Origin of the sequence: Hydrogenophaga sp., from assembly GCF_031426985.1 — a bacterium.
Taxonomy (GTDB): Bacteria; Pseudomonadota; Gammaproteobacteria; order Burkholderiales; family Burkholderiaceae_C; genus Hydrogenophaga.
This window is the reverse complement of sequence record NZ_JASJOY010000097.1, coordinates 57,301-109,197: the sequence shown is the minus strand read 5'-3', so window position 1 is coordinate 109,197 and position 51,897 is coordinate 57,301. Positions and strand designations below refer to the sequence as shown.

Here is a 51,897-nt window from a genome sequence, read left to right as displayed (position 1 = left end):
TCCGACGTGGACAAGCTGATCTGGAACATCCGCGAAATCATCGCCGACCTGTCCCAGTTCTACCACCTGCAGCCCGGCGACCTGATCTACACCGGCACGCCCGAAGGCGTGGGCGCGGTGGTGCCCGGGGACCGGATCACGGGGCGGGTGGAAGGGGTGGCGGAAGTGGCGTTGAGCGTGGGGTCGGCGGAGTAATGGCCGCTCGCGGGTACTCAGCCTAAAGAGGTTAGATGGTCAACGTCGGACTTGATGGCACCCAAGAAATTGAAGCGCCTCAGGCGCGGGTAGCCCTTGAAATTCCATGTCGAAGTACCTTTTATCCCGCACTTTCATGGACTTCATCATAGGTCGGGTCCGCGTGCTCCCACTGCACCTGGGCATCGAGCAGCACTTTCACTACTCCTTCAAAGTCGACCTCTGGTGGGATGTTCAAGACTACGTAGGTTGGATTGGCGCCCTCGTACTCGACACCGAGTGACACAAGTTGGTCCAGCAGAACTCGCGATTGGTTCCCGGGCGCAAGCGGTGGCTCAAAGATGACACGGATTGTGCGATTGCCCGATTTTTCCAAGACTTGTTGAAACGTCGGGAATCCCTCTTCCTCCACATGCGGCGCCAGAATCACATCAGCAACTGAGACGCCGTACGCGAAGAACGGAAGATTGTCCAAGCGGTATCGATCGCCACCGAGGTGAAATGCCCAAAGCGTTTCAACTTCAGCCGTTCCATCGTCGTTCGGGACACGGAACAGGACCTTGGCACTGGGCAATGCGTCGCTCATGTGGATGACTTTAATTTAAACGGCGAAACGCAGGATACCCACAATCGCCGTCGTTCAACCAAGTCGCCTGCCCTCAGACCGCCACACCCCGCCGCGCCATCATGTCCGCGCTCATGGCCTGCAAGGTTTCGCCCCGGATGAGCCTGCGCGCCGCCGGGTAGACCACGCCGTTCTCGTCCACCAGGTGCCGGCGGTACAGCGCGTCGTAGGCGTCGAAGCGCAGCTGGTCTTCGGCCGAAAAACCCGGCCAGCCGTCACCGGCATCGACCAATGCGGTCAGCGCCGCCCGCACCTGCGCCCACTGCACCGCCATGTCGCGGTGGTCCTGCTTGAGGCGGATGACCACGGCGAGCACGGCCGGGTCGCGCTGCGCGAGCAGCGGCGGGAAAACATGGCGTTCTTCGTCTTCGTGGTGGTGCGGGCCGGCCTGGTCGAAGTAACGCATCACGTCGCGCGCGGCGTCGCGGGCCTGCTCGTCTGCGCCGTGGGTTGTCACATGTTCGCGGATCTTGCCGATCAGCCGCAGCATGCGTTCGACGCGTTCGTGGCAGGCGTCGAGCATTTCGAACGGGGCCTCAAAACCGGCACCGGGCGTGCTGTGGCCGGGCAGGCCGATCTGGACTTTGGTGGCGCTCATGCGGACCTTCCTGCCCCCAGCGCGTGGACGTAGTCGGCCACGGCGGGGCGCACGCGCGCCGTGCCGTGCGACAGCGCGGTGCCGATGTTGATGAAACACACGGCCTGCTCGCTCGCGCGCAGGCCAAAGAAACGGTGCAGCACGGCCGAGCGCACCGACTGCCCGGCGGTGAGCGCCGAGCCGTAGCCCAGGGCGGTAGCCATGAGCAGGATGTTCTGCGCCGCGGCCCCGGCCGAGATCAGGCGTTCGGCCAGGCCGATGTCGGCGTCGCCTCTCTCGGCGTCCACCACCAGCAGGGCCAGGAAGGGCGAACGAAAGCCCTTGTCGCGCGCCTTGGCCACCTCGTGCGGGGCGGCCTGCGGGTCGCGTTCGAGCAGGGCCTGGGCAAAGACCTCGGCCAGCGCCTCGCGCTGGTCGAGCGCCACGGTGATCAGGCGCCAGGGCTGCAGGCAGCGGTGGTCGGGCGCGCTGGCCGCGGCGGCCAATATGGCCTGCAGCTGCGCCGCGTCGGGCCCGGGCCCGCCCAGCCGCCAGGGCAGCACGGTCTGGCGGGCGCCCATCAGTTCGGCCGCCATGTCGGCCCAGTCGGGGGTGGTGTCCATGCCGGGATTGTCAACCGGGCCGGCCATCGGGGCGCCGCCGGCCGAACCAGTTGAGCAGCCGCCCGCCCCAGACCAGCACGGTGCCGGCCCACAGCAGCGCGGCGGCCAGCAGCCAGCCCCCACCGGCCTGCGGCAGGGTGCCGGCGATGCGCAGCAGCACGGCCGCCTGCAGGCACCAGAACAGGCCCCACACCGTGGCGTCGGCCACCAGGGCGCGACCGCTGTGGCCGCAGGCCACGCGCGTGACCATGGCCAGCAGGATGGAGCCCAGGAACCCCATGGTGAGCGCGTGCAGCGCGCCCAGGCCCAGGGTGGGCACGCCGCCCGCGGCCAGCAGCCATTGCGACGCGCCCGAAAGCAGCAGCGACAGGCCGAACCACACAAAACCCACGTGCAGCATGGCCAGCAGGCGGACCTTGAGGCTTTGCACCAGGCCCCAGACCCAGGCCAGCCAGACCAGCACGCCGCCCAGGCCCAGTTCCAGCGCGCCGCGCAGCAGGCGCCAGGCCGTGCCCTCGCCCCAGCCCAGCACCATGAGCCACACCGAGGCGATTTCCAGCACCACCGCGCCGAGCATCAGCCACAGCACCCAGAAGGGGCGCCAGACCTCGATCATGGGCAGCACGCCGGAGGTGAAAAAGGGAATCATGCGGTGCGCCACGGCCACGTAGGTGGCGACGACGAAGCCCCACAGCGCCGTGTGCACCAGGGCCAGCGCCACCGGCCCGGCGCCCAGCAGCAGGGCCACGCCCAGGCCGGCGGTGCACAGCGCGCCCAGCGTACCGCCCACGGCCACCACGGTGGCGTGCACGCGGTCGGTCGCCGGGCTGCGCCACCAGAGTTGCCAGAACCGCCCGAACTGCAGGGCCAGCCCCAGGCTGGCGGTGAAAGCCCCGGCCGCCGCCAGCGCGACATGGGTGTGCGCCCCGGCCAGCCACAGCAGCCAGCCCAGGGCCTGCAGGGCCAGCGCCGGCGTGATGTCGCGCGCCTCGGGCCCGGCCACGCCCAGCCACTTGGGCCCGGCGGTGAACAGGAAGCCGGCGAAGAACAGGGGCATGAAGCCCAGCACCATGACCGCGGCGTGGGTGAGCGTGGGCGAGACGGCGTAGGACAGGCCGAGTGCACCGCTCAGGCGGTCCAGCTGCACCGCGGCCCACCAGAGGCCCGAGGCCATGAGCAGCAGCACCCCGGTGAAAAAGGCCAGGCGGTGGGGCGCCAGCCACAGGTGGCCCCAGTGCCAGGGGGTGGCCGGCGGGGCGGCGGGGCGCGAAACGGGGGGGCGGGGCAGGGGCACGGGGGGTCCGGGAATGTCAGGAACAGGGCACGCAGGCCTCGGTGTCGGCCCGGCCGCCTGCGCTGCGTGCATTGTCGGCGGGTCGGGCGGGGAAGCGGGTCATCACCTTAATGTGCATATGGGATGCATCTTTTGACCCGTAAAAAAACCGCCCACCGGTGGAACCACCGGGGGCGGTGTGGGCGTGGCGTCAGCCGCAGCTGCCGAGGTGGCCGCAGGAGGTGCAGTAGTCGCAGCCGTCCTTGCGGATCATGGCGTGCGCGCCGCACTCGGGGCACTTCTTGCCGGCCATCACGTTGGTCGGCGTGGCCATGCCGGGCAGCTCGGGGGCGGCCGGCAGGTGCGGCGTGCTCACGGCGGCGGTGTCGCTGGCCTTGTTGCGACGGGCCATGATGTTCTGCAGCGCGAAGGCGATGGCGGCGACTTCGGAGTCGTGCCACATCGGCACGTGGGTGCCGTCGGCCTTCTGGTAGGTGCCCAGGCGCACCGGGCCGCGGTCCCAGGCGACCTTGCGCATGTCGGACAGCGCACGGCCCAGGAAACCACCGCGCGCGGCCAGCGAGAGCATGCGCATGGTGGAGGTGATCCACTGCTGCGACTCGCCGTTCTGGCCCACGGGCATGAAGAACTCGATGGCGCGCTCGACCGTGCCCTTGCCGTCGGCGGCGGGCACCGGCAGGAACGAGACCACGATGTACAGCGTCTTGTGGCCTTCCTGCGTCCAGTACTCGATCTTGTCGGCCACGGCCGAGAGCGCGCCCTTGGGACGGCTTTCGATCACGGTGCGCATCGGGTCCACCGGGGTCGCCGGCACGGCCGGTGCGGCCGGTGCGGCCGGCTTGGCTTCCACCGCGGGGGCGCCGGTGTCGAGCACCGAGCCCAGGATGCTGTTGGGCCGGTAGGTGGCCATGCCCTTGAGGCGGGCGCGCCAGGCCTGCAGGTACAGGTTCTTGAAGTCGTCGAAGGGGTAGTCGGCGGCGACGTTCACCGTCTTGGAGATGGCGGTGTCCACGAAGGGCTGCACCGCTTCCATCATGGCGATGTGCTCGCCGGCGCTCATGGCCAGGGCGTTGACGAAGTACTCGGGCAGCTGGTCGACGTTGCCGCCGAGTTCGCGGAACAGGCGCCAGGCGTGGTCTTCCACCGCGTATTCGCTGGTGGAGCCGTCGGCCTCGCGCTTCTTGCGGCGGTACATCCACGAGAACGGCGGCTCGATGCCGTTGGACGCGTTGTCGGCAAAGGCCAGGCTGACGGTGCCGGTGGGCGCGATGGACAGCAGGTGACTGTTGCGGATGCCGTGCTTGCGGATGGCCTTCTGGATGTCGGCCGGCAGGCGGCTGGCGAAGGTGCCGGCCGTGAGGTAGCCGTCGGCGTCGAACTTGGGGAAGCGGCCCTTTTCCTTGGCCAGCTCGATGGAGGCGAGGTAGGCGGCGTTGCGCATGCGCTCGGCGATTTGCGCGGCGGCCAGGCGGCCGTCTTCGCGGTCGTAGCGCACGCACAGCATGGCCAGGGCGTTGCCCATGCCGGTGAAGCCCACGCCAATGCGGCGCTTGGCGGCCGATTCAGCGCGCTGCTGCTCCAGCGGCCAGAAGGTCACGTCCAGCACGTTGTCGAGCGCACGCACCTGGGTGGCGACGGCGGCCTCGAAGGCGGCGTAGTCGAAGCTGGGCGTGCCGCCGAACCCGAAGGGGTTGCGCACGAAGCGGGTGAGGATGATGGGACCAAGGTCGCAGCAGCCGTAGGGCGGCAGCGGCTGCTCGCCACAGGGGTTGGTGGCGGAGATGGTCTCGCAGTAGTGCAGGTTGTTGTCGGTGCCGATGCGGTCCAGGAACAGGATGCCGGGTTCGGCGAAGTCGTAGGCCGACTTCATGATGGTGTCCCACAGCTCGCGGGCGGCCACGGTCTGGTAGACCCACTGGCCGTCGCCGCGCTGGTAGGCGCCCTGGGTCAGCAGCTTCTGGCCGGGGCGGGCCTTGTGCACCAGTTCCCAGGGCTGGTCGCCGCTGACGGCTTCCATGAAGGCGTCGGACACGCCGACCGAGACGTTGAAGTTGTTCCAGCGGCCGGGCGTGCGCTTGGCGGTGATGAATTCCAGCACGTCCGGGTGGTCGATGCGCAACACGCCCATCTGGGCGCCGCGGCGGGCGCCGGCGCTTTCCACGGTGGAGCAGCTCTGGTCAAACACGTTGATGTAGCTGCAGGGGCCCGACGCCATGGAATGCGTGCCCTTGACTTCGGCGCCCTTGGGGCGGATGCGCGAGAAGTCGTAACCCACGCCGCCACCGCGGCGCATGGTTTCGGCGGCTTCGCGCAGGGCTTCGTAGATGCCGGGGTAACCGTCGGCGTCCACGCCCTGGATGCAGTCGCCCACCGGCTGCACGAAGCAGTTGATCAGCGTGGCCTGGATGTCGGTGCCGGCCGCGCTCATGATGCGGCCCGCGCCGATGGCGCCGGCGTGCAGGTTGTCCAGGAACTTCTGTTCCCACTCGGCCCGCGCTTCGGGCTTTTCCACCGAAGCGAGCGCTCGCGCCACACGGCGGTACAGGTCTTCAAAGCCGGTTTCGCCCGGTTTCAGGTATTTCTCGGCCAGCACGTCCTGGCTGATGGGTTGGGTCGCGGTCAGGTCCTGGGGACGCATGGCGTGGTCTCGTTTCATGGGCGGGGGATCTGGAGGGCAGTGAACGGGAGAAAAAGAAAGGCTCAGGCCCAACGCACGCACACCCGCGAGGCGGGCTGCCGGTCAAAGGGGTGTGGTGGGGGAGAGGGGAGCGGGAAAGGCCTGCATTTTGCGCCAAAGTCGGCCGGGAGCGGACCCAGGAAACCTCTCTTTTTGTAGGATTTTGGACCTCTCACCAGGCGAAACGGCACAGGCTATCGGTGCGCCGCCCGCGCCCCTTTGCGGTGCATCAAGGAGGGCGGGGTTTGTGGCGGTCGGGCGCCAGGCGGTGGCCCGCGCGTGCGCCCGGCGGGTCGTGACTTGCGCCAGATCAAGCCATGAGCACCTTGACACGGGTCAAGCGCGGGCCGCGGGGCGGCGGCTAAGGTCGCGCCTTCGTCTGGCTTCCCCCCCCTCTTGTGCCATGGATCTTGTCTGTCCCGCCGGCAGCCTGCCCGCCCTCAAGGCCGCCGTTGACCACGGCGCCAGCTGCGTCTACCTGGGCCTGCGCGACGCGACCAACGCGCGCAACTTCGCCGGCCTGAATTTCGACGACGCCGGCATCGCCACGGGCATCGCCTACGCACACCAGCGCGGCTGCCAGGTGTTCATGGCCATCAACACCTACCCGCAGGCCGGCCAGCCGCAGCGCTGGCAGCAGGCGCTGGACAAGGCGGTCACGCTGGGCGTGGACGCGGTCATCCTGGCCGACCCCGGCCTGATGCAGTACGCGGTGCAGCGGCATCCCCAGCTGCGCCTGCACCTCTCGGTGCAGGGCTCGGCCACCAACCACGAGGCGATCAACTTCTACCACCGGCAGTTCGGCATCTCGCGCGCCGTGCTGCCGCGCGTGCTCTCGCTCGAACAGGTGCGCCTGCTGGTGCAGAAGACGCCGGTGGAGATCGAGGTCTTCGGCTTCGGCAGCCTGTGTGTGATGGTCGAGGGCCGCTGCGCGCTCTCGTCCTACGTCACCGGCGAATCGCCCAACACGCACGGCGTGTGCTCGCCGGCCAAGGCGGTGCGCTGGCAGGAAACGCCCCAAGGGCTGGAGTCGCGCCTGAACGGCGTGCTGATCGACCGCTACGCGCCGGGCGAAAGCGCCGGCTACCCCACGCTGTGCAAGGGCCGTTTCGACGTCGAAGACGACCACGATTACTACGCGATCGAGGAACCCACCAGCCTCAACACGCTCTCACTGTTGCCGCAGCTGGCGCAGATGGGCGTGCGCGCGATCAAGATCGAAGGCCGCCAGCGCAGCCCGGCCTACGTGGCGCAGGTGACCAAGGTCTGGCGCGAGGCGATCGACCAGTGCACGGCCCAGCCGCAGCAGTACACGCCCCGGGGCGCCTGGATGGCCGCACTCGACCAGGTCGCGGAAGGCCAGCAGCACACCCTGGGCGCCTACCACCGTCCCTGGAAATAGTGACACCCCCCTGCACCGATGCGCGGCTTCCCCCTCTCTCGCCTTCGGCGGGAGGGAGGACCACACCAGCGCTCCGGCGAAGCCGGTTGCGCGGTGTGTCTCGATGGGGCACGCGCTCCGGTTCTGAATCAGGCATCTGTATGAAACTTTCTCTCGGACCTTTGCAGTACTACTGGCCGCGCACCACGGTGTTCGACTTCTACGAGGCCATGGCCGCGACGGCGGTGGACATCGTCTGCCTCGGCGAGGTCACCTGCTCGCGCCGGCACGAGCTGCGCCTGTCGGACTGGCTGGACGTGGCGCAGCTGCTGCGCGAGGCCGGCAAGACGGTGGTGCTCTCGACCCTGGTGCTGCTCGAATCGGGCTCGGACGTGGGCGCGATGCAGAAGATCGCGGCCAACGAAGACTTTCTGGTCGAGGCCAACGACATGGGCGCGGTGGGCGCGCTGGCCGGGCGCAAGCCTTTCGTGGCCGGGCCGCACCTGAACATTTACAACGCGCCCGCACTGCGCTGGATGGCCGAGCAGGGCGCGACGCGCTGGGTGGCGCCGCTGGAGATGAAACGCGACGACCTGGCCCTGCTGCAGCGCGAGCGCCCCGCCGGCCTGCAGACCGAGGTGTTCGCGCACGGCCGCCTGCCACTGGCGTTTTCGGCCCGCTGCTTCACCGCGCGCCACCGCAACCTGCCCAAGGACGACTGCCGCTTCAGCTGCCTCGATCACCCCGACGGCCTGATGCTGCAGACCCGCGAGCAGGCCGACTTCCTGGTGCTCAACGGCATCCAGACCCAGTCGGCGCGGGTGCACAGCCTGATCGACGCCTGGGACGACCTGGTCGCGCTGGGCGTGGACGTGGCGCGCATCAGCCCGCAGGCGCAGCACACGGCCGAGGTGGTGGCGCTGTACGACGCCGTGCGCCGCGGCGCACTGGCCAGCGGCCAGGCCCGCGCGGCCCTGCTGCCGCTGCTGCCCCCGGCGCAACACGGCGCCCCCGACTGCAACGGCTACTGGCACGGCCAGCCGGGGCAGGACCGCATCGAGCCCAGCGCCGCGGCGGTCGCCGCCTGAGCCATGGTGCACGGTGAACGCTTCAACAGCATCAGCCACCTGGTGGGCGCGGTGCTGGCCGTGGCCGGCGCGGCGGTGCTGATCACCCAGGCCTCGCTGCAGGGCGACGCCTGGCGCATCGTCGGCTTCAGCGTCTACGGCGCGATGCTGATCGCGCTCTACCTGGCCTCGACGCTGTACCACGCGCTGCGCGGGCGCGCCAAGGCGGTGTTCCAGAAGCTGGACCACTGCGGCATCTACCTGCTGATCGCGGGCAGCTACACGCCCTTCGCCCTGGTCTCGCTGCGCGGGCCCTGGGGCTGGTCGCTGCTGGGCGTGGTCTGGTCGCTGGCGCTGCTGGGCATCGCGCAGGAGGTCTGGCTGGCGCGCGGCGCTCGCGTGCTGTCGCTGGTGATCTACGTGCTCATGGGCTGGCTGACGCTGGTGGCGGTGGTGCCGCTGTGGCGCGCCCTGGGGCCGGACGGTTTCGCCTGGCTGGCCGCGGGCGGCGCGCTCTACACCGGCGGCATCGCCTTCTACGTCGCCGACCACCGCCTGCGCCACAGCCACGGCATCTGGCACCTCTTCGTGCTCGGCGGCAGCGCCTGCCACTTCTTCACCTTCCTGCTCTACGTGGCCTGACCGCCACCGCCCGCCATGAACCACCGCTTTGCCCAGCCCCAGCGCCCCACCGTGCCACCACCGGTGGCCGCGGTGCTCGCGCGCCTGCCGCCCTACCCCGGCTCGCTGCTGCTGGTCACCGGGCTCAACCTGGTGCTGGCGCGCCAGCTGCCGGCCGACGTGGGCAGCCACCTGAACGGCCGGCGCATCCGCATCCACGTGCGCGATGCCGGCCTGCGTTTTGACTTCCGCTGGCAGGACGGCCAGTTCCGCGCCTGCCCGCCGCAGCAGGCGGCCGACCTCACGCTCAGCGCGCACGCGCACGACTTCCTGCGCCTGGCCCGGCGGCTGGACGACCCGGACACCCTGTTCTTCAACCGCCGCCTGTCGATGGAGGGCGACACCGAACTCGGCCTGGTGGTCAAGAACGCGCTCGACGCGCTGGAGCTGCCGGTGTTCGACCCCGCGCAGTGGGCCCCGTCGGCCGTGTTCGCACGGCTGCAGCGGCTGCGCCCCTTTGGTTCCACCCATGGCCCGCGCTGATCGCCCGGCGCTGCCCCTGGTCTACGCCTGTTCGGGCAGCTCCAGCGCGGCGCAGCTGGCCAACCACGTGGCGGTGCGGCTGGACCGCACCGGCCTGGCCGAGATGTCCTGCATCGCCGGCGTGGGCGGCGACGTGCCGCAGCTGCTCAAGACCGCGCAGTCGGGTCGCCAGATCGTGGTGCTCGACGGCTGCCCGCTCGAATGCGCGCGCCACTGCCTGCAGCGCCACGGCATCGCCCCCACCCAGCACCACCAGCTGCAGATCTACGGCGTGCGCCGGCGCCTGCACGAAGACTTCGACCCCGAGCAGGCCGAGGCCGTGCTGTTCCGCGTGCGCAGCGACCTGCAGAAGCTGCCCCCACCCGCCCCCGCCCCGGATGAACCCGCCCAGCCCTGAACCCCGCCGCCTGCTGGTGGCCATCACCGGCGCCAGCGGCGCGGTCTACGGCCTGCGCCTGCTGCAGACGCTGCAGACCGCGCCGGGCGTGGAAACGCACCTCGTCGTCTCCGACGCCGGCTGGCAGACCCTGCGCCACGAGCTGCACGCCGGCCCCCAGACCCTGCGCCCGCTGGTGCACACGCTGCACGACGCGGCCGACATCGGCGCCGGCCCGGCCAGCGGCTCGTTCCGCTGCGCCGGCATGGTGGTCGCGCCGTGTTCGATGCGCACGCTCGCGGCCATCGCGCACGGCCTGTCGGACAACCTGGTCACGCGCGCGGCCGACGTGATGCTCAAGGAACGCCGCCGCCTGGTGCTGATGGCGCGCGAGACGCCGCTGCACCTGGGCCACCTGCGCAACATGACCGCCGTGACCGAGATGGGCGCCATCGTCTGCCCTCCCGTGCCGGCGTTCTACCTGCGGCCGCAGACCATCGACGACATCGTGAACGCCAGCGTAGCGCGGGTGCTGGACCTGCTGGACGTGCCGCACACACTGAGCGCGCGCTGGCAAGGACTGGAATGCGGCACCGAGCTGGCATGAGGGCGCCCGCATTCCCCAGCACCCACCGTGGAACCGGCTTTGCCGGGCCACTGGTGGGGTCCCCCTTGAGGGGGAAGACGCGAAGCGGCGCAGGGGGTGCTTCCGAATGACCTACAAAGACCTGCGCGACTTCATCGCGCAACTCGAAACCGCCGGCGAACTGCGGCGCATCAGCGAGCCGGTCTCGCCGCACCTGGAGATGACCGCGCTGTGCGACCGCGTGCTGCGCGCGGGCGGCCCGGCCCTGCTGTTCGAGCACCCGAGCGGCCACACCCTGCCGGTGCTGGCCAACCTGTTCGGCACCACGGCGCGCGTGGCGCGCGCCATGGGCGTGGCCGACGTGGGCGAGCTGCGCCGCTTCGGCGAGGTGCTGGCGCGGCTGAAGGAACCCGAGGCGCCGCGTGGCCTGCGCGAGATGGCGGGCCTGGGCGATCTGCTCAAGTCGCTCTGGCACATGAGCCCGCGCGAGCTGCGCCACGCGCCCTGCCAGGCGGTGGTGATCGAGGGCGAGGACGTGGACCTGGCGCGCCTGCCGATCCAGCACTGCTGGCCGGGCGACGTGGCGCCGCTCATCACCTGGGGCCTGGTCATCACACAAGGGCCGCACAAGCCGCGCCAGAACCTGGGCATCTACCGCCAGCAGGTGCTGTCGCGCAACCAGCTGATCATGCGCTGGCTGGCGCACCGCGGCGGCGCGCAGGACTTCCGCGAACACGGCCGCCTGCACCCCGACCAGCCCTACCCGGTGGCGGTCGCCATCGGCGCCGACCCGGCCACCGTGCTGGGCGCGGTGACGCCGGTGCCCGACAGCCTCTCCGAATACCAGTTCGCCGGCCTGCTGCGCGGCGCCCGCACCGAGGTGGTTCCGGCCATCGGCGTGCCGCTGCGGGTGCCGGCGTCGGCCGAGATCGTGCTCGAAGGCCACATCCACCCCGACCCGGCCCACCCCAGCGGCTGGCAGCACGCGCTCGAAGGCCCCTACGGCGACCACACCGGCTACTACAACGAACGCGCCGAGTTCCCGGTCTTCACGGTCGAGCGCATCACCATGCGCCAGGACGCCATTTACCACTCGACCTACACCGGCAAGCCGCCCGACGAACCCGCGGTGCTGGGTGTGGCGATGAATGAGCTGTTCATCCCGCTGCTGCAGCGCCAGTTCCCCGAGATCGTGGACTTCCACCTGCCGCCCGAGGCCTGCAGTTACCGCATGGCGGTGGTGAGCATCCGCAAGGCCTACGCCGGCCACGCGCGGCGCGTGATGATGGGCGTCTGGAGCCACCTGCGCCAGTTCATGTACACCAAGTTCATCGTCGTGGTGGACGAGGACATCGATGTGCGCGACTGGAAGGACGTGGTCTGGGCCATGAGCACGCGCATGGACCCGGCGCGCGACACGTTCACCATCGAACACACGCCCATCGACTACCTGGACTTCGCCTCGCCCGTCAGCGGCCTGGGCAGCAAGATGGGCCTGGACGCGACCAACAAGTGGCCCGGCGAGACCACGCGCGAATGGGGTCGGGTGATGGCCATGGACCCGGCGGTGCGACAGCGCATGGACACGTTGGCGGCGCAGCTGGGGCTGTGAACCCGGCGCGGCAAACGCCCCCAGGCCGTCACCAGACGAAGAACAGCAGACCCCAGCCGCCGGCGATCAGCGCCGCACCGACCGCAATCGTCAGCAGGGCCGCCAGCCGCCGCGGCAGCGAGGCGCTGTGCGCGGCGCTGCTGCGCCAGGCCAGCCACAGGCTCCAGCCCACCGCGCCCGCCAGCAGCGCGGCCCGCGCCGCGTCGACCCAGGGCAGCGCCAGGCCTTCGTGCCGCAGCAGGGTCAGCGTGGTCATCGACAGCCCCAGGAACACACCACAGCCGCCCAGCGGCACATAGGCCAGCGCCAGGTGGTGGCGCGCCGCAGGGCGACCGAGCCCGCGCGTGGCGGCCACACACAGCGCGTACAGCGCGCCGCCCACGAGCAGCGCCGTGCCCAGGATGTAGCCGGTGATCAGGGCACCGTCGAGCCAGCTGAAGCTGTCGTGGTTCTGCGGGTAGTGCGTCAGCAGCCACCAGGGCGCGTTGTCGGCCAGCATCCACAGGCCGCCGTGTTCGATCAGCCAGTCGGCGGCCGCCACCCGCAGCGTGACGAACCAGGGGCTGGCGCTCCAGTGGAAGGCGCCCATGGCCACGCCGATCAGGCCGAACAGCAGCAGCGCCGTGTCCCAGCCGGTGGCGGCGCGCTGGCCGTTCACCGCGATCTCCAGCCCCGGCGCCCGCAGCGCCAGCGACACCGCGTCGCGCTGGCCGCTGCAGCGGCCGCACATGTGGCAGGCCGAGCCGCCTTCCATGCGGCGGATGTCGATGAGCGGCGCGCAGTTGGGCAGCGCCACGATGCCACCGGTGCGCGCCTCCCAGCGCGCGCGGTCGACCCGGAAATGCAGCGGCGCCAGGCGCGCCAGCAGACCGAACACGCCACTGACCGGACACAGGTGGCGGCACCAGACCCGCTTGCCGCGCCCGTACATGTAGCCCACCGCCACCGCCGCGACGGTGGAGCCGCCCAGCACCAGCAGCGCCGCCTGCGGGTACTGGTAGACGCTGACCAGCTGGCCGTAGACGGTGGTGATGACGAAGGCGGTGCAGGGCCAGCCGCCCCAGCGCACCCAGCGCGGGATGCCACGGCCGCGCCCGTGCCGGCTGACCGCCTCGCTGAGCGCGCCCTCGGGGCAGAACACGCCGCACCACACCCGCCCGACCAGCACCATGCTCAGCAGCACGAAGGGCCACCAGATGCCCCAGAACAGGAACTGCGCGAACAGGCTGAGGTTGTCGAGGATGCGCGCCTCGTCGTCGGGCAGCGGCAGGAAGGCCGGCAGCACCACCAGCACGGCGTAGAACAGCACGATCGCCCACTGGATGCCGCGGATCAGGCGGCCGTGGCGCCGCATGCCGTCGCCCAGGGCCACCAGCGCGCCGGCCGGCCGGCGCGGCACGAAATGCAGCGGCGCCGACGCTGCGGTCGCCCCCGGTTCCACGGCACAGCGGGTGTTCACCGGTACCTCACGCAGCGGCCCGCGCGGTCGCGGCGGTCGCCGACGCGCCCGGGCGCAGCAGCAGGGCCACGCCGATCCAGAACCCGAGGTAGGCCAACACCGTGATCAGCGCCGGCTGGGCCCGGTAGCCGGTCAGGGCCGCGACCAGGCCGCCCACGGCACCGCTGTCGTCCAGCCAGTCGGCGGTGTTCCAGACCGGGTCCACCAGCGTGGGCAGCACGTCCAGCGAGATCAGCCGGTCCAGCGCGTTGACCCACAGGGACGCGGCCAGCAGCAACAGCAGCCGTTCGCTGAAACGGAAAAAGCTGCGCCACGACATCCAGCGCCGGCCCGACTGCAGCAGCCAGAAGCTCGCCAGCGCCAGCGCCAGGCCCAGCAGCGCCGAGGCCGCAAAAGCCAGCCGGCCGGCGCCCTCGTGGCGACCGGCCACGCCGTAGAGGAAGACCACGGTCTCGCTGCCCTCGCGCGCGATCGCCAGCGCCGCCAGCAACGCGATGCCCCAGCCGCTGGCGCGCGCCAGCTGGCCGGCGGCCTCGTGTTCGAGGTCCTGGCGCAGGCCGCGGCCGTGGCGGCGCATCCAGCCCACCATCTGCAGGATCAGCGCCGCCGCCACCAGCACCATGGCGGCCTGGAACCACTCACCGGCCTCGCCGTCGAGCAGGCTGGCCGCGCCCAGCATGAGCAGCGCCAGCGCCAGCGCGGCGGCCAGCCCCAGCGCCACGCCGCCCCAGAGCCAGCGCAGGCCCCAGGCCCGGTCCGGCCGCTCGTTGAGCCAGGCGCGCAGGATGCCGACCACCAGCAGCGCTTCGACGCTCTCGCGCCAGGTGATGAAGATGACGTCGCCCATGCGTTCTTACCTCAGTGATCCATGACGCACAGCTTCTGGCGACCCGGAAACGCAGCGTGCCGATCCGCATCCGGTGCGGGTGGCTGCATGCCAGGGCACCCGTGGAAGCGGCGCAGGGGGGTGCAGCACATCATTTCGCCACGATGGCGCCCTGGCCCGTGGTCTGGTGAAAATCGTCGAAGAAGCGGTAGCGCCCCGGCGCCATCGGCCGGAACACCAGGGTTGAGGTCACGCCCGGCGCGAGCACCTTTTCCTTGCGCAGCTCTAGGCTCTCGAACTCCACCGGGTCGCGCCCGGCGTTGGTGATCTCCAGCCGGAACTTCACCCCCTGCGGCACCACCAGCTCGGCCGGCTCGAAGCGCCCCTCGCGCGCCGTCAGCCGGAAGGTCGGCATGTCGTCCGCCCAGGCCAGCCCCAGCGCCGAACCCAAGAGCAGCGCCACCAGCGACCGGGTCAACCACCCGGCACGCGAGCCTCCCCATCCAGAGATGCCGTGGAACCGGCTTCGCCGGGCCACAGGCATCGCCCCCTTGAGGGGGTCGCGCGCAGCGCGGCAGGGGTGGGCCATCAGTAACCGCCCTTCTTGCCCGTGCCCGCGTAGGTGAACTCGTAGCTCACGTCGAAGGGCTTGAACCAGGGGCCGACGCCGGTTTCCTTGTCGGTGTGGCGGCCAAAGTGCGCGGCGTTGCCGCCGGGCGGGCTGATGCGGAAGGTCAGCTTGTACTTGCCCGGGCCCATCAGCTTGACGTTGTCGCCGTAGTGCGGGCCGTCGGAGGCCACCATGGGCATGAAGTGCCCGCTGACTTTCTCGGTTGTGCCCACTTTGACCAGCTCGAAATCGATGGTCAGGTGCGGCATCCAGGCGCCTTCCTCGAAGCCATTCGGGTTGTCCTTGAGGGCGTGGATGTCGGCCTCCAGATGGACGTCCGATTCTTCGGCTTTGCGCATCATGCCCTCGGGCTCCATCTTGATTGGCGCCAGGTAGACCGCCGCGATCTCCATGCCGGCGAGCTTGTGCGGCTTGCCGATCGGGAATTCCTTGGCCTGGGCGGCGAAGGTCAGGGCGGCGCCGGCCGCGAGCGTGACGAGGAAGGTGATGGGTTTCATGAAAGTTCCTGGGTGGTTGGGACACGGGCCACGGGCCCGGTGTGATGCGCATATTAAACAAGAATCACTCTTATTTACTTGACACAGATCAAGCTTCGGGCCGTCCGAGCGCGGCCGCAGCGGGGCGTCTGCCGGCCGCGTTCCGGCGCTCAGCCCGCCTGTTCGGCGGCCAGCCCGGGCTCGGCGGCGGCGCGCCCCGGGGCCCGCCGCGCCTTGCGGGCCTTGACCCAGTAGGGGTAGAAGAACAGGTAGTAGCCGGTCAGGATCAGCCAGAACAGGGTGAGGCCACTCAGGACCATGGCAACGTACTTGGCGACATCGCCGAAGACCATGAAGGCGTGCACGTCCATCCACAGCTGGTCGCCGCGCAGCCCGTCGTTGAGCAGCTTGCCGCTGACCGCATCGATCTGCAGTTCCCGCGGCGAGCTGAAGGCGGAACCCGCTTCCAGGCGCACCTTCCACATGCGTTTGCCCGGGCGCAGCTCAAGGCGGTTGATGTCGTCCAGCGACTGGGCCTCCGGCAGCCGCAGCTCCAGCACGATCTCCGCGACGCGCTGCACCGGCAGGAACTGGCTGAACTCGCCCTGGTCGCCCTTGCGCGAGGCCGGCTGCAGGTACTCCAGGTCTTTCTTGAAGGTCAGGAACAGGCCCGACAGCGCGACAACCAGCAGCACCAGGCCGAGGAAGACGGACATCCATTTGTGGGTGAGGCGGGAGAACTTGGCGAAGCGGGTCAGCGCATCCGGGTGGCGCTGCCCTGCGGAGGCGGGGATTTTCATGATGAGATGGGGATAATTGATGCAAATGCAATTCATTCGCATTACCAATCATACCCAAACCACACCCCACTCTGGACGGGCCGCGCCGCCCGGGCCCGACGCCCGACCCGGTGGCGGGCGCCGGCGGCCAGGGCCTGTTGTCTCTGTCTTTTCAGGTGCGAACCGGCCCTACCGGCATTCAAAACGCGGGAACCGCGCCCCCAAGTCCGCCAGATCGCTGGCCGACAGGTTGTCCTGCGGCCGGCCCTGGCCGCTGCAGGCCTGCAGCACCCAGTGCGGCACCGACTGAGCCGCCAGCGCGTCGGCCAGCCGGAACAGCCCGTCGCGGCCGAACAGGCCGGCGTGCCAGGTGGTGCGGCACTCCAGCGCCACGCCACTGTCCAGCAGCAGGCGCAGGCTCTGTGCCGCCCGCGCGCCGCTGCCCGGTGTGCCCGTGATGGCGTCGTAACGCTGCGCCGGCGCCTTGACGTCCAGGCCCACCCAGTCCAGCTGCGGCAGGGCCTGCGCCAGGCGTTCCGGGTACATGCCGCCGGTGTGCAGGCCGGTGGCAAACCCCAGCGCCCGCACCTCGGCCAGCGCCGGGACCAGGGCCGCCTGCAGCGTGGGCTCGCCGCCGGAAAACACCACGCCGTCGAGCAGGCCGCGGCGCTGCTGCAGAAAGGCCCGCACCGCCGACCAGGCCAGCGCGCCGGGCACGGCCGCGTCCAGCAGGGCCGGGTTGTGGCAGTAGCCGCAGCGCCAGGGGCAGCCCTGCAGGAACACCACCGCCGCCAGCCGGCCGGGGAAGTCGACGCCGGTCAGCCGCGTCAGGCCACCGATGCGCAGGGCATCGGCCCCCTGCGGCGGCGCATCGGGCAGCGCCTCAACCAGCACATCCAGGTTCCGTAAAGAACTGGCGCTCGGCGTGTTCGCCCTGCTTGCCGCGGTTGAAGCTGCTGACCGGGCGGTGGTAGCCCATGACGCGGGTCCAGACCTCGCAGGGCTGGCGTTCGTCGTCGCGCAGGGTCGGGTCGGCGGTGGTGGGTGCGGCGGTGGATGGGGTCGATGGGCTCACAGGTTTTCCTCCTTGGGGGGTTGACTAACGGGATCTCAGGCCGCCATCAGTTGCCGGCGCTTGGCGGCCAGCTTCTCTTCGTCGCAGACCGGGCAGAACGGGTGTTCGCCGGCGAGGTAGCCGTGGGTCGGGCAAATGGAGAAGGTGGGCGTGACGGTGATGTAGGGCAGGCGGTGGTTCGTCAGGGCCCGCTGCACCAGGGCGCGACAGGCCTCGCCGCTGGTCAGGCGCTCGCCCATGTAGAGGTGCAGCACGGTGCCGCCGGTGTACTGGCGCTGCAGCGGGGCCTGGCGCTCCAGCGCCTCGAAGGGGTCGTCGGTGAAACCCACCGGCAGCTGCGAGGAGTTGGTGTAGTAGGGCTGCTCGGCGGTGCCGGCCTGCAGGATCGTGGGCCAGCGCTTGCGGTCTTCGCGCGCGAAGCGGTAGGTCGTGCCTTCGGCCGGTGTGGCCTCCAGGTTGTAGAGGTGGCCGGTCTCTTCTTGAAAGGCGACGATGCGCGCGCGCACGTGGTCGAGGAAACGCAGCGCGAAGGCCTGGCCCTCGTCGGTGGTGATGTCGTGGGCATCCCCCGTGAAGTTGCGCAGCATCTCGTTGATGCCGTTCACGCCCAGGGTGCTGAAGTGGTTGCGCAGCGTGCCCAGGTAGCGCTTGGTGTAGGGGAACAGGCCCTGGTCCATCAGGCGCTGGATCAGCTTGCGCTTGGTCTCCAGGCTCTGCTTGCCCAGCTCCAGCAACCGGTCCAGCGCGGCCAGCAGGCCGGCTTCGTCGCCCGCATGCAGATGCCCCAGGCGCGCGCAGTTGACCGTGACCACGCCCAGGCTGCCGGTCTGCTCGGCGCTGCCGAACAGGCCGTTGCCACGCTTGAGCAGCTCGCGCAGATCGAGCTGCAGGCGGCAGCACATGGAGCGCACCATGTTCGGCTGCAGCTCGGAGTTGATGAAATTCTGGAAGTAGGGCAGGCCGTACTTGGCCGTCATGTCGAACAGGCGCCGCGCGTTCTCGCTCTCCCAGGGGAAATCGGGCGTGATGTTGTAGGTCGGGATGGGAAAGGTGAAGACCCGGCCCTTGGCGTCACCCTCGGTCATGACCTCGATGTAGGCGCGGTTGATCAGGTCCATCTCGGCCTGCAGCTCGCCGTAGCAGAACGGCATCTCGCGGCCACCGATCACAGGCACCTGCTCGCGCAGGTCCTCGGGGCAGACCCAGTCGAAGGTGAGGTTGGTGAAGGGCGTCTGCGTGCCCCAGCGCGAGGGCACGTTGAGGTTGTAGACCAGCTCCTGGATGCACTGGCGCACGGCGGGGTAATCCATGCCGTCTTGCCGCACATAGGGCGCCATGTAGGTGTCGAAGGACGAGAAGGCCTGTGCGCCGGCCCACTCGTTCTGCAGCGTGCCCAGAAAGTTGACGATCTGCCCCACGGCCGAGGACATGTGCCTGGGCGGCCCCGACTCCACCTTGCCCGGCACCCCATTGAGGCCCTCGTTGAGCAGGGTGCGCAGCGACCAGCCGGCGCAGTAGCCGCTGAGCATGTCGAGGTCGTGGATGTGGATGTCGCCTTCGCGGTGGGCCGCGCCGATCTCGGGCGTGTAGACGTGCGAGAGCCAGTAGTTGGCCGTGACCTTGCCGGCCACGTTGAGGATCAGGCCGCCCAGCGAGTAGCCCTGGTTGGCGTTGGCGTTGACGCGCCAGTCGGCGCGCGTGAGGTATTCGTTGATGGAACTTTCCACATCCACCAGCGTTTGTTTGTCGGCGCGCAGCGTGGCGTGCTGTTCGCGGTAGACGATGTAGGCGCGCGCCGTCTTGAAATGGTTGGCCGCGATCAGCGTCTGCTCGACCACGTCCTGCACCTGCTCGATGTGCGGCGCCTCGCCACGGAAGCGGTGGATCAGCACCTTGACCACCTGCGCGCACAGCAGCGCGGCCTCCGGCTCGTCGAACTCGCCGCTGGCGGCCCCGGCGCGGGCGAGCGCCGCGCCGATCTTATGGGCATTGAACGGCTCGCGCTGACCACTGCGTTTGACCACCTCGCGCGGCAAACTGACCACCATGGCGTCCTCCATCGGGCTCTCCTCCTTCGGGGTTGAAACACTACCTATGGTGTGCACGATATCCATGGCACGCTATATGTAGTTTGATGTGCGACAAGAAATCGCACGCCCCGGAGGCCCGAAAACGCCCAAGAACCGGCTTGATGCACATCAAGCCGGCGCCCTGGCCCCGGCCCTGCCGCCGGGGGAGGGAAAGCGCCTAGCGGCGCAGCCGGCAGGCGTCGCCGCTGGCCTGGCGGCGCACCTCCACGCAGTCCAGTTGCTGCGCGTAGCGCGCTTCCATCGCACGCCAGATGAAGGCGCAGAGGTTTTCCAGCGTGGCCGGGCCGAGGTCGGCCACCTCGTCGAGGAAGCGGTGGTCCAGCGCCAGGCGCAGGGTCTCGATGTGGCCGCGCAGGTGGGCCAGATCGACCAGCATGCCGCTGTCCGGGTCGGGCTCGCCCGCCAGCGTGACCTCGGCGATGTAGGTGTGGCCGTGGATGCGCAGGCTGGGCTCGACATCGATCTTGCGGCGCAAGGTGTGGGCGGCCTCGAAATAAAAGCTCTGACTCAGTTCGTATCTCATCTCAATCCATCTCTATCAACTCAATTCACATGCCGCAGCCGGAGAACGTGCCCCGCCCAGGGCACCCGTGGAACTGGCTTTGCCAGGCCACAGGGTGCGGCCCCCTCCGGGGGCTGAGGGCCGCGGCTCCGGGCCTGCCTGCGCAGGCTCGGACAGCCCGAAGAAGCATGGGCTCTGTCCCATGCTGCGGCCTGCAAGGCGAGCGAAGCGGCGCAGGGGAGGGTCACCGGATCCCCAACACCTTGTGCGTCTGCACCGAGAGCCGCCAGCGCGGGTCGGCCAGGCACAGCGCGGTGGCCAGTTCGGTGTTGCGGCGCGCCAGCGGGCCGTCCATGGCCTGCAGGAAGTGGTGGTCGAACGGCAGCTCGGCCAGCGCGTCCAGGTCCAGCCCGTCCTGCGGCACCACGACCTTCAACTCCTGCCCGCGGGTGAGCAGCAGCGGAGCGCCGGCCTTGGGGCTCACGCACACCCAGTCCAGCCCGGCGGGCGGCGCGAGCGTGCCATTGGTTTCCACAGCGATGGTGAAGCCGCGCGCGTGCAGCGCGCCGGTCAGGGCCTCGTCCACCTGCAGCAGCGGCTCGCCCCCGGTCAGCACCACCAGGCCGGGGGCCGCGCCGGCGGGCCACTGCCCGGCGATGGTGTCGGCCAGGGCCTCGGCGCTGGCGAACTTGCCGCCCAGCGTGCCGTCGGTGCCCACGAAGTCGGTGTCGCAGAAGGTGCAGACCGCGCTGGCGCGATCGGCCTCGCGCCCGCTCCAGAGGTTGCAGCCGGCAAAGCGGCAGAACACCGCCGCGCGGCCAGCGTTGGCGCCCTCGCCCTGCAGGGTGTAGAAGATTTCCTTGACGCTGTAGGTCATGGTGAAAGCCAGGTGGGCCGCGAAACAGGCGGCGCCCGGGGTGGTATCGAAGAGGCCAATATTGTCCGCCACCGGGGCCCACGGCCGGGCCGCTGTCGCTTGGGCGCTGACAAGCGGCCCCGCGCTCCACACAATGCCCGCATGGACTTTGAGCACAGCCCCCGGGCGCAGGCGCTCCAGCGGCAGCTGGAGAACTTCATGCAGCAGTACCTGCTGCCGCACAACCCGGCCTGGCACCAGGCGGTGCAGGACGGGCAGTACCCGCCGCCCTTCCTGGAAGACCTCAAGACGCTGGCGCAGGAGGAAGGCCTGTGGAACCTGTTCCTGCCCGGCCTGCGCGAGGACGAGCCGGGCACGCGCCTCTCCAACCTCGACTACGCGCCGCTGGCCGAGGCCATGGGCAAGCTCAGCTGGGCGGCCGAGGTCTTCAACTGCAGCGCGCCCGACACCGGCAACATGGAGCTGCTGCACCGCTTCGCCACGCCGGCGCAGCGTGAACGCTGGCTGATGCCCTTGCTGCACGGCACGATCCGTTCGGCCTTCGCGATGTCAGAACCCGACGTGGCCTCGTCGGACCCGACCAACCTGCAGACCACCGTGCGGCGCGAGGGCGATGATCTCGTGCTCAGCGGCCGCAAGTGGTTCATCACCGGCGTGGCGCATCCGCATTGCAAGCTGCTGATCGTGATGGCGCGCAACGACGGTGAGGACAGCACCGCGCCCGACACCCAGCACCACCAGCACAGCATGGTGCTCGTGCCGCTGGACACGCCGGGTGTGGCCGTGGTGCGCAACATCAGCGTGGTGCACCACCACGCGCCCGAGGGGCATTGCGAGATCGTGTTCCGCCAGGTGCGGGTGCCGGCCGACCAGCTGCTGGGCGACTGGGGCGCGGGCTTCGCGATGGCGCAGGCGCGCCTGGGTCCGGGCCGGGTGCACCACTGCATGCGCACCATCGGCCAGTGCGAACTGGCGCTGGCACTGGCGACCGAGCGCGCGCTGGAGCGGCGCAGCTTCGGCCACCACCTGGCCGACTACGCCAACGTGCAGGAGTGGATCGCGCTCTCGCGCATCGAGATCGACCAGGCGCGGCTGCTGGTGCTGCGCTGCGCCTGGCTGCTGGACCACCCGGAGCGCTCCGAGCCGGCGGCGCTGCGGGCGCAGGTCGCGGCCATCAAGGTGGTCGCCGCCGGCCTGCAGACCCGCGTGGTCGACCGCGCGATGCAGATCTTCGGCGCCATGGGCCTGTCGCCCGACACGCCGCTGGCGCAGTTCTGGACCTGGGGCCGCGCGCTGCACCTGCTCGATGGCCCGGACGAGGTGCATCTGCGCAGCGTGGCGCGGCACGAGCTGGCGCAGGCGCGCGAGCGTCTGGGGTCTTCTGCCGCTTACTTCACGACGCCGGAGCAGATGCGCACGCCACCGCATCTGAACTGAGGCCCGCACGCTCCGCCGCTGCGCGGGTCGCGCTCTCAGCGATCGATCCCCCCCGGCAGCGACAGATCGCCCGACGCGACCTTGAACACCTGCGCCACACACAGCAGCGGGTTGTGCATGCTGGCGTTGACCCGCAGGGCCGCGGTGACGCCGTCGAACTTGGCCTGCGCGTGGGCCGCCACGTCGTCGAACGGCACCCGCACGCTCACGCGGTCGCCCGCGAAGAGGGGGCTCCAGCCGGGGCTGTCGATCAGCAGCGGCAGGCCGGGCCAGGTCTTGGGCAGGCGCGGTTGGCTGCCCTCGGGAATGTCGACCACCTTCAGCGCGCCTTTGCCACAGGCCTCGTCGGGCTGCAGCACCACCCAGTGCGAGTGCCAGACGCCGCCGTCGTTCTTGAGCTTGCCGTCGCCGTTTTCGTCGAACAGCGGCGTGTCGTCGAAGTCGGGGTGGGCGGTGACGGCGAAGGCCAGGATGCCGGCCTTGGCCTCGAAGCCGACCTCGGCCGGGTCCAGGCTGGTCGGCCAGACATAGGAAAACACCTTGCTGCCGGCGAGCTGGCCGGTCTTGGTCGGGCGCAGGCGGCCGGCCTTGCCCGAGACCTGCATCTGGAACATCAGTTGCTTGCCCTCGGTGGTGATGCGGGTGCGCACGATGTCGAAGGGCGCGTGGACCGCCTTGGCGCGCGCGGTCGCGATGCCGCCAGCCGCGTCCTTCGGCCCTTCAGCCAGGGCGGGGCCTGCCGCCGCGAGAAAGGCCGCCACCAAGGCGGCACGCAGAACGGTCGGTGTGGGAATGGAACGCATAGAGAACTCCTGGGTGGGGTGGCACATAGAACCGCCGTTCAGCGATCCCGGGACGGTCAGTGTTGACCCGACGCGCGCTCTGATGGGATCATTTCGTCCGCCATTCATACCCATTCGTTCAGCCGCCGCATGTCCGACACCCCGCCGCCCATCGACCGCCTGTCCGGCCTGCTGGAGCGTTTCCGTGTCCGCGCCGAGCTGTCGTTCACCGGCACGCTGTGCGGGGTGCAGAGCTTTGCGCCGCCGCCGGGCACGGGCTACCTGCACCTGCTGCGCCGGGGCACGCTCACGGTCACCCACCCGCCGCGCCAGTGCGTGCCGCTGCGCCTGTACATCCACGAGCCCTCGCTGCTGTTCTACCCGCGCGCCATCACCCACCACTTCCACAACCCGCCGGTCGAGGGCTCGGACTTCACCTGCGCCCAGCTGCACTTCGACGGTGGCCAGGAACACCCGCTGGTGCGCACCCTGCCCGGCGTTCTGGTGCTGCCGCTGAGCCAGGTCGAGGGGCTGGGCGCGGCGCTGGACCTGCTGTTCGCCGAGACCGACCGGGTGCGCTGTGGCCACCGCCTGCTGGCCGACCGGCTGTTCGAGGTGGTGCTGATCCAGACCCTGCGCTGGCTGCTCGACCACCCGCACGAGGCCGGCGTGCCGCCGGGCCTGGTCACCGGCCTGTCGGACCCGCAGCTGGCGCGCGCCATCGTCGCTCTGCACGAGGCGCCCGGCCAGCCCTGGAGCGTGGCAGAGCTGGCGGCGGTCGCCGGCCTCTCGCGCACCGGCTTCAGCCAGCGCTTTCGGGATCTGGTGGGCCAGACACCGGCGGATTACCTCGCCGACTGGCGCATCGGCCTGGCCCAGGCCGGTCTGCTGCAGGGCGCCTCCATCAAGCGGCTGGCCAGCGAGCTGGGTTACGCCAACCCCTCGGCCCTGAGCCGCGCGTTCGCCGCCAAGTCCGGGCGCTCACCGCGCGACTGGCTCAAGGCGTCGGCACCACCGCCGGATTGAGCCCCATCGCCTGCGCGGCGATGTCCAGCGAGCGCAGCCGCAGCGCCGGATCGAACACGTCGCTGACCAGCATGAACTCGTCGGCCTGGGTCGCTTCGGCCAGCTGCTGCAGACCGTCGCGCACCGTGTCCGGCCCGCCCACCACGGCGCAGGCCAGGAAGTCGGCGATGGCGGCGCGGGCCTGCGTGTCCAGCCGTTCCATGAAACCCTCGACCGGCGCCGGCAGCTGACCGCGCTGGCCCGTGAGGATGCCCAGCACGCGCTGGTAGGTGCTGCTGGCCAGGTACTCGGCCTCGTCGTCGGTCGGCGCGGCGATCAGCGGCACGCCGACGATGGCGTAGGGCCTGTCCAGCACTTTCGAAGGCTTGAAGTTGGCGCGGTACATGTCCAGCGCCTGCAGCAGGTAGCGCGGCGCGAAGTGCGAGGCAAAGGCGTAGGGCAGGCCGCGTTCGGCCGCCAGCTGGGCCGAGAACAGGCTCGACCCCAGCAGCCAGATCGGCACCTTCGTGCCCGCGCCGGGCATGGCGATCAGGCGCTGGCCGGGCTGGGGGTCGTCGAGCAGACGCTGCAGCTCGGCCACGTCGCGCGGGAAATCGTCTTCGGTCTCGCGGCGGTCGCGGCGCAGCGCGCGCATGGTCAGCGGGTCGGTGCCGGGCGCGCGGCCCAGGCCCAGGTCGATGCGGCCGGGGTGCAGCTCGGCCAGGGTGCCGAAGGCCTCGGCCACCACCAGCGGCGCGTGGTTGGGCAGCATCACGCCACCCGAGCCGACGCGGATGCGCTGCGTGGCGCCCGCGATGTGGCCGACCAGCACGGCCGTGGCCGAGCTGGCGATGCCGCTCATGTTGTGGTGCTCGGCCAGCCAGTAGCGGGTGAAGCCCAGGCGCTCGGCGTGCTGCGCGGTGCGCAAGGCGATGGCCAGGGCGTCGGCCACCGTGCCGCCTTCGCGCACGGCGACCAGGTCGAGCAGGGAGAGCCGGATGTCGGTCAGGTTTTTCATGCGCCCGATTGTGGTCCGGTGCCCGCACCGGCGCTGTCACCGGCGCCAAACCCTGACGCAACGCAAGCCTTGTCCCGCCGCTGGTGGTCAAGCGGGCGCACCCGGCGTAGGCTCTGGCCACTGTCCCCTGCTTCACCGTTCCCATCCACCCGACCATGACCACCACCCTCTTCGACCCCGTCACCGCCGGTGACCTGCACCTGGCCAACCGCATCGTCATGGCGCCGCTGACGCGCAACCGCGCGCCCGACGCCATCCCCACACCGCTGATGGCCGAGTACTACGCCCAGCGCGCCAGCGCCGGCCTGCTGATCACCGAAGCCACCGCCATCTGCCACGAAGGCCAGGGTTACGCCGACGTGCCGGGCCTGTACGGCACCGAGCAGCTGGACGGCTGGAAGCGCGTGACCCGCGCCGTGCACGAGGCCGGCGGCAAGATCGTCTGCCAGCTCTGGCACGTGGGCCGCGTCTCGCACCTGGAACTGCAGCCGCACTTCCAGAAGCCGGTGGCGCCCTCGGCCATCCGCGCCCACACCAAGACCGTGCTGATCAAGAACGGCGTGCCGACCTTCGTCGACACCTCCGAGCCGCGCGCGCTGGACGCCGAAGAGATCCCGGGCATCGTGATGACCTACCGCCACGCGGCCATGAACGCCATCAGCGCCGGCTTTGACGGGGTCGAGATCCACGCCGCCAACGGCTACCTGATCGACCAGTTCCTCAAGACCGGCGCCAACCACCGCAAGGACGACTACGGCGGCAGCATCGCCAACCGCGCGCGCCTGCTGCTGGAAGTGGTGGCCGCGGTGACCGACGCCATCGGTGGCGGCCGCACCGGCATCCGCCTCTCGCCGGTGACCCCGGCCAACGACATTGTCGACGCCGACCCGCAGCCGCTGTTCGAGCACGTGGCGCGCCAGCTCGGCCCGCTGGGCCTGGCCTATGTGCACGTGATCGAAGGCTCGACCGGCGGCCCGCGCACACTGCCCGATCGGCCGTTCGACTACGCCGCATTCAAGACCGCCTACCGCAGTGCGGGCGGCACCGGCGCCTGGATGGTCAACAACGGCTACGACCTGCCGCTGGCCCAGCAGGCGCTGGCCGACGGCGCCGACCTCGTGGCCTTCGGCAAGGCCTACATCGCCAACCCCGACCTGGTGGCCCGCCTGCGCCGCGGCGGCCCCTTCAACCCGCCGGACAAGATGACCTTCTACGGCGGCGCTGAAAAGGGCTACACCGACTACCCGTTCCTGGAGGCTTGAGCCCCCACGCTCCGCCGCTGCGCGGGTCGCTGCCCCCCAGGGGGGCTGGGCCTGCCTTGGGGCGGCCCGGCGGCTGGCCCGTCTGAGCCCCCACGCTCCACCGCTGCACGGGTCGCTGCCCCCCGCGGGGGCTGGGCCAGCCTTGGGACGGCGGCCCGGCGGCTGGCCCGTCTGAGCCCCCACGCTCCACCGCTGCGCGGGTCGCTACCCCCGCGGGGGCTGGGCCTGCCTTGGGGCGGCCCGGCGGCTGGCCCGTCTGAGCCCCGCGCCCCACCACTGCGCCCGCCTATGATGCGCGCACCATGCCCTCCCCCGAACTGGTCGCCGCCCTCTACCCCTGGCTCCTGCCGCTGCACATCACGCTGGTGACGCTGAGCGTGTCGCTGTTCGCCGCGCGCGGCCTGGGCGTGCTCGCCGGGCAGGCCTGGCCCATGCGCGACTGGGCGCGTGGCCTGGCCCCGGTCATCGACTCGCTGCTGCTGCTGGCCGGCGGCACGCTGTGGTGGCTGCTGCAGCTCAACCCCACGCAGCAGCACTGGCTGCTGGCCAAGCTGGTGCTGCTGATCGTCTACATCGTGCTGGGTACCCTGGCGCTGAAGCGGGCCCCCACGCGCGGCGCCCGGGCGGCCTGCTATGTCGCCGCGCTCGCGGTCGTGGGGTTCATGGTGGGCATCGCGCTGGCCCACCACCCGCTGGGCTGGTTCGCACCATGAGCGCCCCGACGGTCCATCACTCGCGCCTGGTGCGCGGCCTGCTCTGGCTCGCGGGCTCGGTCTCGCTGGTTCTGGGCCTGATCGGCGTCGTGGTGCCGGGTCTGCCGACCACGCCCTTCGTGCTGCTGGCCGCGGCCTGTTACGCCAAGGCCTCCCCGCGCCTGCACGCCTGGCTGCTGAACCACCGGCTCACCGGGCCGCTGCTGCGCGACTGGGAAGCCAACCGCAGCCTCACGCGGCGCACCAAGCTGATCTCGGTCGGCTCGATGCTGGTGATGGTGAGCTTCTCGATCTGGAGCTTCCGCCACCGCTGGATCGCGCAGGCGGTGCTGGTGGCGCTGGGCGCCATCGGCGCCTGGGTGGTGCTGCGCATTCCGACGCGCAAGCCCTGAAGAAAGCGCGTCACGCAGCCGCGGCGGCGGCGCGCGTGCGCCGGCGCGGCTTGCCGGTCTGCATGGCGGCACAGAGGTTGTAGAACTCCTGCGCCGCCGGTGTCAGCACCGTCGAGCGGCGCTTGATCAGCCCCACCATGCGTTTGACCACCGGGTCCACCAGCGGCACGCTGGCCAGCAGCGGGTGGTCTTTCGCCGGCATCGCCATCGAGGGCACCACCGCCACGCCCAGCCCCGCCTCCACCAGGCCGATCATGGTCGTGCCGTGCCGTGTTTCGTACAGGCTGTGCGGCTGCTCGGCCATGCCGGCCAGCGCCTGGTCGAGCAGCAGGCGGTTGCCCGAGACCTTGTCGGCGGCGATGTAGTCGTACTGCGCGAGTTCGGCCCAGCGCACCTGTCGCTTCTTCGCCAGCGGGTGGTCGCGCCGGCAGGCCGCCACGAAGTGTTCTTCCACCAGCGGCTTGAACTCCACATCGCCCTCCTGCGAGCCGACGAAATTCAGACCGAAGTCGGCCTCGCCGCGCGCCACCGCCAGCAACACCGCGTTGGCGCTCTCGTCGATGATCTTCACGCGCACGCGCGGGTAGCGCTCGTGGTAACGCGCGATCACACTGGAGAGGAAGTAGTTCACCGCCGAGGGCACGGCCGCGATGGTGACCTCGCCCATGCGCGTGGCCGCCACGCCGCGGATGCCCAGCAGGGTGGTGTCCAGCGCATCGAGGATCTGGCGCAGCTGGCGGTCAAAATCGCGCCCCACCACGGTGAGGCTGACGCGGCGCGTGCTGCGTTCGAGCAGCCGCACGCCCAGCGCCTGCTCCAGCTTGTCGATGCGCCGGCTGAACGCCGGCTGCGAGATGTGCACCGACTCCGCGGCCTTGCGGAAGTTGCCCAGTTCGGCCACGGCACGGAAGGCGAACAGGTCGTTGAGATCGAAGTGTGCGGACATGGGTGGCGGGGATGACGGGGGGTTTTGATTGATGCATATTGTGGATCAATCGATCTCAACTATGCAATTCACAGATATCTGTGGGCGCCGGATGATGCGCCCACTTTCAACCGACGGAGACAAATTCATGAAATCCACCCTCACCGCGATCGCCCTGGCCCTGACCGCCCTCACCGGCGCTGCGCAAGGCTTTCCCAGCAAGACCGTGACCATCGTCGTGCCCACCGCCGCTGGTGGCGGCAACGACCTGATGGCCCGCACCATCGCCCAAAAGCTCGGTGGCCTGCTGGGCCAGAGCGTGATCGTGGAGAACAAGGCCGGCGCCAACGGCGCCATCGCCAGCGAGTACGTGGCCCGGGCCACGCCCGACGGCCACACGCTGATGCTGGGCTACATCGCCACCCACGCCATGAACCCCGCGCTGCAGAAGCTGCGCTACGACCCGGTGACCGATTTCGAACCGGTGGCCATGGTGGGCTACTCGGGTGTCGTGATGGTGGCCAACGCCGCCACGCCCGTGAAAGACATCAAGGACCTGGTCGCCCAGCTCAAGGCCAAGCCCGAGCGTTACGTGTACGCCACCGCCGGCAACGGCACGGCGCCGCACTTCGCGGGCGAACTGTTCAAGCTCAACGCGGGCGTGGAGATGATCGGCGTGCCCTACAAGGGCGCTTCGCCCGCCATCAACGACACCCTGGGCGGCCAGACCCAGTTCATGTTCCCCAGCCTGTTCACGGCGCTGCCCCATGTCAAGGGCGGCAAGCTCAAGGCGCTGGCCATCGCCGGCCCCAAGCGCTCGCCGCTGCTGCCCGATGTGCCGACCATGAAGGAGGCCGGCGTGGACGGGGTCGAAGTGCAACAGTGGTACGCCATCTTCGCGCCGGCCAAGACCCCGAAGGACGTGGTCGCCAAGCTCAACAAGTCCATCAACGAGGTGCTGTCCGACAAGGACGTTATCAAGCGCATGGAAGACCACGGCGCCGACGTCGAGACCAGCACGCCCGAGCAGCTCGGCAGCCTGGTGAAGTCGGAGCTGGCGAAGTGGAAGGCCGTCGTGCTCAAGGCCAAGCTGACCGCGAACTGAACACGCCACACGCAGCCCCCGCGGGCCGCCCCTGACCGGCGCGCCTGCGCCCTCCCTTTGAACACGACCGCCGTGGTCGTTCGACCGATCACCGGGCCAGGGTCGGCGCGCCCCGAAGCGCGCCCACACCCGCCCGAAACCTGAACCCCCTGGAGACAACCGACATGCAAAAACACACCTTCGCCCTGGCCACCGTGGCCGCCCTGTCCCTGGCCTCTGCGGCCCATGCCCAGTCCGCTGTGCAGCTCTACGGCGTGGTCGACCTCTCGCTGGCCAAAGTCAGCGGGAAGTCGCTCAAACTGGGCGGCGCGGCCCCGCTCACCAACGGCAGCAGCCGCATCGGCTACCGCGGCACCGAGGACCTGGGCGGCGGCATGAAGGCCTCGTTCAACCTGGAAGCCCAGATCGACCCGACCTCGGGCGCCACCCAGACCGCCATGTTTTCGCGCGCCGCCAACCTGTCGCTGAGCGGCGGCTTTGGCGCCGTGAAGCTGGGCCGCACGCTCACGCCCAGCTACGGCGGGTTCAGGGCCTGGGACCTGTCCGGCGCCGCCAACTACAACGTCGTGAGCAGCCAGTTCAAGTTCGCCGGACTGGATTCGCGCAACAGCAGCGAGATCAGCTACAGCTCCCCCAGTTTCAACGGACTGAGCTTCTCCCTCGGGCACATCCTCAAGGCCGACAACAAGGGCGTGGCCAAGAACGACCTGAACGTGATCTACAAGAGCGGCAACCTGTCGGCGGGCCTGTCCTACAACCACCTCAGCGGCGGCAGCAGCAACCAGGCCCTGGGCGCGAGCTACCAGTTCGGGGGCGTGCGGGTGGCCGCCAGTCTGCACGACGTGGTGAGCGCCGGCAAAGGCAAGGGCTTCACGCTGGGCGCCTCGACCCAGGTGGGCCCGGTTGCACTGCTGATCGACTGGGCGCGCGACACCGAGGCACACGATTCCGACCTGCTGCTGGATGCGCGCTACCCCCTGTCCAAGCGGACCATGGTGTACGCCGCGCACATCCGCAACGGCAAGGGCAAGGCGGCCACGGACGTCAACTCGACCGTGCTCGGCATCCGTCACAACTTCTGATCGGTAACCCATGGCCGCCATGAACTACGCCATCCCCTGTGTGCTCATGCGGGCCGGTACGTCGCGCGGCCCCTTCTTCCTGCGCGACTGGTTGCCCGAAGGCGACGAGGCGCGCGACCAGGCCCTCATCGGCGCCATCGGCGCCTCCGACCCGCTGCAGCTCGACGGCCTGGGCGGCGGCAGCACGCTCAACAGCAAGGTCGCCATCGTCTCGCGCTCCAGCGTGCCCGGCTGCGACCTCGACTACCTGTTCGCCCAGGTCGGCGTCGGCCACCGCTCGGTCGACACGCGGCCCAACTGCGGCAACATGCTCTCGGGCGTGGCGCCGTTTGCCATCGAGCAGGGGCTGATCGCGGCGCAGGACGGCACCACCACGGTCCGCATCCACAACGTCAACACCGGGGCCCAGATCGAGGCCACGGTCTGCACGCCGGGCGGCAAGGTGAGCTACGACGGCGACGCGCGCATCGACGGCGTGGCCGGCACGGCGGCGCCGATCCTGCTGAACTTCCTGGACGCCTGGGGCGCGGTCACCGGCCAGGTGTTCCCCACCGGCCAGCGCATCGACCTGATCGACGGGCTGGAGGTGACCTGCATCGACGCGGCCATGCCGCTGATGATGCTGCGCGCCGCCGACCTCGGCCTCACGGGCCGCGAGCGCCCGGCCGAGCTGGACGCCAACACCGCGCTGCTGGCGCGCATCGAGGCGCTGCGGCTCGAAGCCGGCCGGCGCATGGGCCTGGGCGATGTGTCGGCCAGCGTGATCCCCAAGCCGGTGCTGGTCAGCGCAGGCGACACGCCCGACAGCATCACCTCGCGCTACTTCACGCCGCACAAGTGCCACGCTTCGCACGCGGTCACCGGCGCCATCGGCGTGGCCACAGCCTTCGCTCTGCCGGGCACCGTCGCCAGCGGCGGCGCACGCGCGGCCGGGCGCCATGCGCTGGTGGTGCTGCACCCAGCTGGTCAGATCGACGTGGCGGTGGACCTGGAAGGCGAGGGCGACGCGATCGCCATCAAGAGCGCGGCCCTGGTGCGCACTGCGCGCAAGATCATGCAGGGCATGCTGCACCTGCCGGGTTATGTGTTCCCGCCCGCTGTGCCGGTGCCGGAAGCGTCACCAGGTGCCGCGCCCAGCGCCGTGCGCAACTTCCCGCAGCGCGAGCTGCACATCATCGTGCCCACCAGCGCCGGTGGTGGCAACGACACCATGGCCCGCACGCTCACGCGCAAGCTCGGCCCCCTGCTGGGCCAGCCGGTGGTGGTGGACAACCGGGCCGGCGCCAACGGCAGCATCGCCAGCGAGTACGTGGCCGCGGCGCAGCCCGACGGCCACACCCTGCTGTTCGGCTACATCGCGACGCACGGCATCAACCCGGCGCTGCAGAAGCTGCGCTACGACCCGGTGGCCGACTTCTCGCCGGTGGGCCTGATCGGCTATTCGCCCACGCTGCTGGTGGTGCCGGCGTCACTGCCGGTCAACAACGTGTCCGAGCTGGTGCGGCTGTTGCGCGACGCGCCGGCGCCGCTGGCCTACGCCTCGGCGGGCGACGGCACGGTGCCGCAGCTGGCGGCCGAGCTGTTCCAGCTGCAGACCGGCACGCGCCTGACCCGCGCCGATTTCTCCGGCGCCGGGCCAGCGATTGCCGACGTGGCCAACGGTCTGGTGCAGCTGATGTTCCCGAGCCTGTTCACCGCCCTGCCGTACCTGCGCAGCCAGCGGCTGAAGGCGCTGGCTGTGGCCGGCACCGAACGGCTGGCGGCCTGCCCGGATGTGCCGACGCTGCAGGAGGCGGGCGTGCCGGGCCTGGCGATGACGCAGTGGTACGCGCTGTTCGCGCCGGCCAAGACGCCGCACGCGGTGACGCGCCAGCTCAACGCCGCCCTGAACACGGTGCTGAACGATCCGGAGGTGGCCGCGCGCATGCAGGCCGACGGAGCGCAGGTGCAGACCTCAACCCCGGGCGAGCTGCACGACCTGCTGCTCGCCGAAGGCGAGCGCTGGCAGGACGTGGTGCGTCAGACCGGCCTGCGGCTGAACATGGCCACCGACTGAACCCGGTCGGTCGGTCGGTCGGTCAGGCGGCGCGGCGCGCCAGCACCTCAAACGCCGGCAGCGTCTTGCCTTCCAGCACTTCGAGGAAGGCGCCGCCGCCGGTGGAGATGTAGCCCACCTGCTTCTCGATGCCGTACTTGGCGATCGCAGCCAGCGTGTCGCCACCACCGGCGATGCTGAAGGCGCTGCTCTCGGCAATCGCCTGCGCGATCACCTTGGTGCCGTTCTCGAAGGCCGCGAACTCGAACACGCCCACCGGGCCGTTCCAGACGATGGTGCCGGCCTGCTTCAACTGCGCGGCCAGCTTCGCGGCCGTCTTGGGGCCGATGTCCAGGATCAGGTCGTCGTCGGCCACGTCGGTGGCGGCTTTCACCGTCGCTTCGGCGTCCGGGCTGAAGGCCTTGGCGCAGACCACGTCTTCGGGGATCGGCACCTCGGCGCCGCGCGCTTTCATGGCCGCGATCACCGCCGTGGCTTCGCCCAGCAGGTCGGGTTCGGCCAGGCTCTTGCCGATCTTCAGGCCCGCGGCGAGCATGAAGGTGTTGGCGATGCCGCCGCCGACGATCAGGCCGTCGACGTTCTTGGCCAGGGCCTGCAGGATGGTGAGCTTGGTGCTGACCTTGCTGCCGGCGACGATGGCGATCAGCGGGCGCTTCGGGTTGGCGAGCGCTTTGCCGATCGCGTCCATCTCGGCCGCCAGCAGCGGGCCGGCGCAGGCGATGGGAGCGGTCTCGGCGATGCCGTAGGTGCTGCCTTCGGCGCGGTGCGCGGTGCCGAAGGCGTCGTGCACGAAGATGTCGCACAGCTGGCCCAGTTTGGCCGCCAGTTCGGGCTTGTTCTTCTTCTCGCCCACGTTCAGGCGGCAGTTCTCCAGCATGACCAGTTCACCGGGCGCGACGGCGAAGTCGCCATCGACCCAGTTGGCCACCACCGGGATGCTGCGGCCCATGAGTTCACCCATGCGCGCGGCCACGGGTGCCAGGGAGTCTTCGGGTTTGAACGCGCCTTCGGTGGGGCGGCCCAGGTGGCTGGTGACCATCACCGCGGCACCGGCGTCCAGCGCCATCTGGATGGCCGGGATGCTGGCGCGGATGCGCGTGTCTTCGGTGATCTCGCCCGCATCGTTCTGCGGCACGTTCAGGTCGGCACGGATGAAGACGCGTTGGCCCTTGGCTTTGCCTTGGGCGCAGAGATCGGAGAAGCGGATGAATTGCATGGCGGTTTCCGGTGGCGGTGGACAAGGGCCTGGCAGCGCGAGCCGCCAGAGCCGAACCGGAAGATTGTAGGGAAGGCCGAACGCCCCGCCCCGGCGACCGCAGCGCGCCGGTCAGCGCGGCAAGGGTCCCGCCACCAGCACCCAGTCGCCCCCGCGCAGGGCCATGGACCGGCAGGCCAGCTGGCTGCACAGGTAACCCACACCCACGCCGGCCAGCACGTCCAGCGGAAAGTGCAGGCCCAGGGCCACACGGCTCCAGCCCACGAGCGCGGCCAGCCCCAGCGGGACCCAGCGCCCCGGCCGGCCGCGCAGCCGCCGCCACAGCGCAAAGCCCATGGCAAATGCGGCACTGGCGTGGCTGCTGGGAAAACTCGGGGTGGCTTTGTGTTCCAGCCACTGGACCCCCAGCCCCAGGGCGAAGGGGCGCGGCATGGGCCACAGGGCGGACAGCCCGCGCGAGACCAGCCAGGCCAGCAGCATGGCCAGCAGCGCCACGGTCATGGCGCGCCGCACGCCCGGCTCGCGCAGGCAGAGCGCCGCACAGACACCCACCAGCGCCGCCGACGGCAACACGGTGGACGAGATGCGCGCCAGCCACAGCAGCAGGGTGTGTGGCTGCGGGCCGAGGTTGATCCAGTGAAAGAGTGGGAGGTTCAGGTCGGGCATCGTGCCGGCATGCTGGGGCCGGCAGATGATCCCCAGCTTATGTGGCACCCCGGTGAAAACCCGGGCCACCCGTTCGGGCTGCGGCTCAAAGCGTGCACATCACAACGTCGGCCTTGCCGACCCCGCATTCGGGGCAGCGCCAGTCCTCGGGCACGTCGGCCCAGCGGGTGCCGGGCGCGATCCCGCTGTCGGGGTCGCCCTGGGCTTCGTCGTAGATGAATCCGCACACCACGCACATCCAGGTGTTCATGAGCTTCTCTCCTGTGTTTGACATGGAAGCTCAGTCGTCGTCGTGGTCGCCGCCCTGGACCAGCGCGCTGCTGGTGCCCAGCCCGGGCACCAGCCCGCGCGGCGAGTCCTGCCATTGCCAGGCGCCGAAGGCCAGCACCGCCAGCAGCACGGCCACCGCCAGCCACACGCGGTTGTGCCGCACCGGGCTGGGTCCGCCGCCGGGCAGGCGTCCGGTGAGCATGGGCAGGGCCAGGTTCTGGCGCCGCAGCACGCTCAGCAGGGCGATCAGGCCCAGGTGCGCCAGCACCACGGCCAGGAAGGCGTTGCCGAACAGCTCGTGCGCCTCCTCCAGCCAGTCGCCGCCGAGCACATCGCCCCAGTCGTTGTAGGTCGCGTAGCCGCTGAGGGTGAGCGGCAGCACCAGGGCCAGCATCAGCACGATGGCCAGGGCCATGGCCAGGTGCTGGCCCTGGCGCCAGTTGACAGTGGCCCCCGCCTTGAGCGAACGCAGCCAGGCCGGCGCGCAGCCGAGCTTGCGCCAGAGCAGGCCCAGCCCGGCCTGGCGCGGGCCGAGCAGCCCGTAGAGCAGGCGAAACACCAGCAAGCCGGCGAAGCTGTAGCCCAGCGTGACGTGCAGCAGGCGCCAGTGTTCGCTTTCGGCGGTCAGGTAGGCCCCCACGAAGCTGAGGGCGAACAGCCAGTGGAACATACGCGTGGGCGCATCGGTGACGAGGCGGCTCGGCGCCGGCACGGTGGCGGCGCCCGGGGCGCGGGGATCGAAGGACGGTGCGGTCTGCATGGTGGGGTCTTCGGATCAGTCGCGCCAGGCCCAGCGCTGGCGCAGCGTCATGCCGGCGGGCATGCGCAGGTGGTCGTCGTCGAACTGGCCCTTGTCTGCGCCGGTGTGGCAGGCGGCGCAGTTGGCCGCGCTCTTGACGCTGGGCAGCTTCCAGACGGAGGGCTCGACCTCGTCGTGTTTGCGCACGAACCAGGCGGCGCGGGTGATGCGGTCCTGCGGCGGCTCTTCGGCCACGCGCTTGGTGGTGCCGGCGTGGGCCTGCAGCCAGCCGCCGATGTGCTTGACGGTGGCCGCGTCGAGCGAGGCATCGGTGCCGTAGTGCTGGTCCAGCCCGGTCATGATGCGTTGCCACGAGCGCGCCGGCAGCAGGCTGGGCGGGTAGGCGGTGTGGCAGGCCGCGCATTCGGCCGTGTAGGCCGACGGCACCACGGCGGGCATGGCGCGACCACCGTCGGCCAGGGCGTTGCCCAGGGTGACGAGGCCGGCCGCGAGCAGCACAAGACGAGGGAGGAGGCGGGGGATCAGGGGGGTGTTCATGGCGGGTATCTCCAGGTTCACTTCAGGCTGCTCAGGTAGGCCAGCACGTCGGCCTTTTCACCGGCGCTGCATTCGCGGGCCAGCACGTCCTTGCAATTGCGGCGGAACCACTTGTCGACCTTGGCGGTGTCGGCAAAGGCCTTGGGGTTGAAAGCCGGCGCCAGCGGGGCGATGGGCTTGCCGGTGCTGGCGTGTTTGCCTTCGGCGGTGGGCGGCGTGCCGTGGCACGAGGCGCACGACCATTCACCTCCGTGCCGGGTGGTGAAGAGAGTCTGGCCGCGCGCGGCGTTGCCGGGCGTGCCGGCCTGGGTGCTCCAGTGCGCCAGCTGCTGGGCGGGGGTGGTGTCGCCGGCGTGGGCGGCGCCCGTCCCCCCGGTCGACAGGGCCAGGGCGATGAACAGGACAGAGAAAAAGCTTTTCATGGTTTGACTGGCTCCGTGCGGGATGGGTGGGGATACGGCATGGACGCAGTGTGTGAACCCGCGCTTGAACCGAAGCTGAAGCGCACGTTCATCGGGCGTTCAGCTTCGGCCCGGACAATCGCGGGCCATGAAGTCCCTTCGCCTCTCTGTGCTGTGGCTGGCCGCTGTGCTGGCGCTGGCGCCGGCACACGCCGACAGCGACCACGACCGCGCCCGCGCCGCCGTGCAGGCCGGCCAGGTGCTGCCGCTCAAGACCGTGCTGGAACGGCTGGAACGCGACCACCCCGGCCAGGTGCTGGAGGTGGAGCTGGAGCAGGAGGACGGGCGCTGGGTCTACGAGGTCCGGCTGCTGCAGGCCGGTGGCCGGCTGCTCAAGCTCGAACTCGACGCCGCCAGCGGCGACGTGCTCAAGCGCCGCGAACGCGGACCACGGCACTGATACGCTGCTCCCCATGCGCATCCTGCTGGTCGAAGACGAACCCACCCTGCGCGCGCAGCTGCGCACCGCCCTGACCGAGGCCGGCTACGCGGTGGACGAGGCCGACAACGGCCGCGACGCGCACTTTCTGGGCGACACCGAAGCGTTCGACGCGGTGGTGCTCGACCTCGGTCTGCCGGTGCTCGATGGCCTGTCGGTGCTCAAGCGCTGGCGCGATGCCGGGCGCGCGATGCCGGTGCTGATCCTGACCGCGCGCGACAACTGGAGCGAGAAGGTGGCCGGCATCGACGCCGGCGCCGACGACTACCTGACCAAACCCTTCCACATGGAAGAGCTGCTGGCGCGCATGCGCGGCCTGATCCGCCGCGCCAACGGGCAGGCCTCGCCGGTGCTGCAGTGCGGCGCGCTGGCGCTGGACACGCGCAGCGGCCGCGTCACCCTGGCCGGCCAGCCGGTCACGCTGACCAGCCACGAATTCAAGGTGCTGGACTACCTGATGCACCGCCCCGGCGCGGTGGTCTCGCGCACCGAGCTGACCGAACACATCTACGCGCAGGACTTCGACCGCGACTCCAACACCATCGAGGTGTTCGTGGGCCGGCTGCGCAAGAAGCTGCCCGCGGACCTGATCGAAACCGTGCGCGGCCTGGGCTACCGGCTGGTGGCGCCATGACAGCGCCGCCAGGCGCCGCGGAGGCACCAGCGCCCACCGGCTGGCGCTGGCCGGGTTCGCTGCGCCTGCGGCTGCTGGGCGCCACCCTGGTCACGCTGGCGCTGGCGCTGACGGGCGCGCACGGCTGGCTCAGCGGCCTGTTCCGCGACCACGTGCTGCGCCAGTTCGACGCCACCCTGGTGCTGCAGCTGGACCAGCTGACCGCGCGGCTGGAGTTCGACGCCCGGGGCCAGCCGCTGATCGACCCGCGCCGCCTGTCCGACCCGCGGCTGGACAAGCCCTATTCGGGCCTGTACTGGCAGCTCGACCAGGTCAGCACCGATGGGCAGACCCGCCGCGGCGTGCTGCGCTCGCGCTCGCTGTGGGACGCGCAGCTGGCGCTGGCGCCCGACCCGCTGGCCGACGGCGGCCTGCACACGCACGACGGCACCGGCCCGCAAGGCGACGCGCTGCGCATCGTCGAACGGTCGCTGCAGGTGCCCGAACAGCCGCAGGCGCGCTGGCGCCTGATGGTGGCGGCCGACACGCGCGCGGCCCTGGCCGCCGCGGACGATTTCAACGGCGTGCTGGCCGGGTCGCTCGCCGGCCTGGGCGCGCTGCTGGCACTGGCCGCGCTGGCGCAAGTGGCGGTGGGCCTGTCGCCCCTGCAGGGCATGCAGCGCGCGCTGCAGCAGGTGCGCGAGGGCCGCACGGCCCGGCTGCAGGGCCGCTTCCCGGCCGAGGTGCAGCCGCTGATCGACGACTTCAACGGCGTGCTCGACCGCAACGCCGAGGGGGTGGCGCGCGCGCGCACGCAGGCGGGCAACCTGGCGCACGCGCTCAAGACGCCGCTGGCCGTGCTGGGCAACGCCGCTGCCCAAGCGCCGCACAGCGACCTGGCGCCGCTGGTGGCCGAGCAGGTGCAGGTGGCGCAGCGCCACATCCACTGGCACCTGGCGCGCGCCCGCGTGGCCGCCTCGCAGGGCCTGCCCGGTCAGCGCACGCCGCTGGCGCCCTTGCTGGCGGGTCTGCTGCGGGTGATGGGCAAGCTGCACGCCGGGCGGGGGCTGGATCTGTCGGCCGGTGAACTGCCCGCCGACGCCGCCTTTGCCGGCGAAGAACAGGACCTGCAGGAGATGCTGGGCAACCTGCTGGACAACGCCTGCCGATGCGCCCGCCGCGCGGTGCGCGTGAGCACGCAGCACGAGGGCCGGCAGCTGCACATCACGGTGGACGACGACGGCCCCGGCATCGCGCCCGAACAGCGCGCCGCGGTCTTGCAGCGCGGTGTGCGGCTGGACGAGTCCACGCCCGGCAGCGGGCTGGGCCTGGCCATCGTGGTCGAACTCGCGCAGCTCTACGGCGGCGCGCTCACGCTGGACACCAGCGACACCGGCGGCCTGCGCGCCCGTCTGTCGCTGCCGGCCGCGGCCTGAAGCTCAGCGCCGGTTCAGCGCCCGGCGCAGGGCGCGTACAGGTCCAGCGCCGGGTCGCGCACGGCGGTCTTCACGTCCATCAGCCCCAGCACCGAATGGAACACGTGGTCGTGTGACAGCGGGGTGCCGGCCTGCTTGCGCAGGCAGTCGGCCTGGACGCCGCTGCGCTGCTGCAGCCCGGCCGACAGCCAGGTGACCATGGGCACGCGGGTCTGCTGTTCGGGCGCAAACGCATAGGGCACGCCGTGCAGGTACAGGCCCTTCTCGCCCAGCGATTCGCCGTGGTCCGAGAAGTACAGCAGGCCGGTGTCGTAGGTGCCCTGGTCGGCCTGGTTCTGCAGCCACTGCAGGGTCTGGCCCAGGAAGTGGTCGGTGTAGGCGATGGTGTTGTCGTAGGCGTTGACCAGCTGCTCCGGCGGGCATTCGGACAGGGTGTTGCTGGTGCACTCGGGCATGAAGGCCTTGCGCGCGGCCGGCGTGCGCTTGGAATAGGCCGGGCCGTGGCTGCCCATCTGGTGCATGACCACCACCACGCCGCGGGCGCGGCGCTGCGGGTCGAGCGCGGCGATGCGCTCGTCCAAGCCGTGCAGCATGGCTTCGTCGAAACATTCGCCGCCTTCGCACAGTGCGGGCAGGGTCAGGTCGCGCGTGCTGGCGTTGGGCACGCGGTCGCACACGCCCTTGCAGCCCGACTGGTTGTCCAGCCACAGCACGGCCAGGCCGGCGCGTTGCAGCACGTCCAGCAGGTTCTGGTGTTCGGCGGTCTGGTCGCCGCCCTGTTCGCGCGTGAGCGGCGAGAAGATGCAGGGCACCGAGACCTGGGTGTTGGTGCCGCAGGAGCGCACGTCGGGGAAGTTGACCAGCCCCCTGGCCTGCCACTGCGCCAGCGCCGGCGTGTTCGCGCGGGCGTAGCCGTTGAGGCCCCAGTTCTGCGCGCGGGCGGTTTCACCCACCACCACCACCAGCAGCGGCGGGCGCTTCTGCTGCGCGTAGCGGGCGCCCAGCTGCGCGTCTTCGCCCACCGGTTGCAGGGCGCGGACCTGCTTGGGCAGCTGGTCGGCAGCCAGGCGGGTGGCGGCGTACACGCTGTTGAGCGGGTTGATCATGTAGCGCAGCGGCTTGTGGTTGCGCATCAGCGAGGCCAGGCCCTGGTAACCCGCCAGCACAACACCCACCAGCAGCAGCAGGGCCACGCAGGCGCCCAGCAGGTTGCGGCCGGTCTGCGGCAGCCAGCGCCCCCAGGCCAGCGGGCGGCGCCAGAGCCACCACAGCGGCGGGCCGGCCACCAGCAGCACCGTGCCCAGCAGGCGCGGCGAAAGCAGGTCGCGCACCTCGCGCGCATCGGTCTGGGCGACGTTGGCCAGCATGGTGGGGTCGATCACCACGCCGTACTGCCACATGAAGTAGGTGTTGAAGGCCGAGACCAGCACCAGCACCGTGACCAGCGGCCGGAACACGCGCGGCCAGGCCAGCAGCGACAGCAGCGCCGCGGTGGCCCCCAGCACCAGCCCGCCCATGACCAGCAGCAACAGCACCCGCTGCGCGGGCTGTCCGTCCAGCGCGGCGACGCGCTGCCACAGCGGCAGGTTGCCCACGACGGTCAGCCACAGGGCGATCCACCAGACGCCGTGCACCGGCCGGCGGCCCGTGATCATCAAGGCGTTGACCGGGGTGCGGGACGTGCTGCGATGTGCGTTCAGAGAGGACATGAAAAGTCTGGGTCGGTGGCCAACACGGCGCCGGTCGGCGGCGTGGCGGAGCGATGGAAAACGAAGGCAAGCGCGGCGGGATCAGTCGCTCCAGCGCAGGGTGAAACGGGTGGTCATGGGCGGCCGTCCGGTGTCGCGCACCAGCTGGCCGCCCATCTGTTCGGCCATGCGTTCGACCAGGCGCAGGCCCAGGCCCAGGCCGTGGGTGGGGGCGGCGCGGACGGCCGGCGCATCGGCGCGCTGGCCGTCGTCGCTGACGGACACCCCGCAAGCGCGCGCATCTTGCCAGACCTCCACGGCCACCTGGGTGCCGGGCGGGGTGTGGCGCAGCGCGTTGGCGATCAGGTTGCGCAGCGCCAGCTCCAGCAGCATGGGGCTCACGCGCACCGTGACCGGCGCCTCGGGCTGCACCAGCGAGAGTTCATGCCCGCTGTCATGGGCCTGCTGCGCGTGCGCCGCGATCAGCTCGGCCGCCACCGGGCCCAGCGCCGTGACCACCGGCACGCTGTCGCCGCCGTTGCGCTGGGCCCGGGCCAGGTCCAGCAGCTGCGCCAGGATGCGCCCGGCCCGCAGCGACTCCTGTTCCAGTCGCTGCAGGTGCTCGGGGGTCGGCTCGGCCTGTGCGGCGCGGGCCTGCAGGGCGATGGCCGACAGCGGCGTGCGCAGTTCGTGCGCCACGTCGGATGCGAACTCGCGCTCGCGCTGGGCGCGCGTCTGCAGCGTGTCCACCAGGGTGTTGATGGCGGTGACGGTGCTGGAGAACTCGCGAAAGCGCTGCCGGTCGTCCAGCCGCTGGCCATGGGCCGTGTCCAGCGCCGCCACCTCGCGCGAGAGGCGCTCGAGCGGGCGCAGGCCGCGGCGGATGGCCCACCACAGCACCAGCGCGATCAGCGGCAGCACCAGCAGCGCAGGCCGCGCCACGTGTTCGGCCACGTCGCGGCCCAGGTCGTAGCGCTGCGCCATGTCCATCAGCACGGCCACGCGCCGGGTCTGGCCGCCGCTGCGGCGTTCGCCCACATACATGCGCCAGTCGCTGCGGCCCTGGGGGCCCTGGTAGACCTGCTCCGTCAGGCCCGGCGGGGGCACCGAGGCAAAGCCCAGGCCCGCGGCCATGCCGTGCGTGTCGGTGACCAGGCGATCGTCCACCCACTGCAGGACGGCCAGGTCCTGCACGTAGGGCTTCACCCGCTGCCGGTTCAGCGGCTCGGGCGGCGCCGGCATGGCACCGGGGTCGGCCGCCAGCCACAGGCGCGAGACGGCCATCAGCTGCCCGTCGGTGATCTCTTCGGCCTCGTGGTGACCGACGTACCAGGCCACGGCCACCAGGGTCAGCCAGACCACCAGCAGGGCGCCCAGCGTCCAGTTCCAGAGGTGGCGCCAGAGCTCGCGCTGGGCGCGCACCAGCGGGATGGGCGATGGGCTCACGGACCGCCCCTCCGTGCGGCGCACTGCGGGGCCGAGCGCCTACGGGGCGGCCGTGCGGCGCTCACGTGCGGGCCGGCGCCGGTGGCGCGGCGTCGTCGCGCGGGATGAAATAGCCCACCCCGCGCACGGTCTTGATCAGCGACTCGCCGAGCTTGCGCCGCAGGTGGTGCACGTGCACCTCGATGGCGTTGCTCTCCAGCGCCTCGCCAAAACCGTACAGCGCCGACTCCAGCCGCGCCTTGGACAGCACCTGCGGCCGCGCCTGCAGCAGCGTCAGCAGCAACGCGAATTCGCGCCCGCCCAGGCTGACCGGCTGCCCCCCCAGCTCGACGCTGCGGGTGGCCGGGTCCAGCACCAGGTGGCCGTGTTCGATCACCGGTTTGCTGCGGCCGGCGGCACGCCGCAGCATGGCGCGCAGGCGGGCCAGCAGTTCGTTGGCGTCAAAGGGCTTGACGATGTAGTCGTCCGCCCCGCCGTCCAGCCCGGTGATGCAGTCGTTCACGCCATCGCGCGCGGTCATGATGAGCACCGGCAGGTCCGGGTGCGGCATGGACGTGCCGCCCGCGCTGCGCTGGGCCAGGCCGCGCAGCCGCGCCAGCAGGCCCAGCCCGTCACCGTCGGGCAGGCCCAGGTCCAGCAGCATGGCGTCGAACGGCTCCACACACAGCGACGCCCAGGCCGTCGCGAGCGTGCCGCACACGTCCACCGCATAGCCGGCCTGCCGCAGCGAGGCCGCCAGGCCGCCGGCGATGCCGGCATCGTCTTCCACCACCAGTACACGCATGTCACACCCCGGGCATGGCCCGCCACGTCAAAGCCTTTGCATTATCTGGAATGTGCTTAAGGCTTTCTTAACCTGCGATCGCGACACTCCCATCCCATGCCGCCCCAAGCCACCGCCACGCCCACCGCTGCCGCCGCCACCCCCTTGAGCGCAGGAGCGGCGCCCCTGGCCCGCTGGTGGCTGATCGCGCTGGGCCTGACCCTGCTGTGGGACCTGGCGGGCGCCGACCTGGCGGTGATGCAGCTCATCGGCGGCCCGCGCGGTTTCGCGTTGCGCGACCAGTGGCTGCTCTCGCGCGTGCTGCACGACGCGGTGCGGCAGGCCGCCGTGCTCTTTTACCTGCTGGTCTGGGCCTGGGCCGCCTGGCCGGCGCGCTGGCAGCGCGGCCCGGCGGCGCTGTGGACGCTGCCGCGGCGCGAGCGGCTGACCGTCGCCCTGCTGACCACCCTGGGCCTGTTGGTGGTGAACCTGATCAAGAACGCCAGCCAGACCAGCTGCCCCTGGGACCTGCAGGCTTTCGGCGGCCCGGCCCACTACGTCTCGCACTGGACGCTGGGCCTGCGCGACGGCGGCAGCGGCCGTTGTTTCCCGGGCGGACACGCCTCCAGCGCCTACGCGTTTCTGGGCCTGTGCCTGCCCTGGCTGATGCCCCCGGCCGGCCGCTCGCGCTCACCAGCCGCGGGCTGGCGCTGGCTGGGCTTCTTGCTGGTGGCGGGCGCCGTGGCCGGCGTGGTGCAGACGGTGCGCGGCGCCCACTACCCCAGCCACACGCTGTGGACGCTGGTGATCTGCGCGGGCGTCACGCTCGCGGGCTGGCGCATCGCCCAGCGCTGGATGACGTAAGGCACACCCCCGACCCCCTCCAGGGGGCAACGCGGTGCGGCCCGGCAGAGCCTGGACCAAAGCGTTCTGGACCAGACATCGCGCGCCGACCGGGCGAACACCCGCTACACAACCACAGGGCTACCAGCCCAAGCCGATGTGCAGCGGGAGGTAGACGACCATGCCGGCGACGATGGTGCCCAGCACGCTGCGCTGCCAGAAGAACCAGCCGGCCCCGACCGCGGCGGCGAACAGGCGGGCGTCCATCCAGGTCTGCACCAGCACGCCCTGGGTGGTCACGACCTCGGGGATCACCACCGCCGACAGCGCCGCGATGGGCGCGTACTGCAGGCCGCGCTGCGCCCAGTGCGGCAGTGTCCAGGGCTTGCTGGACATCAGGAAAAAGCCGCGCGTGACCACCGTGACCACGCCCAGCAGCACGATGGTCAGCAGGGTCCAGGGGTCGATCTCAAACATGGCCGGCCCCCTCGGCGTGGCGGAACGGGGGCGTTTTTTCCAGCAGCAGGCACAGCGCCACCGCGCAGGCAATGGCCACCAGGATGTTGAGCTTGAGCGGCAGTGCCCAGGCCACCACCGCCGCCGCGCCGGCCACGCTGGCCGAGACGATGCGCAGCGGCGACGAGGCCAGCGAACTGAGCACCCCCACCAGCGCCAGGATGCCCGCAAACCCCAGGCCCCAGGCAGTCGGAATGGCGTTGGCCAGCGCGACGCCGGCCACGCTGGCCACCATCCAGGCCAGGTAGTTCACCGCGCAGTTGCCCATCAGGTAGGCCTGCTGGCGCGCCAGTTCGTCGGCGCTCTGCCCCGGGTGCGGGAAGCGGCGCGCGAAGAACACGTAGCTCAGGTCGCCGGTGACGTAGCCGCTGACCATGCGCTGCCAGCGCGGCAGGTGCATCAGGTAGGGGCGCAGGTGGGCCGAGAAGACGACAAAGCGCAGGTTCACGCAGAAGGCCGCGGCCAGGATCACCCACAGCGGCGCGCCCGACGCGATCATGGGCACCGCGGCCAGCTGCGCGCTGCCGGCGTAGACGATCAGGGTCATCAGCAAGGCTTCAAGCCCCGACAGACCCGACTGGACCATGGCCACGCCGGTCATCAGCCCCCAGGCGGCGATGCCCATGGCGACCGTGGCCTGGTCGCGGATGCCTTCCCAGAACTCGGGGTGGCGACGGTGTTGGGCCTGGTAGAACATCAGCCGCGGTCCACCGCTGCGGCGGGCGCGTCGAACACCTGCCCGGGGTTGACCGGAAAGCCGCGCAGAAAGTCGGCCACCGGCAGGCGCTTGCCACCGGCGCGCTGCAGTTCGGTCAGCACCAGCACGCCGTCGCCCGTCACCACGCGGATGCCGTGCTCGTCGGCCGCCAGCACCTGGCCGGCCACGGCGCCGTCGGCACGGGCGGCCTCGGCATGGGCCGACCAGACCTTGACCGCCTCACCGCCCAGCGCGCTGCCCGCGCCGGGAAAGGGGTTGAAGGCGCGCACACGGCGGTCCAGCACCGCGGCGGGCTGCGACCAGTCCAGCGCGGCCTCGGCCTTCTCGATCTTGTGCGCGTAGGTCACGCCGGCGTCGGGCTGCTGCACCGCGATCAGGCCGCCGCAGGCCGCGATTTCCAGCGCCTCGACGATCATCCGGCCCCCCAGCACGGCCAGGCGGTCGTGCAGGCCGCCGGTGGTGTCGGCGGCCCCGATCGGCAGGCGCTCGATCAGCAGCATGTCGCCGGTGTCCAGCCCGGCGTCCATCTGCATGATGGTCACGCCGGTCTCGGCATCGCCCGCCTCGATGGCGCGGTGGATGGGCGCTGCGCCGCGCCAGCGCGGCAGCAGCGAAGCGTGGATGTTGAAACACCCTTTGGCCGGGGCATCGAGCACCCACTGCGGCAGGATCAGCCCGTAGGCGGCGACCACCATCGCGTCGGCCTGCGCGGCCACGATGGCCTCGCGCGCGGCCGCGGCGTCATCGGGGTACTTGCCATCGAGCCGCAGGCTGCGCGGCTGGGCCACGGCCATGCCGTGCTCCAGCGCGAACTGCTTGACGGGCGAGGCCTGCAGCTTCATGCCGCGGCCGGCCGGCCGGTCGGGCTGGGTCAGCACCAGCGGGATGTCAAAGCCCGCGGCGTGCAGGCGCTCCAGCGCCACACGGGCGAATTCCGGCGTGCCGGCAAAAATGATGCGCATCGGGTGCTTGTGGTGGGAGGAAATCGGTCCGGCGCCGGGCCGCCCGCTCGGGCCGCAGCGACCCGCGCCGCGGCGGCGCCTGGGGGCTCAACGTTTGGCGTCGCGTTCGGCCTTGACCAGCTTGGTCTTGATGCGGCCCTGCTTGAGCGGCGAGAGGTATTCGACAAACACCTTGCCCATCAGGTGGTCCATCTCGTGCTGGATGCACACCGCCAGCATGTCCTCGGCCTCGATCACGCGGTTCTGGCCTTCGCCGTCGAGCGCGCGCACCTTCACGGCGATCGAGCGCTCCACACCGTCGTAAATGCCGGGCACCGAGAGGCAGCCTTCCTCGCCCTTGCGCGTTTCCGGGCTGGCCCATTCGATCTCGGGGTTGATCAGCACCAGGGGCTGGTCGCGCGTCTCGCTGACGTCGATCACGACCAGGCGCTCGTGCACGTCCACCTGCGTGGCGGCCAGGCCAATGCCCTGGGCGTCGTACATGGTGGCCAGCATGCGCGCGATCAGGTCGCGGATGCGTGCGTCCACCGCCGCCACGGGCTGGGCCACGGTGTGCAGGCGCGGGTCGGGATAGCGCAGGATGGGCAAAGGCTGGGGCGGATTCATGGGTTTTGGAACGCAGAAAAACGCCAGCCGGCCGCCCCCGGGTGACGGGCGGCGCAGGCTGTGCGGCGGGCTGACAGGTTTGTGGCTATTTTCGCCACTTTTGCGCACGCGCGGGCGAACCGTCGGCCATAAACATTGCCTAATCAAGGGCTTGGGCGCAAAATCAAATGCGAATTGTCAAGACAAAAAGCGCGCCTGCGCCCGTGCTTTGGCCCCCTGGCGGGCGGCACCGGGTGCGGAAGCGCTCGCCGGGATCCACACATGCCATTGAACCGCCGCCCGTCCGTCCTTCTCCGTCCCCTGGCGGGAGCCACCGCCGCGCTGGCCTTGCTGGCCGCGGGCAGCAGCTGGGCGCAGGACTTCCCCATCACCCCGGTCCAGCGGTCGACCGCCGAGCAGGTCGCCCAGGCGGGCGTGCCCCTGTCCGAACTGGCGCCCAACGCCCCCAGCAGCTACACCATCAAACGCGGCGACACGCTGTGGGCCATCTCCAGCCTGTTCCTCAAAAGCCCCTGGCGCTGGCCCGAGCTCTGGGGCATGAACCTGCAGGCCATCCGCAACCCGCACCTGATCTACCCCGGCCAGACCCTGTACCTGCACCAGTCCAATGGTCGCGCCACCCTGTCAACCGTGCCACCGGGTGCGGCGGCCGACAGCGGCGGCACCATCAAGGTCTCGCCCCGCACCCGCTACGACAGCCTGTCCGACGCCGCCATCCCGCCGGTCAACCTGCAGGCCATCGAAGCCTTCCTGACCGAAGCGCTGATCGTGGACGAGGCCACGTTCTCGCAGGCGCCGCGCATCGTCGCCGCCCCCGAAAACCGGGTGCTGCTGACCAAGGGCGACCGCGCCTATGCCCGTGGCCAGTACGGCAGCAGCCCCAGCGGCACCGCGCTGGGCAGTGCCGGCCAGCCCAGCGGGTTCCGCGTGTTCCGCAACGCCATCCCGCTCAAGGACCCGGTCACCCGCGAGGTGCTGGGCTATGAGGCGCAGTACCTGGGCAAGGCCGAGCTGCAGCGCGGCGAAAGCCAGCTGACCGGCCAGACCGCCGACGGCAAGGCGCAGACGGAGATCGTGCCGGCCACCATCGACATCGTGGCGGCCAAGGAAGAAATGCGCGTCGGTGACCGGCTGTTGCCCGAGCCACCGCGCGACTTCTCCCACTACGTGCCCAGCGCGCCGACCAGCGCCCTGAGCGGCCAGATCGTCTCGGTCTACGGCAACGGCGTCACCTACGCCGGCCAGAACCAGGTGATCACCATCAACCGCGGCACCGCCCACGGCGTGCAGCGCGGGCATGTGCTGGCCCTCATGCGCGACGCCGACTTGGTGGCCGACAAGACCGACGGCGCCCGTCCGATGCTGCGCCTGCCCGGCGAACGCAACGGTCTGGTGATGGTCTTCCGCACGTTCGACAAACTGTCCTACGCGCTGGTGCTGCAGGTCGCCGATGGCGCGAAGGTGGGTGACCGCTTCACCAACCCCTGAACGGCCCGTCGCCATGGGCCCGGACGAACGTGCCGCCTGGCTGCGGCTGTTGCTGACCGACGGCGTCGGCAACGAGACCGCACGCAAGCTGCTGGCCGCCTTCGGTTCGCCCGAAGCGGTGTGGCAACAGAATTTCAGCAGCCTCAAGGCGGTGGCCAGTGCGCGCGTCGCCGAGGCACTGGGCACACCGCCCGCCGATCTGCCGCAAGCGCTGGAGCGGCTCGACGCCTGGCTGGCAGAAGGCGATGACCGGCATGTGCTGACACTGGGCGACCCGCACTACCCGGCCGAGCTGCTGCAAACCCAGGATCCACCCCTGCTGCTGTACGTGCGGGGCCAGCTCGGCGCGCTGCAACACCCGCAACGCCTGGCCATCGTCGGCAGCCGCAACCCCACGCCGCAAGGCGCCCTCAACGCCCGCCAGTTCGCGCTCGCGCTCGGCCAGGCCGGCGTGTGCGTGGTGTCGGGTCTGGCACTGGGGGTGGACGGTGCCGCACACGAGGGCGCGCTGGAAGCCGGCGCGCCGACCATTGCGGTCGTCGGCACCGGACTGGACCGCGTCTACCCCAGCCGCCACCGGGACCTGGCCCTCCGCATCGCGGCCCAGGGCGCACTGGTCAGCGAATACCCGCTGGGCACGCCGCCGCTGTCGCCCAACTTTCCCAAGCGCAACCGCATCATCGCCGGCCTGTCACAGGGCACGCTGGTGGTCGAGGCAGCGCTGCAATCGGGTTCCTTGATCACCGCACGCCAGGCCGCCGAGCAGGGGCGTGAGGTGTTCGCCATCCCCGGCTCCATCCACTCGCCACAGGCGCGCGGCTGCCACGCGCTGATCCGCCAGGGCGCCAAGCTGGTGGAGTCGGCACAGGACATTCTGGAAGAGCTGCGCGTGCCCGACCCGTTTGCGCAACCCCGCACACCGACGCCTGTCCCCCAGGACGAAGACGAACTGCTGGCCTTGATGGGATTCGACCCGGTGGGGCTGGACGCGTTGCAGGCCCGCTGCGGCCTGGACACCGCCACGCTGCAGGCGCGGCTGCTCGAACTCGAACTCGACGGTCACATCGGCCGCCTGCCCGGCGGGTTGCTGCAGCGCATCGGCCAAAGCTGAACCGCAAAAGAACTGCGCAGAGTGTTTGCAGCGCGCAGGGGTCAGGTCGAGAGCACGGCGGAACCGGCTTCGCCGAGCCGCTCGTGTACCCCCTTGAGGGGGTGACGCGCTCCAGCGCGGCGCGGGGGTGTTCCCAGACCCGGGGTGGTCTACGTCAACAAACGTTCTGGATTCGCATCCAGCTTGGCCAGCGCGGCGCGGGTGGCCCGCACGGTGAGCGCTTCGTCTTCGCTGGGCACCAGCAGGCCGGCCTGCAGATAGGCCGCCACGCGGTTGGCCTGGATGAGGAAGCAACGCCCCCCGTTGGTCACGAACAGGTACAGCTGCCCCTGCTTGCTGCGCCAGGCCAACTGCACGCTGTTGAGCTTGCCGTTGTGGTCCAGCCCGAACCAGGAGCCGATCTGCAACTCGATCGCCCAGGCGCGCATGGCCTCGTTGGGCTGGCTGCCCCCGTGGCGGATCACCTCGATGTTGCTGGCGTCCACGCCGGTGATCATCTCGATGCTCCCGTTGTCCAGGTCGAGATCGCCCACACCGCTCTCGGGCAGGTAGTCTTCCAGGTTCGCCAGGCGGTCCGAGAGCTTGTCCAGACTCTCCTGCGAGATCGCTTCGGTGCGTGACATGAAAGCATCGGCCAGCGTGTCGCTGACCGACTTGATGTACGTGTCCTGCAAGCCCGGCGGGAAGCCCAGCAGGCCCATGCCCTGGCGCAAGCGCTGCAACAGGCTGGGCAGTTGCTGGATCACCCGCGCGCGGTCGTTGCGGTTGGGCTTGGCGCTGGCGGCCCACAGCAGGTCGGACGCCACGCGCTTGAGCGAGGCGGTTTCCTCGTGCTTGAGACCGTACTTGACGCTGGCCACCGCCAGCACCTCGACCCACACCTTGAACAGGAATTCGCGGATCTCGTCGCGCACCGGCACATCGTCGAGCAGCTTGCGCAACTCGATCGTGTACTGCACCGACAGCGTCTCTTTCTGTTCGACCTGCTGGGCCACCGACACGAAGCGGCTGGCACTGCCTTGCTCGCTGAGGTAGGTGGAGAGGAACTTCTGGAATTCGTCGAACACCAGCTGGAACACGCGGCGTCCGGTCTCGGGGTACTGCTCGATGACCTGCACCACGCGCTTGATCTCGGCCTCCAGCGCCACCGAGCTCACATTGGACTCGAACCCCAGCACGCACGACCCCATGCGGTCGATCAGGCGGCGCGCCGGGTGCTGCAGGGCGCTGAAAAACTCGGGCTCGGCCAGGGCCACCCGCAGCACCGGGATCTGCAGACGGGCGAACCAGACCCGCACGCTGGGCGGGATGCGCTCTTCGGCCAGGATGCTCTGGAACATCAGGGCCACCACTTCGATGATGGCTTTTTCGGTCGGCGTCGATGCCGCCTGCTTGAGTTCGGTCGTGCGTTGTCGCAACGCAACCGCTGCGCGCTCGACGTGACTGGCGTCCAGCGACATGACGACGCCACCGCCACCGGACCCGGTGGACATGGGCACATCGTGCGCCACCGCAGGCGCCACATGCTGGATGGCTTGCCGCAGGCGCGGCGACGTGTCGATGATTTGCGTCGATTCAAAATCGCCGCCCACCCGGTCGATCAGCATGCGCTTGAGACGGCCTACCACGCCCTGCGCCCGCATGCGCGCTCGCGCCAGCGGCGACGAACCGGTCATCAGACGCGTTTCATCGTGCACCCCCATGACCGAGGACGCCACGCCACCGCGGGCACCTCTCATCTGCGACGCCGCACCGGCACGGTCTCCACCCGGATCGCGGGACGCCCCCGACGGGCCGCCGCCCACGTCACCCCCATAGCCACCGTGGTCCTGACCCGGCGGCTGATGGTCGGCTTCCTTGCCGGTGCGAGCCGATGGCGCTCCGCCACTGGAGCGGCTGCCGGGCACGCGCTTGACCAGCGCGTTGAGGTCGATCTCCTTCATCACGCCACTGGAGACGAGGAATTCGTTGGACGACTTGTAGGCCTCCAGCATCTTCTGGGACAGCACCGGCGCCAGCGCGTCTTGCACCAGCTGCCAGCCTTCACGGCTCATCTGCGCGTCCAGCCACTGGTCCACCAGGATGCGGGCCGTCACGTCGGGCAGCAGCACATCGCCGCGGGGCAGCTCCTGCCGTTTTTCCAGGTGCTGGATGCGCAGCCGCAGTTCGTTGAGTTCGGTGGACGACAGGTCCAGCACCCGCATCGCCAGACGTGAGGCCATGATCTGGTCGTCGATGGCGCCTTCGGCCAACAACTCCAGGCGGCCGGGCGTGCTCTGCGGGCCACCGCCCGACGGGGAGAAACGCGGCAGCAGGGTGCGCTGCAGGGCTTTGCGGCTGTTGTTGAGCCAGGCGGCCTGGTTCTTCTGGAAGGCCACCCAGACATCGCGCCGCTCCTGCATCTCGCGGGCTGGACCGTGCTGATCCACGTTGTTGGCCAGCCGGGTTTCGCAGGCCTTGACCAGCTCGGGAAGCGCACGCCCCACGTGAACCACAAAGAGTTCGCGCGCCTGTTTGGCCAAGGAGGAAACGTGCTGGTCGGGAGAGGCCACAATAAATTCAGTATGACACGAAAGAACTCAATTCTTGGCAGCGACAACGTGACCAAACCCGGCCTTTCGGCCGCCCGACTCAGACCACCGCGCCGGAATTCGGGTCTGCCGGGTCCACTTCCGTGGTCTTGCCGCCG

55 protein-coding genes (1 of these 55 only partly in view) are annotated in these 51,897 nt (G+C 70.5%); 22 read left to right on the top strand and 33 right to left on the bottom strand.

What is annotated here, in order from left to right; genetic code table 11:
* The coding region (locus RMP09_RS12860) for a fumarylacetoacetate hydrolase family protein (RefSeq protein ID WP_310566369.1) at positions 1–195 on the top strand (195 nt) is incomplete at its 5' end.
* Positions 196–316: 121 nt separating this feature from the next.
* Here the strand turns inward: RMP09_RS12860 and RMP09_RS12855 are convergent.
* The 5 genes from RMP09_RS12855 to RMP09_RS12835 all read right to left on the bottom strand — a co-directional run bounded on the left by RMP09_RS12855 (position 317) and on the right by RMP09_RS12835 (position 5,952).
* Positions 317–781, bottom strand: coding sequence for a DUF4265 domain-containing protein (locus tag RMP09_RS12855; protein WP_310566368.1), 465 nt, complete (start codon positions 779–781; stop codon positions 317–319).
* Between the two features lie 73 nt (positions 782–854).
* Positions 855–1,418, bottom strand: a complete 564-nt coding sequence (locus RMP09_RS12850; RefSeq protein WP_310566367.1) for a hemerythrin domain-containing protein — start codon at positions 1,416–1,418, stop codon at positions 855–857.
* Complete coding sequence (locus RMP09_RS12845) at positions 1,415–2,020, bottom strand: nitroreductase family protein (protein ID WP_310566366.1); 606 nt, start codon at positions 2,018–2,020, stop codon at positions 1,415–1,417. Before RMP09_RS12845 ends, RMP09_RS12850 begins: the two co-directional genes overlap by 4 nt.
* A gap of 10 nt (positions 2,021–2,030) precedes the next feature.
* Positions 2,031–3,314: an NnrS family protein gene (locus RMP09_RS12840; RefSeq protein WP_310566365.1), complete on the bottom strand. Its 1,284-nt coding sequence runs from the start codon at positions 3,312–3,314 to the stop codon at positions 2,031–2,033.
* A gap of 190 nt (positions 3,315–3,504) precedes the next feature.
* The gene (locus RMP09_RS12835; protein WP_409559722.1) at positions 3,505–5,952 is read right to left on the bottom strand and encodes an adenosylcobalamin-dependent ribonucleoside-diphosphate reductase; all 2,448 of its coding nucleotides are present in this window, start codon (positions 5,950–5,952) and stop codon (positions 3,505–3,507) included.
* A gap of 442 nt (positions 5,953–6,394) precedes the next feature.
* On the opposite strand from RMP09_RS12835, the gene RMP09_RS12830 reads away from it, so the two are divergent.
* The 7 genes from RMP09_RS12830 to ubiD all read left to right on the top strand — a co-directional run bounded on the left by RMP09_RS12830 (position 6,395) and on the right by ubiD (position 12,177).
* On the top strand, positions 6,395–7,393 hold the full coding sequence (locus RMP09_RS12830; RefSeq protein WP_310566363.1) for a peptidase U32 family protein: 999 nt from the start codon (positions 6,395–6,397) through the stop codon (positions 7,391–7,393).
* 140 nt (positions 7,394–7,533) lie between these two features.
* Entirely contained in the window at positions 7,534–8,460 is a 927-nt protein-coding gene (locus RMP09_RS12825; protein WP_310566362.1) for a U32 family peptidase, read from the top strand.
* Positions 8,461–8,463: 3 nt separating this feature from the next.
* Entirely contained in the window at positions 8,464–9,081 is a 618-nt protein-coding gene (trhA, locus tag RMP09_RS12820; RefSeq protein WP_310566361.1) for a PAQR family membrane homeostasis protein TrhA, read from the top strand.
* Positions 9,082–9,096: 15 nt separating this feature from the next.
* Positions 9,097–9,603, top strand: coding sequence for an SCP2 domain-containing protein (locus RMP09_RS12815; protein ID WP_310566360.1), 507 nt, complete (start codon positions 9,097–9,099; stop codon positions 9,601–9,603).
* On the top strand, positions 9,590–10,000 hold the full coding sequence (locus RMP09_RS12810; RefSeq protein WP_310566359.1) for a putative zinc-binding protein: 411 nt from the start codon (positions 9,590–9,592) through the stop codon (positions 9,998–10,000). Before RMP09_RS12815 ends, RMP09_RS12810 begins: the two co-directional genes overlap by 14 nt.
* Positions 9,981–10,586: a UbiX family flavin prenyltransferase gene (locus tag RMP09_RS12805; RefSeq protein WP_310566358.1), complete on the top strand. Its 606-nt coding sequence runs from the start codon at positions 9,981–9,983 to the stop codon at positions 10,584–10,586. The genes RMP09_RS12810 and RMP09_RS12805 overlap by 20 nt, the downstream gene beginning before the upstream one ends.
* A 106-nt stretch (positions 10,587–10,692) precedes the next feature.
* The gene (gene ubiD / locus RMP09_RS12800) at positions 10,693–12,177 is read left to right on the top strand and encodes a 4-hydroxy-3-polyprenylbenzoate decarboxylase (protein ID WP_310566357.1); all 1,485 of its coding nucleotides are present in this window, start codon (positions 10,693–10,695) and stop codon (positions 12,175–12,177) included.
* A 28-nt stretch (positions 12,178–12,205) separates the two neighbouring features.
* Here ubiD and RMP09_RS12795 read toward each other — a convergent pair whose 3' ends face one another.
* The 10 genes from RMP09_RS12795 to queE form a co-directional block, all read right to left on the bottom strand.
* Positions 12,206–13,531 carry a 4Fe-4S binding protein gene (locus RMP09_RS12795; RefSeq protein ID WP_310566370.1) on the bottom strand — a complete coding sequence of 442 codons (1,326 nt, stop codon included), beginning with the start codon at positions 13,529–13,531 and terminating at the stop codon, positions 12,206–12,208.
* Between the two features lie 112 nt (positions 13,532–13,643).
* Entirely contained in the window at positions 13,644–14,483 is an 840-nt protein-coding gene (locus tag RMP09_RS12790; protein WP_310566356.1) for an FTR1 family protein, read from the bottom strand.
* Positions 14,484–14,613: 130 nt separating this feature from the next.
* Positions 14,614–14,928, bottom strand: a complete 315-nt coding sequence (locus tag RMP09_RS12785; RefSeq protein ID WP_409559724.1) for a cupredoxin domain-containing protein — start codon at positions 14,926–14,928, stop codon at positions 14,614–14,616.
* 122 nt (positions 14,929–15,050) lie between these two features.
* Complete coding sequence (locus tag RMP09_RS12780; RefSeq protein WP_310566354.1) at positions 15,051–15,590, bottom strand: iron transporter; 540 nt, start codon at positions 15,588–15,590, stop codon at positions 15,051–15,053.
* A 149-nt stretch (positions 15,591–15,739) separates the two neighbouring features.
* Positions 15,740–16,369, bottom strand: coding sequence for a PepSY domain-containing protein (locus tag RMP09_RS12775; RefSeq protein ID WP_310566353.1), 630 nt, complete (start codon positions 16,367–16,369; stop codon positions 15,740–15,742).
* 168 nt (positions 16,370–16,537) lie between these two features.
* Entirely contained in the window at positions 16,538–17,239 is a 702-nt protein-coding gene (locus RMP09_RS12770; protein WP_409559723.1) for an anaerobic ribonucleoside-triphosphate reductase activating protein, read from the bottom strand.
* On the bottom strand, positions 17,232–17,423 hold the full coding sequence (nrdD, locus tag RMP09_RS12765; RefSeq protein WP_310566351.1) for an anaerobic ribonucleoside-triphosphate reductase: 192 nt from the start codon (positions 17,421–17,423) through the stop codon (positions 17,232–17,234). The genes RMP09_RS12770 and nrdD overlap by 8 nt, the downstream gene beginning before the upstream one ends.
* A gap of 35 nt (positions 17,424–17,458) precedes the next feature.
* Positions 17,459–19,483, bottom strand: coding sequence for a ribonucleoside triphosphate reductase (locus RMP09_RS12760; protein WP_310566350.1), 2,025 nt, complete (start codon positions 19,481–19,483; stop codon positions 17,459–17,461).
* Between the two features lie 187 nt (positions 19,484–19,670).
* Positions 19,671–20,036 carry a 6-carboxytetrahydropterin synthase gene (locus RMP09_RS12755; RefSeq protein WP_310566349.1) on the bottom strand — a complete coding sequence of 122 codons (366 nt, stop codon included), beginning with the start codon at positions 20,034–20,036 and terminating at the stop codon, positions 19,671–19,673.
* A 223-nt stretch (positions 20,037–20,259) separates the two neighbouring features.
* Positions 20,260–20,892 (bottom strand): 7-carboxy-7-deazaguanine synthase, encoded by a 633-nt coding sequence (gene queE, locus RMP09_RS12750; protein ID WP_310566348.1) that lies wholly within the window; start codon positions 20,890–20,892, stop codon positions 20,260–20,262.
* Between the two features lie 141 nt (positions 20,893–21,033).
* Between queE and RMP09_RS12745 the strand changes: the two genes are divergently transcribed.
* Positions 21,034–22,329, top strand: coding sequence for an acyl-CoA dehydrogenase family protein (locus RMP09_RS12745; RefSeq protein ID WP_310566347.1), 1,296 nt, complete (start codon positions 21,034–21,036; stop codon positions 22,327–22,329).
* Between the two features lie 35 nt (positions 22,330–22,364).
* On the opposite strand, the gene RMP09_RS12740 is transcribed toward RMP09_RS12745, so the two are convergent.
* The gene (locus RMP09_RS12740) at positions 22,365–23,132 is read right to left on the bottom strand and encodes a hypothetical protein (RefSeq protein WP_310566346.1); all 768 of its coding nucleotides are present in this window, start codon (positions 23,130–23,132) and stop codon (positions 22,365–22,367) included.
* Positions 23,133–23,261: 129 nt separating this feature from the next.
* Here RMP09_RS12740 and RMP09_RS12735 point away from each other — a divergent pair, with 129 nt between their 5' ends.
* Positions 23,262–24,137: an AraC family transcriptional regulator gene (locus RMP09_RS12735; protein ID WP_310566345.1), complete on the top strand. Its 876-nt coding sequence runs from the start codon at positions 23,262–23,264 to the stop codon at positions 24,135–24,137.
* Here RMP09_RS12735 and RMP09_RS12730 read toward each other — a convergent pair.
* Positions 24,109–25,134: an LLM class flavin-dependent oxidoreductase gene (locus RMP09_RS12730; RefSeq protein WP_310566344.1), complete on the bottom strand. Its 1,026-nt coding sequence runs from the start codon at positions 25,132–25,134 to the stop codon at positions 24,109–24,111. The genes RMP09_RS12735 and RMP09_RS12730 overlap by 29 nt on opposite strands.
* 155 nt (positions 25,135–25,289) lie before the next feature.
* Between RMP09_RS12730 and RMP09_RS12725 the strand changes: the two genes are divergently transcribed.
* From RMP09_RS12725 to RMP09_RS12715, 3 genes are all read left to right on the top strand, one after another.
* Positions 25,290–26,396 carry an alkene reductase gene (locus RMP09_RS12725; RefSeq protein WP_310566343.1) on the top strand — a complete coding sequence of 369 codons (1,107 nt, stop codon included), beginning with the start codon at positions 25,290–25,292 and terminating at the stop codon, positions 26,394–26,396.
* A 302-nt stretch (positions 26,397–26,698) separates the two neighbouring features.
* Entirely contained in the window at positions 26,699–27,109 is a 411-nt protein-coding gene (locus RMP09_RS12720; RefSeq protein ID WP_310566342.1) for a SirB2 family protein, read from the top strand.
* Positions 27,106–27,501: a YbaN family protein gene (locus RMP09_RS12715; RefSeq protein WP_310566341.1), complete on the top strand. Its 396-nt coding sequence runs from the start codon at positions 27,106–27,108 to the stop codon at positions 27,499–27,501. Before RMP09_RS12720 ends, RMP09_RS12715 begins: the two co-directional genes overlap by 4 nt.
* Before the next feature lie 10 nt (positions 27,502–27,511).
* Here the strand turns inward: RMP09_RS12715 and RMP09_RS12710 are convergent, their stop codons facing one another.
* Complete coding sequence (locus tag RMP09_RS12710) at positions 27,512–28,447, bottom strand: LysR family transcriptional regulator (protein ID WP_310566340.1); 936 nt, start codon at positions 28,445–28,447, stop codon at positions 27,512–27,514.
* Positions 28,448–28,574: 127 nt separating this feature from the next.
* On the opposite strand from RMP09_RS12710, the gene RMP09_RS12705 reads away from it, so the two are divergent.
* The 3 genes from RMP09_RS12705 to RMP09_RS12695 all read left to right on the top strand — a co-directional run bounded on the left by RMP09_RS12705 (position 28,575) and on the right by RMP09_RS12695 (position 32,669).
* Positions 28,575–29,531, top strand: a complete 957-nt coding sequence (locus RMP09_RS12705; RefSeq protein WP_310566339.1) for a tripartite tricarboxylate transporter substrate binding protein — start codon at positions 28,575–28,577, stop codon at positions 29,529–29,531.
* A 164-nt stretch (positions 29,532–29,695) separates the two neighbouring features.
* Positions 29,696–30,613 (top strand): porin, encoded by a 918-nt coding sequence (locus RMP09_RS12700; protein ID WP_310566338.1) that lies wholly within the window; start codon positions 29,696–29,698, stop codon positions 30,611–30,613.
* 19 nt (positions 30,614–30,632) lie between these two features.
* The gene (locus tag RMP09_RS12695) at positions 30,633–32,669 is read left to right on the top strand and encodes a 4-oxalomesaconate tautomerase (protein ID WP_310566337.1); all 2,037 of its coding nucleotides are present in this window, start codon (positions 30,633–30,635) and stop codon (positions 32,667–32,669) included.
* Positions 32,670–32,691: 22 nt separating this feature from the next.
* On the opposite strand, the gene RMP09_RS12690 is transcribed toward RMP09_RS12695, so the two are convergent.
* The 6 genes from RMP09_RS12690 to RMP09_RS12665 all read right to left on the bottom strand — a co-directional run bounded on the left by RMP09_RS12690 (position 32,692) and on the right by RMP09_RS12665 (position 36,540).
* Positions 32,692–33,885, bottom strand: a complete 1,194-nt coding sequence (locus tag RMP09_RS12690) for a phosphoglycerate kinase (protein WP_310566336.1) — start codon at positions 33,883–33,885, stop codon at positions 32,692–32,694.
* A 111-nt stretch (positions 33,886–33,996) separates the two neighbouring features.
* The gene (locus RMP09_RS12685) at positions 33,997–34,551 is read right to left on the bottom strand and encodes a phosphatase PAP2 family protein (RefSeq protein ID WP_310566335.1); all 555 of its coding nucleotides are present in this window, start codon (positions 34,549–34,551) and stop codon (positions 33,997–33,999) included.
* Between the two features lie 85 nt (positions 34,552–34,636).
* On the bottom strand, positions 34,637–34,801 hold the full coding sequence (locus tag RMP09_RS12680) for a rubredoxin (RefSeq protein WP_310566334.1): 165 nt from the start codon (positions 34,799–34,801) through the stop codon (positions 34,637–34,639).
* A 30-nt stretch (positions 34,802–34,831) separates the two neighbouring features.
* The gene (locus tag RMP09_RS12675; protein WP_310566333.1) at positions 34,832–35,581 is read right to left on the bottom strand and encodes a cytochrome b/b6 domain-containing protein; all 750 of its coding nucleotides are present in this window, start codon (positions 35,579–35,581) and stop codon (positions 34,832–34,834) included.
* Positions 35,582–35,596: 15 nt separating this feature from the next.
* A complete protein-coding gene (locus RMP09_RS12670) occupies positions 35,597–36,118 on the bottom strand; it encodes a diheme cytochrome c (protein ID WP_310566332.1) in 522 nt (173 codons plus the stop codon).
* A 17-nt stretch (positions 36,119–36,135) separates the two neighbouring features.
* On the bottom strand, positions 36,136–36,540 hold the full coding sequence (locus tag RMP09_RS12665) for a DUF1924 domain-containing protein (RefSeq protein ID WP_310566331.1): 405 nt from the start codon (positions 36,538–36,540) through the stop codon (positions 36,136–36,138).
* 127 nt (positions 36,541–36,667) lie between these two features.
* Between RMP09_RS12665 and RMP09_RS12660 the strand changes: the two genes are divergently transcribed.
* The 3 genes from RMP09_RS12660 to RMP09_RS12650 are packed head-to-tail and all read left to right on the top strand — an operon-like array spanning position 36,668 to position 39,067.
* Positions 36,668–36,979: a PepSY domain-containing protein gene (locus RMP09_RS12660; protein ID WP_310566330.1), complete on the top strand. Its 312-nt coding sequence runs from the start codon at positions 36,668–36,670 to the stop codon at positions 36,977–36,979.
* Positions 36,980–36,992: 13 nt separating this feature from the next.
* The gene (locus RMP09_RS12655) at positions 36,993–37,652 is read left to right on the top strand and encodes a response regulator transcription factor (RefSeq protein WP_310566329.1); all 660 of its coding nucleotides are present in this window, start codon (positions 36,993–36,995) and stop codon (positions 37,650–37,652) included.
* Entirely contained in the window at positions 37,649–39,067 is a 1,419-nt protein-coding gene (locus RMP09_RS12650; RefSeq protein WP_310566328.1) for an ATP-binding protein, read from the top strand. Before RMP09_RS12655 ends, RMP09_RS12650 begins: the two co-directional genes overlap by 4 nt.
* Positions 39,068–39,081: 14 nt before the next feature.
* Here RMP09_RS12650 and RMP09_RS12645 read toward each other — a convergent pair whose 3' ends face one another.
* From RMP09_RS12645 to RMP09_RS12635, 3 genes are all read right to left on the bottom strand, one after another.
* On the bottom strand, positions 39,082–40,776 hold the full coding sequence (locus RMP09_RS12645; RefSeq protein ID WP_310566327.1) for a phosphoethanolamine--lipid A transferase: 1,695 nt from the start codon (positions 40,774–40,776) through the stop codon (positions 39,082–39,084).
* Between the two features lie 81 nt (positions 40,777–40,857).
* The gene (locus tag RMP09_RS12640) at positions 40,858–42,201 is read right to left on the bottom strand and encodes a HAMP domain-containing sensor histidine kinase (protein ID WP_310566326.1); all 1,344 of its coding nucleotides are present in this window, start codon (positions 42,199–42,201) and stop codon (positions 40,858–40,860) included.
* Between the two features lie 61 nt (positions 42,202–42,262).
* Complete coding sequence (locus RMP09_RS12635; RefSeq protein WP_310566325.1) at positions 42,263–42,985, bottom strand: response regulator transcription factor; 723 nt, start codon at positions 42,983–42,985, stop codon at positions 42,263–42,265.
* A gap of 96 nt (positions 42,986–43,081) precedes the next feature.
* Here RMP09_RS12635 and RMP09_RS12630 point away from each other — a divergent pair, with 96 nt between their 5' ends.
* Complete coding sequence (locus tag RMP09_RS12630) at positions 43,082–43,828, top strand: phosphatase PAP2 family protein (protein WP_310566324.1); 747 nt, start codon at positions 43,082–43,084, stop codon at positions 43,826–43,828.
* 120 nt (positions 43,829–43,948) lie between these two features.
* Here RMP09_RS12630 and RMP09_RS12625 read toward each other — a convergent pair whose 3' ends face one another.
* From RMP09_RS12625 to def, 4 genes are all read right to left on the bottom strand, one after another.
* Positions 43,949–44,284, bottom strand: a complete 336-nt coding sequence (locus tag RMP09_RS12625) for an AzlD domain-containing protein (RefSeq protein ID WP_310566323.1) — start codon at positions 44,282–44,284, stop codon at positions 43,949–43,951.
* Complete coding sequence (locus tag RMP09_RS12620; protein WP_310566322.1) at positions 44,277–45,020, bottom strand: AzlC family ABC transporter permease; 744 nt, start codon at positions 45,018–45,020, stop codon at positions 44,277–44,279. The genes RMP09_RS12625 and RMP09_RS12620 overlap by 8 nt, the downstream gene beginning before the upstream one ends.
* Positions 45,020–46,003 carry a methionyl-tRNA formyltransferase gene (gene fmt / locus RMP09_RS12615; protein ID WP_310566321.1) on the bottom strand — a complete coding sequence of 328 codons (984 nt, stop codon included), beginning with the start codon at positions 46,001–46,003 and terminating at the stop codon, positions 45,020–45,022. Before fmt ends, RMP09_RS12620 begins: the two co-directional genes overlap by 1 nt.
* A gap of 87 nt (positions 46,004–46,090) precedes the next feature.
* Positions 46,091–46,609 carry a peptide deformylase gene (gene def / locus RMP09_RS12610; RefSeq protein ID WP_310566320.1) on the bottom strand — a complete coding sequence of 173 codons (519 nt, stop codon included), beginning with the start codon at positions 46,607–46,609 and terminating at the stop codon, positions 46,091–46,093.
* Between the two features lie 261 nt (positions 46,610–46,870).
* On the opposite strand from def, the gene RMP09_RS12605 reads away from it, so the two are divergent.
* Complete coding sequence (locus RMP09_RS12605; protein ID WP_310566319.1) at positions 46,871–48,097, top strand: LysM domain-containing protein; 1,227 nt, start codon at positions 46,871–46,873, stop codon at positions 48,095–48,097.
* 13 nt (positions 48,098–48,110) lie between these two features.
* Positions 48,111–49,208, top strand: coding sequence for a DNA-processing protein DprA (gene dprA, locus RMP09_RS12600; RefSeq protein ID WP_310566318.1), 1,098 nt, complete (start codon positions 48,111–48,113; stop codon positions 49,206–49,208).
* A 149-nt stretch (positions 49,209–49,357) separates the two neighbouring features.
* Here dprA and RMP09_RS12595 read toward each other — a convergent pair whose 3' ends face one another.
* Together RMP09_RS12595 and secF are read right to left on the bottom strand one after the other, a co-directional pair.
* Entirely contained in the window at positions 49,358–51,760 is a 2,403-nt protein-coding gene (locus RMP09_RS12595; RefSeq protein WP_310566317.1) for a DUF1631 family protein, read from the bottom strand.
* 79 nt (positions 51,761–51,839) lie between these two features.
* Positions 51,840–51,897: the 3' end of a protein translocase subunit SecF gene (gene secF, locus RMP09_RS12590; RefSeq protein WP_310566316.1), read on the bottom strand. It continues 902 nt past the right edge of the window; 58 of the gene's 960 nt are visible here — the last part of the coding sequence; its start codon lies off the right edge, out of view; the stop codon is at positions 51,840–51,842.

Coding starts and splice junctions, on each gene's coding strand:
- RMP09_RS12855 (WP_310566368.1), bottom strand. CDS start 781: ATGAGCGACGCATTGCCCAGTGCCAAGGTCCTGTTCCGTGTCCCGAAC.
- RMP09_RS12850 (WP_310566367.1), bottom strand. CDS start 1,418: ATGAGCGCCACCAAAGTCCAGATCGGCCTGCCCGGCCACAGCACGCCC.
- RMP09_RS12845 (WP_310566366.1), bottom strand. CDS start 2,020: ATGGACACCACCCCCGACTGGGCCGACATGGCGGCCGAACTGATGGGC.
- RMP09_RS12835 (WP_409559722.1), bottom strand. CDS start 5,952: ATGCGTCCCCAGGACCTGACCGCGACCCAACCCATCAGCCAGGACGTG.
- RMP09_RS12830 (WP_310566363.1), top strand. CDS start 6,395: ATGGATCTTGTCTGTCCCGCCGGCAGCCTGCCCGCCCTCAAGGCCGCC.
- RMP09_RS12825 (WP_310566362.1), top strand. CDS start 7,534: ATGAAACTTTCTCTCGGACCTTTGCAGTACTACTGGCCGCGCACCACG.
- trhA (WP_310566361.1), top strand. CDS start 8,464: ATGGTGCACGGTGAACGCTTCAACAGCATCAGCCACCTGGTGGGCGCG.
- RMP09_RS12815 (WP_310566360.1), top strand. CDS start 9,097: ATGAACCACCGCTTTGCCCAGCCCCAGCGCCCCACCGTGCCACCACCG.
- RMP09_RS12810 (WP_310566359.1), top strand. CDS start 9,590: ATGGCCCGCGCTGATCGCCCGGCGCTGCCCCTGGTCTACGCCTGTTCG.
- RMP09_RS12805 (WP_310566358.1), top strand. CDS start 9,981: ATGAACCCGCCCAGCCCTGAACCCCGCCGCCTGCTGGTGGCCATCACC.
- ubiD (WP_310566357.1), top strand. CDS start 10,693: ATGACCTACAAAGACCTGCGCGACTTCATCGCGCAACTCGAAACCGCC.
- RMP09_RS12795 (WP_310566370.1), bottom strand. CDS start 13,531: ATGCGGCGCCACGGCCGCCTGATCCGCGGCATCCAGTGGGCGATCGTG.
- RMP09_RS12790 (WP_310566356.1), bottom strand. CDS start 14,483: ATGGGCGACGTCATCTTCATCACCTGGCGCGAGAGCGTCGAAGCGCTG.
- RMP09_RS12780 (WP_310566354.1), bottom strand. CDS start 15,590: ATGAAACCCATCACCTTCCTCGTCACGCTCGCGGCCGGCGCCGCCCTG.
- RMP09_RS12775 (WP_310566353.1), bottom strand. CDS start 16,369: ATGAAAATCCCCGCCTCCGCAGGGCAGCGCCACCCGGATGCGCTGACC.
- RMP09_RS12760 (WP_310566350.1), bottom strand. CDS start 19,483: ATGGAGGACGCCATGGTGGTCAGTTTGCCGCGCGAGGTGGTCAAACGC.
- RMP09_RS12755 (WP_310566349.1), bottom strand. CDS start 20,036: ATGAGATACGAACTGAGTCAGAGCTTTTATTTCGAGGCCGCCCACACC.
- queE (WP_310566348.1), bottom strand. CDS start 20,892: ATGACCTACAGCGTCAAGGAAATCTTCTACACCCTGCAGGGCGAGGGC.
- RMP09_RS12745 (WP_310566347.1), top strand. CDS start 21,034: ATGGACTTTGAGCACAGCCCCCGGGCGCAGGCGCTCCAGCGGCAGCTG.
- RMP09_RS12740 (WP_310566346.1), bottom strand. CDS start 23,132: ATGCGTTCCATTCCCACACCGACCGTTCTGCGTGCCGCCTTGGTGGCG.
- RMP09_RS12735 (WP_310566345.1), top strand. CDS start 23,262: ATGTCCGACACCCCGCCGCCCATCGACCGCCTGTCCGGCCTGCTGGAG.
- RMP09_RS12730 (WP_310566344.1), bottom strand. CDS start 25,134: ATGAAAAACCTGACCGACATCCGGCTCTCCCTGCTCGACCTGGTCGCC.
- RMP09_RS12725 (WP_310566343.1), top strand. CDS start 25,290: ATGACCACCACCCTCTTCGACCCCGTCACCGCCGGTGACCTGCACCTG.
- RMP09_RS12720 (WP_310566342.1), top strand. CDS start 26,699: ATGCCCTCCCCCGAACTGGTCGCCGCCCTCTACCCCTGGCTCCTGCCG.
- RMP09_RS12715 (WP_310566341.1), top strand. CDS start 27,106: ATGAGCGCCCCGACGGTCCATCACTCGCGCCTGGTGCGCGGCCTGCTC.
- RMP09_RS12710 (WP_310566340.1), bottom strand. CDS start 28,447: ATGTCCGCACACTTCGATCTCAACGACCTGTTCGCCTTCCGTGCCGTG.
- RMP09_RS12705 (WP_310566339.1), top strand. CDS start 28,575: ATGAAATCCACCCTCACCGCGATCGCCCTGGCCCTGACCGCCCTCACC.
- RMP09_RS12700 (WP_310566338.1), top strand. CDS start 29,696: ATGCAAAAACACACCTTCGCCCTGGCCACCGTGGCCGCCCTGTCCCTG.
- RMP09_RS12695 (WP_310566337.1), top strand. CDS start 30,633: ATGAACTACGCCATCCCCTGTGTGCTCATGCGGGCCGGTACGTCGCGC.
- RMP09_RS12690 (WP_310566336.1), bottom strand. CDS start 33,885: ATGCAATTCATCCGCTTCTCCGATCTCTGCGCCCAAGGCAAAGCCAAG.
- RMP09_RS12685 (WP_310566335.1), bottom strand. CDS start 34,551: ATGCCCGACCTGAACCTCCCACTCTTTCACTGGATCAACCTCGGCCCG.
- RMP09_RS12680 (WP_310566334.1), bottom strand. CDS start 34,801: ATGAACACCTGGATGTGCGTGGTGTGCGGATTCATCTACGACGAAGCC.
- RMP09_RS12675 (WP_310566333.1), bottom strand. CDS start 35,581: ATGCAGACCGCACCGTCCTTCGATCCCCGCGCCCCGGGCGCCGCCACC.
- RMP09_RS12670 (WP_310566332.1), bottom strand. CDS start 36,118: ATGAACACCCCCCTGATCCCCCGCCTCCTCCCTCGTCTTGTGCTGCTC.
- RMP09_RS12665 (WP_310566331.1), bottom strand. CDS start 36,540: ATGAAAAGCTTTTTCTCTGTCCTGTTCATCGCCCTGGCCCTGTCGACC.
- RMP09_RS12660 (WP_310566330.1), top strand. CDS start 36,668: ATGAAGTCCCTTCGCCTCTCTGTGCTGTGGCTGGCCGCTGTGCTGGCG.
- RMP09_RS12655 (WP_310566329.1), top strand. CDS start 36,993: ATGCGCATCCTGCTGGTCGAAGACGAACCCACCCTGCGCGCGCAGCTG.
- RMP09_RS12650 (WP_310566328.1), top strand. CDS start 37,649: ATGACAGCGCCGCCAGGCGCCGCGGAGGCACCAGCGCCCACCGGCTGG.
- RMP09_RS12645 (WP_310566327.1), bottom strand. CDS start 40,776: ATGTCCTCTCTGAACGCACATCGCAGCACGTCCCGCACCCCGGTCAAC.
- RMP09_RS12635 (WP_310566325.1), bottom strand. CDS start 42,985: ATGCGTGTACTGGTGGTGGAAGACGATGCCGGCATCGCCGGCGGCCTG.
- RMP09_RS12630 (WP_310566324.1), top strand. CDS start 43,082: ATGCCGCCCCAAGCCACCGCCACGCCCACCGCTGCCGCCGCCACCCCC.
- RMP09_RS12625 (WP_310566323.1), bottom strand. CDS start 44,284: ATGTTTGAGATCGACCCCTGGACCCTGCTGACCATCGTGCTGCTGGGC.
- RMP09_RS12620 (WP_310566322.1), bottom strand. CDS start 45,020: ATGTTCTACCAGGCCCAACACCGTCGCCACCCCGAGTTCTGGGAAGGC.
- fmt (WP_310566321.1), bottom strand. CDS start 46,003: ATGCGCATCATTTTTGCCGGCACGCCGGAATTCGCCCGTGTGGCGCTG.
- def (WP_310566320.1), bottom strand. CDS start 46,609: ATGAATCCGCCCCAGCCTTTGCCCATCCTGCGCTATCCCGACCCGCGC.
- RMP09_RS12605 (WP_310566319.1), top strand. CDS start 46,871: ATGCCATTGAACCGCCGCCCGTCCGTCCTTCTCCGTCCCCTGGCGGGA.
- dprA (WP_310566318.1), top strand. CDS start 48,111: ATGGGCCCGGACGAACGTGCCGCCTGGCTGCGGCTGTTGCTGACCGAC.